Annotated in this window: 51 protein-coding genes (2 of these 51 cut by a window edge); 38 read left to right on the plus strand and 13 right to left on the minus strand. The window is 59.2% G+C overall.

Features of this window, described 5'->3' with window-relative positions:
• Together J1W56_RS18055 and J1W56_RS18060 are read right to left on the minus strand one after the other, a co-directional pair.
• On the minus strand, window positions 1-653 hold the 5' portion of the coding sequence (locus tag J1W56_RS18055; RefSeq protein WP_223614684.1) for an ABC transporter permease. 292 nt of this gene lie to the left of the window's left edge; only the first 653 of its 945 coding nucleotides appear in the window; its start codon is at window positions 651-653; the stop codon falls past the left edge of the window.
• Window positions 654-836: 183 nt separating this feature from the next.
• Window positions 837-1,745, minus strand: coding sequence for a LysR family transcriptional regulator (locus tag J1W56_RS18060; RefSeq protein WP_223614685.1), 909 nt, complete (start codon window positions 1,743-1,745; stop codon window positions 837-839).
• 301 nt (window positions 1,746-2,046) lie between these two features.
• Between J1W56_RS18060 and J1W56_RS18065 the strand changes: the two genes are divergently transcribed.
• Entirely contained in the window at window positions 2,047-2,565 is a 519-nt protein-coding gene (locus J1W56_RS18065; RefSeq protein WP_223614686.1) for a DUF992 domain-containing protein, read from the plus strand.
• Between the two features lie 259 nt (window positions 2,566-2,824).
• Window positions 2,825-5,125: an FdhF/YdeP family oxidoreductase gene (locus J1W56_RS18070; RefSeq protein ID WP_223614687.1), complete on the plus strand. Its 2,301-nt coding sequence runs from the start codon at window positions 2,825-2,827 to the stop codon at window positions 5,123-5,125.
• A 22-nt stretch (window positions 5,126-5,147) separates the two neighbouring features.
• Here the strand turns inward: J1W56_RS18070 and J1W56_RS18075 are convergent, their stop codons facing one another.
• The 4 genes from J1W56_RS18075 to J1W56_RS18090 are packed head-to-tail and all read right to left on the minus strand — an operon-like array spanning window position 5,148 to window position 8,700.
• A complete protein-coding gene (locus J1W56_RS18075; protein WP_223614688.1) occupies window positions 5,148-6,083 on the minus strand; it encodes an alpha/beta hydrolase in 936 nt (311 codons plus the stop codon).
• A gap of 18 nt (window positions 6,084-6,101) precedes the next feature.
• On the minus strand, window positions 6,102-6,638 hold the full coding sequence (locus tag J1W56_RS18080) for a DUF1003 domain-containing protein (RefSeq protein WP_223614689.1): 537 nt from the start codon (window positions 6,636-6,638) through the stop codon (window positions 6,102-6,104).
• 18 nt (window positions 6,639-6,656) lie between these two features.
• Window positions 6,657-8,048, minus strand: a complete 1,392-nt coding sequence (locus J1W56_RS18085; protein WP_223614690.1) for a sensor histidine kinase — start codon at window positions 8,046-8,048, stop codon at window positions 6,657-6,659.
• Entirely contained in the window at window positions 8,035-8,700 is a 666-nt protein-coding gene (locus J1W56_RS18090; protein ID WP_223614691.1) for a response regulator transcription factor, read from the minus strand. Before J1W56_RS18090 ends, J1W56_RS18085 begins: the two co-directional genes overlap by 14 nt.
• Before the next feature lie 115 nt (window positions 8,701-8,815).
• Between J1W56_RS18090 and J1W56_RS18095 the strand changes: the two genes are divergently transcribed.
• From J1W56_RS18095 to J1W56_RS18165, 15 genes are all read left to right on the plus strand, one after another.
• Window positions 8,816-9,592, plus strand: coding sequence for an ABC transporter ATP-binding protein (locus J1W56_RS18095; protein WP_223614692.1), 777 nt, complete (start codon window positions 8,816-8,818; stop codon window positions 9,590-9,592).
• Between the two features lie 14 nt (window positions 9,593-9,606).
• Window positions 9,607-10,473 carry an ABC transporter permease gene (locus J1W56_RS18100; RefSeq protein WP_223614693.1) on the plus strand — a complete coding sequence of 289 codons (867 nt, stop codon included), beginning with the start codon at window positions 9,607-9,609 and terminating at the stop codon, window positions 10,471-10,473.
• Window positions 10,474-10,516: 43 nt separating this feature from the next.
• Window positions 10,517-11,536, plus strand: a complete 1,020-nt coding sequence (locus J1W56_RS18105) for an ABC transporter substrate-binding protein (RefSeq protein WP_223614694.1) — start codon at window positions 10,517-10,519, stop codon at window positions 11,534-11,536.
• Between the two features lie 194 nt (window positions 11,537-11,730).
• Window positions 11,731-12,903: an ABC transporter permease gene (locus tag J1W56_RS18110; RefSeq protein WP_223614695.1), complete on the plus strand. Its 1,173-nt coding sequence runs from the start codon at window positions 11,731-11,733 to the stop codon at window positions 12,901-12,903.
• A 180-nt stretch (window positions 12,904-13,083) separates the two neighbouring features.
• Window positions 13,084-13,581: a GAF domain-containing protein gene (locus J1W56_RS18115; protein WP_223614696.1), complete on the plus strand. Its 498-nt coding sequence runs from the start codon at window positions 13,084-13,086 to the stop codon at window positions 13,579-13,581.
• Between the two features lie 185 nt (window positions 13,582-13,766).
• Window positions 13,767-14,789, plus strand: a complete 1,023-nt coding sequence (locus J1W56_RS18120) for a LacI family DNA-binding transcriptional regulator (protein WP_223614697.1) — start codon at window positions 13,767-13,769, stop codon at window positions 14,787-14,789.
• A 39-nt stretch (window positions 14,790-14,828) separates the two neighbouring features.
• Entirely contained in the window at window positions 14,829-15,782 is a 954-nt protein-coding gene (locus J1W56_RS18125) for an ABC transporter substrate-binding protein (RefSeq protein WP_223614698.1), read from the plus strand.
• On the plus strand, window positions 15,779-16,594 hold the full coding sequence (locus J1W56_RS18130; RefSeq protein ID WP_223614699.1) for an ATP-binding cassette domain-containing protein: 816 nt from the start codon (window positions 15,779-15,781) through the stop codon (window positions 16,592-16,594). The genes J1W56_RS18125 and J1W56_RS18130 overlap by 4 nt, the downstream gene beginning before the upstream one ends.
• Window positions 16,591-17,595 (plus strand): ABC transporter permease, encoded by a 1,005-nt coding sequence (locus J1W56_RS18135; RefSeq protein WP_223614700.1) that lies wholly within the window; start codon window positions 16,591-16,593, stop codon window positions 17,593-17,595. Before J1W56_RS18130 ends, J1W56_RS18135 begins: the two co-directional genes overlap by 4 nt.
• Before the next feature lie 50 nt (window positions 17,596-17,645).
• A complete protein-coding gene (locus J1W56_RS18140; protein WP_223614935.1) occupies window positions 17,646-18,668 on the plus strand; it encodes a phosphotriesterase family protein in 1,023 nt (340 codons plus the stop codon).
• Window positions 18,669-18,710: 42 nt separating this feature from the next.
• Complete coding sequence (locus J1W56_RS18145) at window positions 18,711-19,475, plus strand: glutamine amidotransferase (protein WP_223614701.1); 765 nt, start codon at window positions 18,711-18,713, stop codon at window positions 19,473-19,475.
• Between the two features lie 50 nt (window positions 19,476-19,525).
• A complete protein-coding gene (locus J1W56_RS18150) occupies window positions 19,526-20,368 on the plus strand; it encodes a BtpA/SgcQ family protein (RefSeq protein WP_223614702.1) in 843 nt (280 codons plus the stop codon).
• Window positions 20,369-20,372: 4 nt separating this feature from the next.
• On the plus strand, window positions 20,373-21,020 hold the full coding sequence (locus J1W56_RS18155; RefSeq protein WP_223614703.1) for a TenA family protein: 648 nt from the start codon (window positions 20,373-20,375) through the stop codon (window positions 21,018-21,020).
• Window positions 21,021-21,038: 18 nt separating this feature from the next.
• Entirely contained in the window at window positions 21,039-21,938 is a 900-nt protein-coding gene (locus J1W56_RS18160) for a ribokinase (protein WP_223614704.1), read from the plus strand.
• Between the two features lie 195 nt (window positions 21,939-22,133).
• Complete coding sequence (locus tag J1W56_RS18165; RefSeq protein ID WP_223614705.1) at window positions 22,134-24,284, plus strand: carboxy terminal-processing peptidase; 2,151 nt, start codon at window positions 22,134-22,136, stop codon at window positions 24,282-24,284.
• A 71-nt stretch (window positions 24,285-24,355) separates the two neighbouring features.
• Here J1W56_RS18165 and J1W56_RS18170 read toward each other — a convergent pair whose 3' ends face one another.
• A complete protein-coding gene (locus tag J1W56_RS18170; protein ID WP_223614706.1) occupies window positions 24,356-25,648 on the minus strand; it encodes a HAMP domain-containing sensor histidine kinase in 1,293 nt (430 codons plus the stop codon).
• Entirely contained in the window at window positions 25,648-26,337 is a 690-nt protein-coding gene (locus J1W56_RS18175) for a response regulator transcription factor (RefSeq protein ID WP_223614707.1), read from the minus strand. The genes J1W56_RS18170 and J1W56_RS18175 overlap by 1 nt, the downstream gene beginning before the upstream one ends.
• A 334-nt stretch (window positions 26,338-26,671) precedes the next feature.
• Between J1W56_RS18175 and J1W56_RS18180 the strand changes: the two genes are divergently transcribed.
• From J1W56_RS18180 to J1W56_RS18190, 3 genes are read left to right on the plus strand one after another with little or no spacing between them, the layout of a single operon-like run.
• On the plus strand, window positions 26,672-27,943 hold the full coding sequence (locus J1W56_RS18180; protein ID WP_223614708.1) for an efflux RND transporter periplasmic adaptor subunit: 1,272 nt from the start codon (window positions 26,672-26,674) through the stop codon (window positions 27,941-27,943).
• Window positions 27,944-27,951: 8 nt separating this feature from the next.
• On the plus strand, window positions 27,952-31,107 hold the full coding sequence (locus J1W56_RS18185; RefSeq protein WP_223614709.1) for an efflux RND transporter permease subunit: 3,156 nt from the start codon (window positions 27,952-27,954) through the stop codon (window positions 31,105-31,107).
• 34 nt (window positions 31,108-31,141) lie between these two features.
• Complete coding sequence (locus tag J1W56_RS18190; RefSeq protein WP_223614710.1) at window positions 31,142-32,683, plus strand: efflux transporter outer membrane subunit; 1,542 nt, start codon at window positions 31,142-31,144, stop codon at window positions 32,681-32,683.
• Window positions 32,684-32,803: 120 nt separating this feature from the next.
• Here J1W56_RS18190 and J1W56_RS18195 read toward each other — a convergent pair whose 3' ends face one another.
• The gene (locus J1W56_RS18195) at window positions 32,804-33,880 is read right to left on the minus strand and encodes a porin (protein ID WP_223614711.1); all 1,077 of its coding nucleotides are present in this window, start codon (window positions 33,878-33,880) and stop codon (window positions 32,804-32,806) included.
• 292 nt (window positions 33,881-34,172) lie between these two features.
• Here J1W56_RS18195 and J1W56_RS18200 point away from each other — a divergent pair, with 292 nt between their 5' ends.
• The 6 genes from J1W56_RS18200 (at window position 34,173) to J1W56_RS18225 (ending at window position 40,043) form a co-directional block, all read left to right on the plus strand.
• A complete protein-coding gene (locus J1W56_RS18200; protein ID WP_223614712.1) occupies window positions 34,173-34,841 on the plus strand; it encodes a GntR family transcriptional regulator in 669 nt (222 codons plus the stop codon).
• Window positions 34,842-35,013: 172 nt separating this feature from the next.
• Complete coding sequence (gene bioB / locus J1W56_RS18205) at window positions 35,014-36,018, plus strand: biotin synthase BioB (RefSeq protein ID WP_223614713.1); 1,005 nt, start codon at window positions 35,014-35,016, stop codon at window positions 36,016-36,018.
• Complete coding sequence (locus J1W56_RS18210) at window positions 36,015-37,160, plus strand: 8-amino-7-oxononanoate synthase (protein WP_223614714.1); 1,146 nt, start codon at window positions 36,015-36,017, stop codon at window positions 37,158-37,160. Before bioB ends, J1W56_RS18210 begins: the two co-directional genes overlap by 4 nt.
• Window positions 37,157-37,795, plus strand: a complete 639-nt coding sequence (gene bioD, locus J1W56_RS18215; RefSeq protein WP_223614715.1) for a dethiobiotin synthase — start codon at window positions 37,157-37,159, stop codon at window positions 37,793-37,795. Before J1W56_RS18210 ends, bioD begins: the two co-directional genes overlap by 4 nt.
• A complete protein-coding gene (locus J1W56_RS18220) occupies window positions 37,792-39,072 on the plus strand; it encodes an adenosylmethionine--8-amino-7-oxononanoate transaminase (protein WP_223614716.1) in 1,281 nt (426 codons plus the stop codon). The genes bioD and J1W56_RS18220 overlap by 4 nt, the downstream gene beginning before the upstream one ends.
• Entirely contained in the window at window positions 39,069-40,043 is a 975-nt protein-coding gene (locus J1W56_RS18225) for a beta-ketoacyl-ACP synthase III (RefSeq protein ID WP_223614717.1), read from the plus strand. Before J1W56_RS18220 ends, J1W56_RS18225 begins: the two co-directional genes overlap by 4 nt.
• Before the next feature lie 32 nt (window positions 40,044-40,075).
• Here J1W56_RS18225 and J1W56_RS18230 read toward each other — a convergent pair whose 3' ends face one another.
• Window positions 40,076-40,735: a TetR/AcrR family transcriptional regulator gene (locus J1W56_RS18230; RefSeq protein WP_223614718.1), complete on the minus strand. Its 660-nt coding sequence runs from the start codon at window positions 40,733-40,735 to the stop codon at window positions 40,076-40,078.
• Between the two features lie 103 nt (window positions 40,736-40,838).
• On the opposite strand from J1W56_RS18230, the gene J1W56_RS18235 reads away from it, so the two are divergent.
• Genes J1W56_RS18235 through J1W56_RS18245 form a run of 3 tightly spaced genes read left to right on the plus strand, consistent with a single transcriptional unit; the run spans window position 40,839 to window position 46,152 of the window.
• Window positions 40,839-41,984, plus strand: a complete 1,146-nt coding sequence (locus J1W56_RS18235) for an efflux RND transporter periplasmic adaptor subunit (RefSeq protein WP_223614719.1) — start codon at window positions 40,839-40,841, stop codon at window positions 41,982-41,984.
• Window positions 41,981-43,066: an efflux RND transporter periplasmic adaptor subunit gene (locus J1W56_RS18240; protein ID WP_223614720.1), complete on the plus strand. Its 1,086-nt coding sequence runs from the start codon at window positions 41,981-41,983 to the stop codon at window positions 43,064-43,066. The genes J1W56_RS18235 and J1W56_RS18240 overlap by 4 nt, the downstream gene beginning before the upstream one ends.
• On the plus strand, window positions 43,063-46,152 hold the full coding sequence (locus J1W56_RS18245; RefSeq protein WP_223614721.1) for an efflux RND transporter permease subunit: 3,090 nt from the start codon (window positions 43,063-43,065) through the stop codon (window positions 46,150-46,152). The genes J1W56_RS18240 and J1W56_RS18245 overlap by 4 nt, the downstream gene beginning before the upstream one ends.
• A gap of 82 nt (window positions 46,153-46,234) precedes the next feature.
• Here J1W56_RS18245 and J1W56_RS18250 read toward each other — a convergent pair whose 3' ends face one another.
• The 3 genes from J1W56_RS18250 to J1W56_RS18260 form a co-directional block, all read right to left on the minus strand.
• The gene (locus tag J1W56_RS18250; RefSeq protein WP_223614722.1) at window positions 46,235-47,323 is read right to left on the minus strand and encodes a porin; all 1,089 of its coding nucleotides are present in this window, start codon (window positions 47,321-47,323) and stop codon (window positions 46,235-46,237) included.
• 592 nt (window positions 47,324-47,915) lie between these two features.
• Entirely contained in the window at window positions 47,916-48,848 is a 933-nt protein-coding gene (locus tag J1W56_RS18255; RefSeq protein ID WP_223614723.1) for a helix-turn-helix domain-containing protein, read from the minus strand.
• 298 nt (window positions 48,849-49,146) lie between these two features.
• Entirely contained in the window at window positions 49,147-49,704 is a 558-nt protein-coding gene (locus tag J1W56_RS18260; RefSeq protein ID WP_223614724.1) for a TetR/AcrR family transcriptional regulator, read from the minus strand.
• Window positions 49,705-49,942: 238 nt separating this feature from the next.
• Between J1W56_RS18260 and J1W56_RS18265 the strand changes: the two genes are divergently transcribed.
• The 9 genes from J1W56_RS18265 to J1W56_RS18305 form a co-directional block, all read left to right on the plus strand.
• Entirely contained in the window at window positions 49,943-50,197 is a 255-nt protein-coding gene (locus J1W56_RS18265; RefSeq protein ID WP_223614725.1) for a hypothetical protein, read from the plus strand.
• Window positions 50,198-50,561: 364 nt separating this feature from the next.
• Entirely contained in the window at window positions 50,562-51,608 is a 1,047-nt protein-coding gene (locus J1W56_RS18270) for a glutamine synthetase beta-grasp domain-containing protein (RefSeq protein WP_223614726.1), read from the plus strand.
• A gap of 414 nt (window positions 51,609-52,022) precedes the next feature.
• On the plus strand, window positions 52,023-52,721 hold the full coding sequence (locus J1W56_RS18275; protein ID WP_223614727.1) for a hypothetical protein: 699 nt from the start codon (window positions 52,023-52,025) through the stop codon (window positions 52,719-52,721).
• Between the two features lie 167 nt (window positions 52,722-52,888).
• Window positions 52,889-53,314 (plus strand): hypothetical protein, encoded by a 426-nt coding sequence (locus J1W56_RS18280; protein WP_223614728.1) that lies wholly within the window; start codon window positions 52,889-52,891, stop codon window positions 53,312-53,314.
• 95 nt (window positions 53,315-53,409) lie between these two features.
• The gene (locus J1W56_RS18285; protein WP_223614729.1) at window positions 53,410-53,781 is read left to right on the plus strand and encodes a YbaN family protein; all 372 of its coding nucleotides are present in this window, start codon (window positions 53,410-53,412) and stop codon (window positions 53,779-53,781) included.
• Window positions 53,782-54,033: 252 nt separating this feature from the next.
• Window positions 54,034-54,513: a GNAT family N-acetyltransferase gene (locus J1W56_RS18290; RefSeq protein WP_223614730.1), complete on the plus strand. Its 480-nt coding sequence runs from the start codon at window positions 54,034-54,036 to the stop codon at window positions 54,511-54,513.
• 38 nt (window positions 54,514-54,551) lie between these two features.
• Window positions 54,552-55,577 carry a glycoside hydrolase family 3 N-terminal domain-containing protein gene (locus J1W56_RS18295; protein WP_223614731.1) on the plus strand — a complete coding sequence of 342 codons (1,026 nt, stop codon included), beginning with the start codon at window positions 54,552-54,554 and terminating at the stop codon, window positions 55,575-55,577.
• A gap of 33 nt (window positions 55,578-55,610) precedes the next feature.
• A complete protein-coding gene (locus J1W56_RS18300; protein WP_223614732.1) occupies window positions 55,611-57,263 on the plus strand; it encodes an ABC transporter substrate-binding protein in 1,653 nt (550 codons plus the stop codon).
• A 55-nt stretch (window positions 57,264-57,318) separates the two neighbouring features.
• Window positions 57,319-57,671: the 5' end (the start) of an ABC transporter permease gene (locus tag J1W56_RS18305; RefSeq protein ID WP_105733352.1), read on the plus strand. Its footprint extends 625 nt past the window's final position; only the first 353 of its 978 coding nucleotides appear in the window; the start codon lies at window positions 57,319-57,321; its stop codon lies off the right edge, out of view.

Consider the following 57,671-nt stretch of genomic DNA (forward strand, 5'->3'; position numbering starts at 1 on the left):
GCACGGGCATGGGTGATGTAGTCAAGGCGCAAGACTTCCAGCGTGGATGCGCGGGCCATGCGGATGATCACACCCATCTCGTGGATAAAGAGGGTGGCAACCGGCAGGGCCATGTAGATAAGCCCGGCCTTCCAGTCCGTCGTCACCGAGACGTAGCCGAGCACCGGCACCCAGCCGAGTTTCAGCCCGAAGAAAAGCAGCAGCAGCAGTCCGAGCCAGAATGTGGGAATGGACAGGAGAACTGTTGCCGTGCCGACAAGCGCGAGATCGGTGAGGCTGTTCTGTTTCCACGCCGCGATAACACCGGCCGGGACGGCGATCACGCTTGCAATCAGAACCGCCAGAACAACGATTTGCGCGCTGATGAAAAAACGTGAGAGCACGAGGTGCAGGACGGGTTCACCGGTAACGATGGACTTGCCGAAGTCGCCATTGAACAAATGCCCCACCCAGATCATGAACTGCACCGGAATGCTCTGGTCGAGCCCCAGCGTGGAACGCAGGGCGGCGATCTGCTGCGGTTCGGCAAGATCCCCAAGCATGAGAGCTGCCGGATCGCCCGGGATGAGGCGGATAAGGGTGAACACTGCCACTGCCACGATGACAATCGTGGGCACAGCCATCAGCATTCGGCCGAGTATAAATTTGATCACGTGGTTCCCATTCTGCTCTTTTGGCTGCGCGGAAGTTCCCCGCAGTCATCTGGCCATTGTGTGCCGGACTATGAGCATATGTGAAAACCATGCGCAATATTATGAGTAAATGTCATAGCGCTATGCAAGCGGGTACTTGCTGCGGGGTGTCGGGACCATCCAATAGGGCGGAAAGCCATCCGTTCAGTTTTGCGGGCCCTCGACGTTGAGAAGCCTTTGCTTCATCCGCCTGCTGAGCGCTTCGGCAGCGATGGACAGCGGAACACCAGCCGCCTTGGCAAGGCCGAAACTCTGCGTGAGTGGCGGATCGAAGGGCCGTATGACGATCCTTGTATCCTTGGTCAGGTGCGCGAAGAAGCTGCTGATGATGGCTATCCCAAGCCCATGCGCGGCATAGGAAAAGGCGGAATTGTTGCTGTGCGTTTCAATCTTGACGGTCTGCGTCACACCGGCCTGGCGAAAGATCTCATCGAGTTTCATGCGGGTGGGCCTGTTGCGGCCGGTCAGGATCAACGGAATATTGCGTAAATCTTTGGGCGTGACGACGTCCAGGGCGGCGAGGGGATGATCGGCGGGAATGACGCATACCTTTCGGCCGCTCACGACCACCTCAAGCTCGACGCTGGTGCTCTGTTGTCCTTCATAGCGCAGGAAACCGAAATCCACGATGCGCTGTTCGATCAGGCGGGTGATGGCGCCCGACGTGTCGAAGAACGTTTCTATGCGCACCCGCGGAAAATCCCTGTCGAAATCCGCGAGAAGATCCGGGGTAAACTGGTCGGCAAGGCTGTTGGGCAGGGCGATGCGCACTGATTCAGGCCCGACGGCCCCGCTGCGCAGGTCCTGCGCAAGGTTGGTGAAGCGGTCTATTCCGGCAAGGACGAGTTCGGCGTCATAGGCGAGCTTTTCCGCCTCCGGTGTCGGGATCAGCCGCCCTTTGTCCCGTGCAAACAGCTGCATCGACAGGTTGGCCTCGAGCTGCTGCAGCAGGCGGCTGACGCCCGACTGGCTCAGGCCCATGGCCCGCGCCGTTGCAATTGTGGAGCCGGTAACGAGCAGGGTGCGCAGGACTTCGAGCTGCCGGACATTCATTGGATTCTCACAGATCTCATGGACAGGGCGATTGTGTCTCGATTCGATGGAACAGGCCGAGCCCCGTCGAAGCTAAACTGTTAATTTTGCGTAAACAATCCGTCACGTGCCTTCAAAATGTCCCATTGGGAGGCGAATTGTGAATGGTCTGTCACTTGCGCATTCCGGCACGCCTTCACATGTGTTGCTTCAGGTATATCGAATGAGATCGCCCTGCGATACCTTCTGTAACCTGTTGCTGAATTTGTGGGCTGGAGGATCGATTGCGGTGCACCGGTCACAATTTGAGAAGGAGAGTATGATGAAGAAGACACTTGCTATGGCACTTGCGACCACGTCGTTGGCAATTGCTGGTGCAACGGTCGCTGTTGCAGCCGATATGCCGGCGACCTATCAGGAGCCGGACGCGCGCAACGGCGTGAGGATCGGCTATCTCACCTGCGATATCGATGGCGGCGTCGGCTACGTGCTTGGTTCGGCCAAGGAAGTCGATTGTGTCTTCCGTTCCACAGTCGGCCGTGAGCGTTCGGATCATTATACCGGCGCGATCAAGAAGCTGGGTGTCGATCTCGGGTTTACAACACGCAGCCGCCTCGTCTGGGCTGTGTTTGCACCGACTGCTGGTTATCACCAGGGTTCGCTGAGCGGCGTTTATCGCGGTGCAACAGCGGAAGCCACACTCGGTGCCGGTATCGGCACCAATGTGCTGTTCGGTGGTACCGCAGGCTCCGTTCACCTGCAGGCAATCAGCGTCACGGGCCAGATCGGTCTGAACGTTGCTGCCACCGGCACGTCGATGACGCTTGCCTCGGCCAACTAAGACCGGCTGGTTTTCCTCGCGCCGCGGTGCGAGGGTTGCATTGGAGTGGGCACCGCCGAACAGGTTTCGGCGGTGCCCATTTCCGTTTGGGGAGCCGCTGAAACCTGCTTCCCGCCACCCATCATGAAATTCCGGCGCTTTCCGGTTTCGCGCGGGAAAGCGTCGTTTCATCGGAAGAACTGCATGCGGCATCGCACTTATCTGCTACAATGACACACGGCCGATCTGTCCATCGTTGACCAGTTCTAAGGAGTACGACATGCCGAGGAAGAGACCGGAGGGCATTGAACGCTACAATGCACCGGCAGGCGGTTGGGGTGCATTGAAGGCGGTGGCGGAGAGTCTTGCCCGCCAGCAGATTGTTGCCCAGGGAGCGGCGACCCTTTTGAAAGCCAACCAGCCGGATGGGTTTGATTGTCCCGGTTGTGCCTGGCCGGACCCGAAACACACTTCTTCTTTCGAATTCTGCGAAAACGGTGCAAAGGCCGTCACTTGGGAATCGACCGCCAAGCGTATCGGGCCAACCTTCTTTGCATCGCATACGGTTTCGGAATTGTGGAACTGGTCGGATCATGATCTGGAAGATCAGGGGCGCTTGACCGACCCGCTGATTTACGATGCAGCGGCTGACACCTATGTGCCCATTGAGTGGGACAGGGCTTTCGCGCTTATCGGAGCGCAATTGAATGCTCTGCCTGATCCCAACATGGCCGAGTTTTATACCTCCGGCAGAGCCTCGAACGAAGCTGCGTTCCTGTTCCAGCTGTTCGTGAGGGCCTATGGGACCAATAATTTTCCCGATTGCTCGAACATGTGCCACGAGGCGACAAGCGTGGGCCTGCCGCACTCGATCGGCGTCGGCAAGGGAACCGTCACCCTGGAAGATTTCGATCATGCCGATGCCATTTTCAGCTTCGGCCACAACCCCGGCACCAACCACCCGCGCATGATGGCGACCTTGCGCGATGTGGCGCGGCGCGGTGCGCCCATCATCGTTTTCAACCCGCTGAAGGAGCGGGCTCTCGAACGCTTTGCCTCACCGCAAAGCCCGGTCGAAATGGCCACGCTCGGTTCGACGGATATTGCGTCGGCTTATCATCAGGTTCGCATTGGCGGCGACGTCGCGGTGCTCAAGGGCATGATGAAAAGGGTTTTCGAGCTTGACCGGCGCGATCTGGAGCGCGGTGGAAAGGGAATCCTCGACCGCGATTTTATTGCCGAACATACGTCAGGCATCGAGGCCCTGAGAGAGGATATCGACGCGACGCGCTGGGAGGACATCGAGATCATGTCGGGCCTTACCCGCAGTGCAATCGAAAGTGCGGGCGATGTCTATGCAAAATCCAAAAATGTCATCCTTTGCTACGGCATGGGCATCACCCAGCACCGGAATGGCACGGCAAACGTTCAGCAGATTGCCAACTTTCTGATGCTGCGCGGCAATATCGGCCGGGAAGGTGCAGGCATATGCCCCTTGCGCGGTCATTCCAACGTGCAGGGCGACCGTACCGTCGGCATTACCGAAATTCCCAATGCCGCGCTCATCGACGGCATGGAGCGGGCGTTCGGTTTCCGGCCTTCCGCCGCCAAGGGGCACAATGCCATCGAAGCGATAGAGGCAATTATCGACGGCAGGTCCAAGGCGCTCGTCTGTCTCGGCGGAAATTTGGCTGTCGCCATGTCTGATCCCGATGCAACGTTTGCAGGGATGCGCAAACTTGATCTTGCCGTGCATCTGACGACCAAGTTCAACCGTTCGCATCTGCTGACGGCCAGGACCACCATCGTCCTGCCCGTTCTCGGGCGCACTGACGCCGATGTTCAGGCCACAGGCCGGCAATCCGTGACCGTTGAAGATTCCATGTCGATGGTGCATGCCTCCCGCGGCTTTCTCAATCCGCCCAGCGGCGATCTGCGGTCGGAACCCGCTATCATCGCGGGCATGGCAAAGGCGACTTTGGGCGACCGTTACGGCATCGAATGGGACGCCATGATCGCGGATTACAGCCGGATCCGCGACAAGATTGAAGTTGTTTTCCCTGACTTCAAGGATTTCAATGCGCGTATCCGGGAGCCGGGCGGGTTTCGCCTGAGCGTACCCGCCTCGCATCGCGAATGGAAAACACCGAACCAGAAAGCCTGTTTCCTGGTGGCGAAGGGTTTGAGCGAGGATCCGCGTGTTCTGGAACCCAACGTGCTGACGCTGACGACAATCCGCAGCCATGACCAGTACAACACGACGATCTATGGCATGGATGACCGGTATCGTGGCGTGTTCGGGCGGCGGGATGTGATTTTTCTGAATGCCAAGGACCTGGCCGAACGCGGCTTGGCCGATGGCGATACGCTCGATGTTGAAGCAGCGCGCGATCATGCCGATCCTGATGACCGACCGCGCCGGGTCAAGCGGTTGACCGCCGTGGCCTACAATATTCCCCGCGGCTCTGCCGCTGGGTACTATCCCGAACTGAACACGCTGGTCGCCCTGTCCCACTATGACCAGCAGTCGGGAACGCCGTCTTTCAAATCGATTCCGATCCGGATCACCCGCGCCGCCTGATCGATGGGCAGGGGGCGATACGTCAGCGGCGCGTGGACGCCGCTGAAGCGACAGTTGTCAGCCAGGCAGAAAAATAGTCCGGCCACACGCCGGTCGTCGTATCCTTCTCGCCCATGCCAAAACCGTGACCACCGCTGGTCAGTTGGTGCAGTTCCACGGGTACACCCGCCCGTTTGCAGGTGTCTGCCATGATGCGGGCATTTGCCGGGTCGGAAATGGGATCATCCTGCGCCTGAACAAGGAACATGGGAGGGCACCCGCTGCGAACATGGGTTTGAACCGACCAGTCCGCACTCCGTTCCGGGCTTGGATGCGTGCCAATCAGGATGCGCCGTGTCGAGGTGTGGTCGTAGGGCGGCTCCAGCGTAATGATGGGATAGATCAGTGCTGAAAACGACGGCCGGGCAGACAGGCCGTCCGCCGCATCGATCCGCTCATAGGAAGGGAAAGCCGAGCGGACGGACGCCATTCCAAGCAGATGCCCGCCGGCAGAAAACCCGAGCACGCCAAGTCGGTCCGGATCGACTTCGAAGCGGCTGGCGTTCTGGCGGATCAAGCGCAATGCACGTTGCGCATCCTGCAGCGGTGCCAGCGGACCGGCATTCCATGCTTCTCCGGGCAGCCTGTAGGTCAGGGTGAAGACGGTAAAGCCCCGGTCGGTCAGCCAGCGGGCTGCCGAGAGAGCCTCCTTCTTCATTTCGATGCGTTTGTAGCCGCCGCCCGCTGCTACGAGAACCGCTGCGCCATTCGGCTTTGCCGGCTGGAAAACCTCCATCGACGGGGCTGCGATATTGCTGACCGCCCCTTTGGCGCTGACATTGATCGGCCCTGCCGGACCGCCGCCGCCGGGCGGCGTTGCGGGCCAGAGCGGAATCACCGTGTCGGCCGTGCTGGCAAAGAGCCTTGCCGGGTATGCGGCGATACCAAGTGCAGCCAATACCGTTCGACGGGTCACCATCATTTGCTTCCTTGCGATTTACCTTTGAGCCTTTGGTGCCTGGCCCTGGTCGCAAAGCCTCTGGATCGACTCCGTCAAAGCCAGAACTTCCTTGTCCTTGAGAAGATCGATCTTCTGGTGAAGCAGTTCCATCTTCTCGTGCAGCAATTCGATTTCCAGCTCGGCTTTGATGTTGATGCGGTAATCATGCTCGGCTTCTTTCCGGTCAATATCCTGCTGCCGGTTCTGGCTCATCATGATGAAGGGCGCCGCATAGGCCGCCTGAAAGGAGAGCGCAAGATTGAGGAGAATGAACGGGTAGGGATCCCAGTGCTGGATATAGGCGGTGACGTTCAATACGATCCAGAAGAACAGGATCGTGGTCTGGATGATGATGAAACTCCATGAGCCCATCGTCGCAGCCACCTGATCGGCAATTCTCTGGCCGCTGGTCAGCCCGTCGCCTGGTTTTTCCGGCTTGAGGCCCCTGTCCCGGCGGCGGACCGTTCGCAAATGATGCAGCAACGCCCGTTCGGTTTCCCAGAGGCCTCTGTGTTCAGTGTCCGTGTGTGTCATCGCATCGTTCCTTGTGGCTCATGAGGTGACACTGCCTAACAAACGCTGTCCAGGCAACGCCAGTTGCACGCAGAAACCGTTTTCGACGGCGGGGAAGGTGAGTTCCCCACCGTGCGCCTTGGCAACCTCCGCCGCAATCGCCAGTCCCAGGCCGGATCCGGGTGCGGGGCCGGACCCGACCTCGAAGGGTTCAAGCAGCCGTGCCTGTTCTGTGCTCGAAATGCCGGGACCGTCGTCAATCACGTTGATCCATGCCTTGCTTTCATCGCGGCCGAGCTCCACAGAAAGACGCGTTGATGCGCCATGGATCAGGGCATTCTGGATCAGATTGGTCAGCGCCTCGCGGATGCTGATCATATCGCCCTGGATATGAAGCTCTGCCGGGCAGGGTAAGAAGGCAATTGTCACTTCCCGTTCCAGTGACAGCGGGACGGCCTGAGCCAGCGTGGTTTTCGCCAATGCATTCAGATCGATCGTTGTGAAACCAACGGTGCCGGCACGATGAATGACCATGGCGTGGTCGAGAAGCTGGCCGGTGAGATTGCCGAGCGCGTTCACCTTTGCACCGAGTTTCTGAATCTGATCCTGCAGTTTCGGGTCGGCATCGTTCGACAGGATTTCCACCTGTGCATTGAGTTCCGCCAAAGGCGTGCGCATCTGATGGGCGGCATCGGCGATAAAACGCTGCATCAGCGCTATGCGATCGGCAAGCCGGCGCATGAAGTCATCAAGGACGCTGACCAATGCCCGGATTTCATAGGGCGGCGTAACGCGTATGGCGCGCAGATCGTCGGGCTTGCGCGCTGCGATTTCCCGTTCGATACGCGTCAGCGGCTTCAAAGCAATACGCACGGAAATGGCGCCGGCGATCAGGGCAAGAAGGCTCATGATCGCGATCATGCCGACAGCCTTGCCGGCAAGATCCCAGGCGAGGGACTCCCGCGCCCGCAAGGTTTGTGCCACGACGATTTCCACCCAGCCACTGCCGGAGCCGGTATCAATCTGCTTGCCGATCGCCGCAACGCGGACCGGCTGCCCCTGATAGTTGTCGTCGGCAAGGACCACGCCCTTGCGGATGTTTTCCGACGAAATTTTCGGCGCGAGATCGCCATACCCGGCGACAACGACGCCGCGCGGATCGGTCACCCGGTAAAAGACCAGATCATAGGCTGACAGTGTCGCAAATGCTGCCGCTGGCGGGTCGAGGGTTACAACCCCACCCTGCATGTAGACGTTTTCCGCAACCTGTATTGTCCCGCCAATCAAAAGCTTGTCATAGGCATCACGCGCGGCAATGCCGGCATATTGCCAGGCGGCAAGAGCAAGGACGACCGCACCAACACCGAGAATGAGCGCAATGAAGACGATGATCCGGATGTGCAGGGAGAAGCGGATATCATTTGCTTGCAAGTTGATAGCCCAGCCCGCGCGAGGTGCGAATTTCGATTGAAGTATCCGCCAGCTTGCGCCGCAGCCGCGTCACATATTGCTCGACGGCATTGGCGCTCGGCTCCTGATCGAAGTTGAAAAGCTGCTCCACCAGTTCCTCCTTGGAGACGAAACGCTTGGGCCGTGCCGCCAGAATCTCGAGGACAATCAGTTCACGCCGGGTCAGATCAAGAGCGGTATCGGCAACACTGGCCGTGCGCCCGGCCCGGTCGATGACGAGGTCCCCGAAGCGCAGGGCATTGTCGGACATGCCGGCGCTCCGGCGCAGCAGTGCGCGGGCGCGTGCTTCCAGCTCGCGAAAATCGAACGGCTTGGTCAGATAATCGTCCGCACCAAGATCAAGGACGTCGACGCGGTCATCGACCGCCGATCGTGCGGTCAGGACCAGAACGGGCGTCTTGTCTTTGCGGCCGCGCAGCCCTTTGAGAATCTCGAAACCATCGGCGCCGGGCAGCATCATGTCGAGGATGATGAGATCATATTCCTGCACCCGCAGCACTTCGCTGGCGGTCCGGCCATCGGTTTCGCAATCAACGGCATGGCCGATTTTTTCAAAGCGCTGGGCAATCGCCTTGGCGATATCGGGCATGTCTTCCACGACAAGAATGCGCAAATCGTGCCCCCGAAACGTGAGTCAGGTATGTGTCAGTTACCGCAAGTACAGTCGAGGTGGGAGTTTTGTCAACGTTACGGCGTTGCGCAAAAGAGACGACGCATTGGGAGGAAGTATGACTTTGCATCAGTCCTTTGATGCTCGCGGCGCATTATTGAGCGTCGAGGGCGTCACACTGCAATACAAGACGGAAGATGCGCTGGTGACCGCCACGCATCGCGTCGATTTTCAGGTTTTTCAATCCGACCGCTTTGTTCTTCTCGGGCCGTCAGGCTGCGGCAAGTCGACCTTGCTCAAGGCCATCGGCGGCTATCTCACGCCGACCGAAGGCCAGATCACGCTCAAGGGCAGGGAAGTCACCGAACCCGGCCCTGACCGGATGATGGTCTTCCAGGAATTCGACCAGCTTCTACCGTGGAAGACGGTCGGTGAAAATGTCGTCTTCGCCCTCACCGCCAGCGGGCGGGCAAAGCCGGCAGAGGCACGTGAACGCGCCCGCAGCTACATCGACAAGGTTGGCCTGACGAAATTCATCGACAGCTATCCCCATATGCTGTCCGGCGGCATGAAGCAGCGTGTGGCCATCGCGCGCGGCATGGCCATGGAGCCCGATGTGCTTCTGATGGATGAGCCCTTCGCAGCGCTCGACGCGCTGACGCGCCGCAAGATGCAGGATGAATTGCTGCAACTCTGGGACGATACGCATTTCACCGTTCTGTTCGTGACCCACTCCATCGAGGAGGCCATCCGCATCGGCACCCGCATTCTGCTCCTTTCACCCCATCCGGGGCAGGTGAAGGCCGAGCTGAACAGCATACCGCCCAGCGAGCTTGGAACCGGTACGCAGGCGGCACTCGAAACCCGCATCAACGACATGTTGTTCGCCAGTTGAGATTGGAAGATTCGATGACTGAAGTTCTCTACACACGTCCGGAGATTGTACGCGGCGACGGCAAGAAGGATTTCCTGCAGGTCGAGAAGACGCTCTCTGCCTTTGAACGCATCTATCGCATCGGTGCGGTGCGAAAAGCCTTTATCCTGTTCGTTCTTGCTGCTGCCTGGGAGATTTACGGGCGCTGGCTGGGCAATCCATTGCTGTTTCCCAGCTTTTCCCAGACCTTCGCGGCTTTCAGCTCCAATATTGCCGACGGAACCATTCCGGCCAGAGCGCTGGCATCCATCAAAACGCTGCTCATCGGCTATGGTATCGGCATTGTGCTGGCCTCGCTCCTGACCACGCTCGCCATCGGGTCGCGCATTGGTGCCGACCTGCTGGAAACACTGACCTCCATGTTCAATCCGCTCCCGGCCATTGCATTGCTGCCGTTGGCGCTGATCTGGTTTGGTTTGGGGCAGGGAAGCGTGATCTTCGTGCTGGTGCACTCGGTACTTTGGGCCATCGCCTTGAATACCCATGCCGGTTTCCGGTCAGTTTCCAACACGATGCGGATGGTCGGCCTGAATTACGGCCTGCGCGGCCTCAAGCTGGTCCGCCATATCCTGATACCGGCAGCGTTTCCGTCCATTCTGACGGGGTTGAAAGTCGGCTGGGCCTTCGCATGGCGCACGCTGATCGCCGCTGAACTGGTGTTTGGCGTATCGTCCGGCTCCGGCGGCCTCGGCTGGTTCATCTTCGAGAACCGCAACCAGCTGGAAACCGCCAACGTCTTTGCAGGCTTGTTCACGGTTATTTTGATCGGCCTTGCCGTCGAGAACCTGATCTTCGCCACGATTGAAAAGAAAACCATTCGCCGCTGGGGAATGCAGGCCTGAGTTTGAACCGCCGGGAACCGGTATGTATAAAGGGAGGACTACAATGAAAATAATGAAACAGCTCTGTGCCGCCGTGCTCGGCATCGGCCTCGGATTGGCAGGTGCAACGGGTGCCGCCCGCGCCGAAGTCAGCGAAGTGCGGATTTCCAAGGGATACGGCATTCTCTATCTGCCGCTGATCGTCATGGAAAACCAGAAGCTGATGGAAAAGCAGGCCGCCAAAGCCGGTCTGGGCGATGTCAAGGTGACATGGCTGATGCTCGATGGCGGCAATGTCATCAATGATGCGATGATGGCCGGTTCGCTCGATTTTGCCGGAACCGGGGCGCCGGGCTTTGTAACCCTCTGGGCCAAGGCCAAGGGCATTCCGAATGTCGAAGTTGTCGGCATCAGCGGTCTCAGCGCCACATCGCTGTGGCTGAATTCGAACAATCCCGAGATCAAGACGCTGAAGGATCTGACAGCCAAGGATAAAATTGCCCTGCCTGGGATCAAGACGTCGCTGTCGGCGGTCGTCCTGCAGATGATGGCAGCGCACGAATTTGGACGCGAGAACTATGCGAAGCTCGACCCGTTGACGGTCAGCCTGCCGCATCCGGAAGCCCTGGCAGCGGTGACAAGCGGCCAGACCGAGATCACCGCCCACTTCACTTCGCCACCGTTTTCCTATCTGGAGTTGAAAGACCCGAAGGTGCATCGGGTTGTCAATTCTGTCGATGTCATCGGCAATATCACGCTGGACGTGACCTTTGCGCCGAAGAAGTTCGTCGACGCCAATCCGAAAACCACGGAAGCTTTCCTGGCGGCTCTGGACGAAGCAAACGCTTTCATCGCCGGCAACAAGCAAGCTGCCGCTGAGATTTTCGCCAAGAGTTCAAAGGTGAAAGTGTCGGTCGAGGAAGTTCTTGAAATGCTCAATGACAAGGATTCGCAGTTCTCCACGACGCCGAACGGTGTCATGCAGTTTGCCGAGTTCATGCATCTGGCCGGTACGATCAAGGTCAAGCCCGCAAGCTGGACGGACCTGTTTATCCCGCAACTTCACGCGCGCAGCGGGAGTTAAGGGAAGGCTGCCATTCCCGGATATTCTCACATGACGGGCATGAGCCGGTTGTTATCATCGATAGCAGCCGGCTTTTGCTGCCGGTGGTCGAGGGCGCGTGATGACCCGCAGGGCGTTTGTTTTGAGTTTTGCTTGCCAGAATCGACCAGCCGGGGGATAAAGCAGCGACTGCAAAAAGCGAAAGTATTTCGGCTATGGTTGATGCGACACACGAACACGGCATGTCCGGCCAGCCGCTCAACGTCAGCTTCAACACCGAAAATGATCAGGCAATGGTTGTCCTGGCAGGCTCCTGGATTACCCGCTATGTCGGGCGTGTGAATGCGCAAATGCGCAAGATCGAGCATAGGAAGGATTTTTCCAATGCTGTCATCGATCTGTCCGGCGTCGACGCTTTGGATACGGCGGGGGCCTGGCTGGTCGACCGCATGCGCGTTGCCCTGGAAGCTGCGGGCAAACAGGTCGAGATACGCGGGCTGAAGCAGCATTGGGAAACGCTTTTTGACGCTGTTGGAAAAACCGCATCTGCTCCGGCGGATGCAAACCTGCCGCTGCACAAGCCGAATCTTGGAATTCAGTTTCTCGATACAATTGGCCGGACAGTGGTCAATTTCGGCGATGATTTTATCAAATCCATGCATGTGCTGGGTGCTGTCGTCACCGGTTCCCAGATGCGCGGCGGCAAGGGAAGCCCGATCCGGTATCCGGCATTCTTTCACCAGATTGATCGGCTGGGCGTCGGGGCAATCCCGGTGGTGGTGCTGATTTCATTCATTATGGGTGCCATCGTGGCGCAGCAGGGCGCCTATATGCTCAGCACCTATGGTGCCGAGACCTATGCGGTGAATCTCGTCGGCGTGCTGGTGCTGCGCGAGACCGGCGTCCTGTTGACCGCGATCATGATCGCGGGGCGCTCAGGGAGCGCCATCACGGCAGAGCTCGGGTCGATGAAGATGCGCGAGGAAGTCGATGCCCTGCACGTCATCGGTCTCAATCCGATCAGCGTTCTGGTGTTTCCCCGTCTGGTCGCACTGAGTATTTCGCTGCCGCTTCTGACGATTATTGCGGATTTTGCCGGGCTTGCAGGCGGGGCCGTCGCGCTATGGCTTTATTCGGACGTATCGCCCGGCATCTATATCGCCAATCTGCGCGATGCGATCACGGTCCAGTATTTCCTGGCGGGCCTGATCAAGGCTCCCTTCATGGCGATGATCATCGGTACCATCGCCGCGGTTGAGGGGATGAAGGTTGGCGGAAGCGCGGAGTCGCTAGGTCTGCGCGTGACGGCATCGGTGGTCAAGTCGATTTTCATCGTCATCGTCCTCGATGGTGTGTTTGCCATCTTCTACGCGTCGATCAATTTCTGATACCCACCCGTTCATCTTTGTGCCTGGCTCGCCATGGAAGCGCAGGCCTTCACAGCCGCCTCGGAAGCGGTGCGGTTGCAGAGGTGAGTTTCGCGCTGTATCTCTGTCGCGGTAGCCGTTATCGCAGGAGAGGCGGCTGATGGCAGCCACGACGATAGGCACGAAAAGGATAGGCGTCCGATGTTTGCGGCAAAGACGATGAATCACACTGACAAGACCGAGTTTTATCGCGAACTCTGCGCTCAGTTGAGCGGCCTTCTCGCTGATGAAAACGATGCCATCGCCAATGCCGCCAACACCTCGGCGCTGATCTTCCAGATGGTGCCCGATCTCAATTGGGCAGGCTTCTATTTCCTTTATTCCGAAGACGAACTCGTGGTCGGCCCCTTCCAGGGCAAGCCGGCCTGTGTGCGTATCGCCGTTGGCAATGGCGTCTGCGGAACGGCTGTTGCGCAGGGAACCTCGATTCTCGTCGAGGATGTCGACGCCTTTCCCGGACATATCGCCTGTGATGCCGCATCCCGTTCGGAGCTTGTCGTGCCGCTTTTCCATGAGGGACGCATTCTGGGTGTTCTCGATCTGGACAGTCCGATACCCGGCCGGTTTGACAGCATCGATCAGTTCGGCATGGAAAAACTCGCCGCAATCTATGTTGCTGCATGCAATTGGGACGATTGAGCGATAAATTTTCGCGCTGCCCAACACCTTGTTAAAATTCCATATTTTCTGATTTTCGGATCGTCTCCGACACGGAATCTCACAGGATTATTCTGTCAATTCTGAATCCCAGTTGACAAGAACCATGAAGTGCGTTTGTCTTGTAAAGCGATTTACTAAACCGCTTTACAATGGGGAAAGCGCTTGTGATCAAGAAGACGACGCCCAGTCTGAAAGATGTTGCCGCCGCAGCTGGCGTATCGGTTACGACGGTATCGCGCCTGGTCAATGGCAGTCTTGATCTGCCGTATCACACCAAGAAGCGCATCGAAGATGCAATCAAATCGCTGAACTACATACCCAATCCGCATGCGCGGCGTTTGAGCATGGGACGTTCGGACACCATCGGTCTGGTTGTTCCTGAAATTGCCAACCCGTTCTTTTCAACCCTGGTCGCCGCTGTCGAGCAGGCAGCCGACGAGCGCAAGCTGGCGGTCTCGCTGCATGCGACGCTCAACCGGGCAGGGCGCGAAATCGAATACCTGCAGCTGATCGAACGCAATCATGTCGACGGGCTGATCTTCATCACCAACCACCCGGATGACGGTGCGCTTGCCGGCCTTATCAACCGTTCGGGCAAGGTCATCATCGTCGACGAAGACGTTCCGGGTTCGAAAGCGCCGAAACTGTTCTGCGACAATGATCATGGCGGTTATCTCGCCGGTCTTCATCTGGCGCAACAGGGGCACAGCCATGTTCTGTTCATCGGCGGCGACGAGCGCATGATCAGCGCGCGCCGCCGTTTCGATGGCCTGATGCGCGCGCTGCGCGAACAGCATGGCGATACGGCGATGGTTGATCGTTACGCCGGTGAATACACCATCGATTATGGGCGCAAAGCCGCCGTCCGCTATCTGGAAGAGCGGCATGCGGCAACTGCCATCTTTGCCAGCTCCGATGAAATTGCCATCGGCCTGATCGAAGTCTTCAAGGACCGGAATGTGTCGGTTCCCGACGATGTTTCGATCATCGGTTTCGATGATGTCGGGCCGCTGCATCTCTTTGCCCCGCCGCTGACCGTCATTCGTCAGCCGGTCCGGCAACTCGGGCGCCGGGCGCTCGAACTGCTTCTGGAAACAAACTGGCAGGAGTGGAAACCTTCCGCTTCGGAAGAACTGCTGCCAGTCGAAATCGTCGTGCGGAACTCCGTTGCCCCGCCGGCGAAATAACAAGACGTAACGGTAAGAAAACCAACAGAGGATGAGAACATGACTTTGAATTTGAGCAGGAGAACATTGATTGCATTGGCTGGCTTCACGGCATTGAGCTGCGCCGCCTCGTCGACTGCGATCGCACAGGAAAAGAAGACGATCGCGCTGGTGCAGATCAACCAGCAGGCGCTTTTCTTCAACCAGATGAACCAGGGCGCGCAGAAGGCAGCCGACGCCGCCGGCGTCAAGCTGGTTATCTTCAATTCCAACAATGAACCGACGGCGCAGAACAGTGCCGTGGAGACCTATATTCAGGAAAAGGTATCGGGTCTTGCGGTCGTCGCCATCGACGTCAACGGCCTGATGCCTGCCGTCAAGCAGGCCGCCGACGCGGGTATCCCCGTTGTCGCCATCGACGCGATCCTTCCCGAAGGCCCGCAGAAAGCCCAGATCGGCGTCGACAATGCCAAGGCCGGTGCCGACATGGGCAAGTTCTTCCTTGACTACGTCAAAGCCAATATGGGCGGCAAGGCCAAGATCGGTGTTGTCGGTGCGCTGAACTCCTATATCCAGAATGTCCGGCAGGAAGGCTTTGAAAAGACGATCAAGGATGTTGACGGTGTTGCAATTGCCGGCGTCGTCGACGGCCAGAATGTGCAGGACAATGCGCTTGCGGCAGCCGAGAACCTGATTACCGGCAACCCGGACCTGACAGCCATCTATGCAACCGGCGAGCCTGCCCTGATGGGCGCCATCGCCGCCGTGCAGAGCCAGGGCAAGCAGGGCACCATCAAGGTGTTCGGCTGGGATCTGACAGCTGAAGCCATTGCCGGCATCGATGCCGGATTTGTTGCCGCGGTTATCCAGCAGGACCCGTCGGCAATGGGTGCCGCCGCCGTGAATGCGTTGCAGAAGGTTGCGGCCGGCCAGACCGTCGAGAAGAACATCGCTGTTCCCGTCACCATCGTCACCAAGGCGAATGTTGACCCATACAGGGCCGTCTTCAAATGATTCAGGAAGGTCAGCAAAGATCTGCTGCCATCGGTTCCGGAGGGGGTATTCCCTCCGGATCTGCCGGCGACGCACATGCCGCCCCGCGTATTTCCTTGCGCGGCATACGCAAATCATTCGGCTCGCACCAGGCATTGCGTGGTGTTGATCTCGACATTTATCCCGGTGAATGCCTTGGGCTTGTCGGTGACAATGCCGCGGGCAAGTCGACGCTGACAAAGATCATTTCCGGTACCTACATTCCGGACGGCGGCACCATGTCCATCGAGGGCGAGGACATTCATCTCACCGGCCCGGGCGATGCGCGCAACAGACATATCGAAATGGTCTTCCAGGATCTGAGCCTTTGCGATGAGATCGATGTGGTCGGCAATCTCTTTCTCGGGCGCGAGCTCAGCAAGGGCATGTTCCTTGACAGCAAGGCAATGCTGGCCGAAGCGCGCAAAATGCTGGATGCGCTGGAAATCCGTATTCCCAAACTGACCAGCAAGGTTGCCCACCTCTCCGGCGGCCAGCGGCAAGCCATCGCGATTGCCCGGGCAGCGTCGTTCAAACCGAACGTCCTGATCATGGACGAGCCGACATCGGCACTCGCCGTGGCCGAAGTCGAAGCGGTGCTTGCCCTGATCAATCGCGTGAAGGCCAATGGCGTTTCGGTCATCCTCATCACGCACCGTCTTCAGGACCTTTTCCGCGTCTGCGACCGCATTGCGGTGATGTACGAGGGCACGAAGGTCGCAGAACGCCAGATCGGCGGCACCAATCTCGAGGATCTGGTCAAACTGATCGTTGGCGAAGGAGCAAAGCAATGACCGTCTATACCGAACGCGGTCACGGATCGCGCCTTGCCGATTTTTTCGGCGAGCACGCGCAGGTTCTGTCGATCGCCGTGTTTTTTGTCGCCTGCATGGTGTTTTTCTCGATCGGCAGCGATACGTTCCTGACCCTTGGCAATATTCTCAATATCGTGCGGCAGGCGGCTCCGCTGCTGATCGTTGCAATCACCATGACCTTCGTCATCATCACCGGCGGCATCGATTTGTCGGTGGGCTCGCAAGTCGCCCTTATCAATGCGGTTGCGGCAGTCGTCATGGCGATGGGATATCCCTGGCCATTGGTCGTGGTTGCAATGATCGTGCTCGGCGGCGGCCTTGGTTTCGTCCAGGGCTGGTTCATCGCCTACCAGGGGATTCCGGCGTTCATCGTTACGCTTGCCGGTCTTTCCATCCTGCGGGGCTTTGCACTCTATCTGACGCAGGGCTATTCGATCCCCATTCAGGATGCGCCGGGTTTCTTTGCGCTGGGTCGCGGCGTCATTGGCGGGGTCCCTGTTCCGGCCATCATCGCCGCCGTCGTTGCCGTTCTGGGCTATGTGGCGATAACATCGACCAAATATGGCCGTCAGGTCGTGGCGGTCGGTTCCAATGCGGAAGCCGCGCGCCGGGTCGGCATGCCTGCCAAGTGGATCATCGCCTCGGTCTATCTCATTTCCGGCGTGGCCTGCGCCGTGGCCGGGTTGCTGATCGCAGCGCGCTTGGGGTCCGGATCGTCCAACGCAGCGGTCGGCTTCGAACTCCAGGTGATCGCGGCCGTGGTTCTCGGCGGCACATCCCTCATGGGGGGCCGGGGCACCATCCTCGGTACGGTTCTCGGCACGCTGACCATCGCGGTGATCGGCAACGGGCTGATCCTGATGCACATCTCGCCATTCTTCACCCAGATCGTCACCGGTGCGATCATCCTGATCGCCATCTGGCTGAACACACGGATATTCACGGCAAACTTCCGCTTCGGCAGCGGCAAGAAGAGGTGAGTCCTGTGAACAGCGATCTGTCAGAAGCACATATCCGCTCCGGCAAGGTGATGACGGTCAATGGCCCCATTGCAGCGGAAGCGCTCGGCATCACGTTGATGCATGAGCACATCCTCAACGATTGCCGCTGCTGGTGGCATGCGCCGAAAACGCCGGAGCGGCAGTACCTTGCCGGTGGTTTCGTCTGCATGGAAATATTGGGCGAACTCAAGCAGGACCCCTTCGTCAACAAGCACAACATTACGCTTGATGACGAACCGCTGGCGATTTCAGAACTGCGCGCCTTTGCCAATGCCGGCGGCAAGACCGTGGTGGAGCCGACATGCCGGGGCATTGGCCGCAATCCGCTGGCTCTCCGGCGCATCGCCAAAGCCGCGGGTCTCAATGTGGTGATGGGCGCCGGCTACTATCTCGGTTCGTCCCATCCGGCCGAAGTCGCGGCCATGACCGTGGGCGATATCGCCAACGAGATCGTGCGGGAAGCGGTGGAAGGTGTCGATGGCACCGACGTCAAAATCGGGCTCATCGGTGAAATCGGCGTCTCGTCGGATTTCACCGCAGAGGAGGAGAAGTCGTTGCGCGGTGCAGCTCAGGCACAGGTGCGGACGGGCCTTCCCCTCATGGTGCACCTCCCGGGCTGGTTCCGGCTCGGCCACCGCGTGCTCGACGTCGTGGCGCAGGAGGGTGCCGACATAAGGCACACGGTTCTTTGCCACATGAACCCCTCCCACGATGATTTCAGCTATCAGAGTGAACTCGCTGCCCGCGGTGCATTCATTGAATACGACATGATCGGCATGGATTTCTTCTATGCGGATCAGCAGGTGCAGTGCCCGAGCGACGAAGAAGCCGCCCGCGCCATCGTGCGCCTGGCCGAGGCCGGTTATCTCGACCGGGTTCTGCTGTCGCATGACGTGTTTCTGAAGATGATGCTGACCCGCTATGGCGGCAATGGCTACGCCTATGTGCTGCGCCATTTCCTGCCGCGCCTCAAGCGGCACGGCCTCGATGAAACGGCTCTTGATCAGATGATGCGGGCCAATCCGCGCGCTGTTTTTCAGGCTGGAGCCTGAAGCTAACCCCTATTTTGATATTCACGAAAGTTTGGTGATCCCATGACAAAGAAAGTCCTTCTCGTTGGCGAAAGCTGGGTCAGTTCGGCCACGCACTACAAAGGTTTCGATCAGTTCGGCAGTGTAACGTTTCATCTGGGTGCAGAGCCGCTGGTCAAGGCGCTCGCGGGCAGTGCATTCGAGCTGACCTACATGCCCGCGCATGAAGCGGTCGAAAAATTCCCCTACGACATGGCAGGGCTGGATGCCTATGACGTCATCATCCTGTCGGATATCGGCGCGAACTCGCTGCTGCTGCCGCCTGATGTTTGGCTGCATTCGCGCACCGTTCCCAACCGGCTGAAACTGATCAAGGCCTGGGTGGAAAAGGGCGGCGCGCTGCTGATGGTGGGCGGGTACTTCTCGTTCCAGGGTATCGATGGCAAGGCGCGCTGGCGGCGGACCCCTGTGGAAGACGTGCTTCCGGTGACCTGCCTTCCCTATGATGACCGCGTTGAAATTCCCGAGGGTACGACGGCGAAGATCGTCATGCCGGACCATCCTGTCATGTCTGGTCTCGGCGGCGAATGGCCGGTGCTTCTCGGGGTCAATGAGGTCGAAGTGCGCGACGGAGCGGATGTCGAAGTGGTTGCGACGCTGCCGGACGATCAGGGCGGCCATCCGCTGCTGGTTCTCGGGCGCCATGGCAAGGGCAATACGGCGGTCTGGACTTCCGATATCGGGCCGCATTGGCTGTCCCCGGCCTTCTGCGAATGGGAAGGCTACGGCAAGCTCTGGAAGAACATTCTGGCCTGGCTGACGCGCTGATTTTCTCGACGCGCGAGCCGCTATCTCAAAAAACTATGAAAGGGAACGACATGCAGGAAATATCGGATCGTAGCTCCAACGCGGTGCAGGAGATATTCGGCACCAACAAGGTGCTCATTGGAATGATCCATTGCCCGGCCTTCCCCGGGGCACCCCGCTACAGGGGGGCGGATATGGATACGATATACGATGCCTGCATGCGGGACGCGGAAGCCTGCGTGGAAGGGGGATTGCATGGTCTGGTCATCGAAAACCATGGCGATATCCCCTTTTGCAAGCCGGACGATATCGGGCCCGAAACAACCGGGTTCATGTCCGTTGTCACGGATCGCATTGCCCGGGCCATCGGCATCCCGCTCGGGATCAATGTGCTTGCCAATGCGCCCATTCCGGCTTTCGCCATTGCCATGGCCGGCGGTGCCAAGTTCATTCGCGTCAATCAATGGGCCAATGCCTATGTCGCGAATGAAGGCTTCATGGAAGGCAGGGCGGCCGAGGCAATGCGCTATCGGTCGATGCTGCGCGCCGAGCACATCAAGGTCTTTGCCGACAGCCATGTGAAGCATGGCAGCCACGCCATCGTTGCGGACCGGACGATCGAAGAACTGACCCGCGATCTCGCTTTCTTTGATGCCGACGGTGTCATCGCCACGGGGCAACGTACGGGCAATGCCGCAACAATTGAAGAGATCGAGGAAATCGGCTCGGCAACGCATCTGCCGCTTCTGGTTGGATCGGGTGTCAATCGCGACAACATCGTCGAAATACTCAAGCGGACCAACGGTGTCATCGTTGCATCCTCGTTGAAGCAGGGCGGGGTGTGGTGGAACCCGGTGGACATCGAACGGGTCAAGGCATTCCGCGCCGCTGCAGAACCGGGGCTGGAGCACTGAGAGGATGGAAAACGAAAGTCTCTCCGACCGCATCCTGCGAGAAAATGCGACTGTTCTGCAAACGATGCTGGACCATCGTTTTGTCAGGGACATAAAGCACGACACGCTGAGCAGGGACGCCTTCGACCGCTATCTCGTCTATGAAGGTGCTTTTGTCGACACAGCGATTTCCATCTTCGCCTATGCGGCGGCAACGGCGCAAACCATCGAGCAGAAGCGCTGGCTCATCGCCGTGCTCGACGCGCTTGCCAATGAGCAGATCGTTTATTTCGAGCGCACCTTCGCGCGCCGCGCAATCGATCCGGCCGCATTCGACGTTACGATTCCAGCGGTTGAGGCCTTCCGGTCGGGGATGCTCTGCATTGCTGCCGAAGGCGGGTTTCTCGACATCGTGGCCGCCATGTTTGCGGCGGAATGGATGTACTGGACGTGGTCAAAGGAGGCCTCGATGCATCGCATCAGTGATCCGCTCCTCAAGGAGTGGGTTGATCTGCATGTGAGCCAGGGGTTTGCCGAACAGGCATTGTGGCTTAAGCATCAGCTTGATCTGGCGGGGCCGAGTCTTTCCGAGCAGACATGTGTCCGGCTCAGCAGTATTTTCGGCCATGCCATGCAGCTCGAAATCGATTTTCATGACGCGCCATACCTCTAACCTTCCAAAGGCCTCCCGATGCGCGCCTATGTAATCGGCAATGTCACCATCGATGAAACGATTATCGTGGACGCCCTGCCAACCTCCGGGGCCTCCATCCTCGGCGAGGTTGGAGCGCACGATCTGGGCGGCAAGGGAACGAACCAAGCTGTCGTCATGGCCCGGTGCGGGCTGCCCACGACACTGGTCGCGCCGGTTGGAAATGATGCACGTGCGGCAGCGATCCGCCAGCGCTTGCAGAATGAGCCGCTCGTGACAGAACTGGTCGAGCTGGATGGAAAGTCGAGCGATACCTCCATCATCTTCCGGCTGCCCGACGGTGAAAATGCGATCGTGACGACAACGGACGCCGCGCAGAACCTGAGTTCAGCCGATGTCGCTGTGAAGCTCCACGCCGCTGAACCGGGTGATCTGGCGATCCTGCAGGGGAACCTGTCGCATCAGGCAACACGTGAAATCCTTGAGCAGGCCAAGGGTCTTCAGATGGTGACTGCGTTCAACCCGTCGCCATTGCGCCCCTATTTCTCGGATCTCTGGGCGCTGGTGGACATTGTGTTTCTCAACCAGGGTGAAGCCTTGGCATTGACTGGAGCCAGTGGAAAAGCTGCCGCGAACCATCTCCTGGAACGCGGCGTCCGGGATGTCGTTCTGACACTGGGGCGCGAAGGCGCCATTCTTGCGAATGGACGGGAGATCATCGCAGTGCCGGCGCAACCCTCCGTCGTGGTTGATACGACCGGGGCCGGAGATACGTTCATGTCCGTGGCCCTCGCATCGTCGGCCCGGCGCCATTGCCGCCTGGACAGGCTGGCAATCGAGCATGCGGTGCGGGGCGCTGCCATAACCGTATCCAGACGCGGAACCCATTCGGCCTTTCCGACAGCGTCGGAACTGGAAGCCTTGCTGGCATCGTCCTGAGAATCGGCGGCCTCAAGCCGTTGTGAATTGTCAGCGCCGCTTTTGCGGCAGATAATTTTGCTGCACCTGCGGGCTGAAACAGAATTTATCGGGATGACGGCACGAATAATCTGCTGTCTGGTTGCCAAAAAACCATAATTGTTCCACCAACATTAAACAGCGAAACTGAAACGTCGAAATCGGATCGAAGCTTTAATGCGTATACAATATGGTTTGCTCAGTGTGTTTCTGGCGTTTGCCCCTCCGGCTTACGCACTGGATGCAGGTTCACCGCCGGTGCTGGCGCCGCTGCAGCAGCAGGCGCAAGCGGCCCGCTTGAGCGCTGAGTTTCTGTCGCGCTATCACTACAAGCCCGTTGCGCTTGACGATGCCCTGTCCGCCAAGATCATGGACCGCTTTCTCAAGGCACTCGATCCCGACAGGTTCCTCTTCGTTCAGGCCGATATCGACAAGTTCATGGCCGACAGCACGAAGATCGATGACGCGATCAACCAGGAAGATCTGCGCATCCCTTTTTCCATCTTCAACATCTATGAGCAGCGCGTTGTCGAACGCCTCACCTATGCCCGCTCGCTGCTCAAGCAGAATTTCGATTTCAGTGTGAAGGAAGATTATCCCTTTGTCCGGGACAAGGAGCCCTGGCCGAAATCCGAAGCGGAGAGCGACGAGCTTTGGCGCAAGCGGGTCAAGAATGACTGGCTCCGCCTGAAGCTTGCAGGCAAGACCGACGCTGCCATCCGCGACACGCTCGACAAGCGGTATCAGAACTCGCTGGAACGCGCCTACAAGTACAAGAGCGACGACGTGTTCCAGATTTTCATGGATGCCTACACCACGTCGATCGAACCGCATACGGATTATTTCGGAGCGACGGCATCCGCCGAATTCGATATCTCGATGAAGCTTTCGCTGGTTGGCATCGGCGCGGTCCTGCAGGAGCGGGAAGACTACACGACCATTCGCGAGCTGATGGCCGGCGGTCCTGCACAACTGTCCGGCAAGCTGGCTGTCGGCGATCGCATCACCGGCGTGGGCCAGGGCGAACGAGGTCCGATAAAGGAAGTGGTCGGTACGCGCCTCGATGAAGTCGTCAAGATGATCCGCGGCGCGAAGGATTCCGTTGTCAGGCTGGATATCCTGCCCGCCGATGCCGGTCCAGACGGCAAGCACCGGGTGATCAGCCTTGTGCGTGACAAGATCAGCCTCGACAAGCAGGCCGCCAAGAAGACCATCCTGTCGATCAAGGATGGTGATGCCACGCGCAAGATAGGCGTCATCACGCTGCCTGCCTTCTACGAGGATTTTGAAGCACGCCGCAAGGGCGACAAGAACTATCGGAGTGCAAGCCGCGACGTGGCCAGGCTTCTGGCCGAACTGAAGAAGGACAAGATCGATAACGTTCTCATCGATCTGCGCAACAATGGCGGCGGCTCGCTGGCCGAGGCCATTGATTTGACCGGCCTGTTCGTCGGCAAGGGGCCGATCGTGCAGGAGCGCAACGCCGGCGGCGAGGTCAATGTGGAGAAGGACAATCTTCCCGCGCCTGCCTGGACCGGCCCGCTTGCGGTCCTGATCAATCGCGGTTCCGCATCCGCATCCGAGATTTTTGCGGCGGCGATACAGGATTATGGCCGGGGCGTCATCGTCGGTGAGCCCAGTTTTGGCAAAGGCACGGTGCAGACCGTCGTCAACCTCGATCAGATCGCCCGCAACAGCAAGCCGAAATTCGGCGAGCTGAAGATGACGGTTGCACAGTTCTTCCGGGTAAACGGCGGCACGACCCAGTTGCGCGGCGTGACGCCGGATATCACCCTGCCCGGCTTCTCCGATCCCAAGAGTTTCGGCGAATCGAGCTACGACAATGCTTTGCCGTGGGCGCAGGTCAAACCGGCGGAATACACGCCAATCGGCGATGTGAAGGCATTGCTGCCGCAACTGCAGAGCCTCCACGATGCGCGGGTGCAAAAGGACCCGGACTTCCAGCGCTTCGTGGAAGATATGGCCGACCTGAAAGCGCAGCGGGAAAAGCGGGTTGTCTCGCTCAATGAAACCGAACGCCGCAATGAGATGGCGGCGCAGGCCAGCCGCATCAAGTCGCGCGAGAAGGTGAATGACGGGGCAGGCGCCGGCGACGACGACGATTCAGCCGACGCGTCGACCCAGGATGATGGCCTGCAGGCCAATGAGCGCAGCCTGAGCGCGGACATCGCCATCGAGAAAGCCCGCAAGAGCGCCAAGGATGTATTGCTCGATGAAGCAGCGCACATTCTCGGTGATGAAGCGGATTTGCTGGCGGGAATTCCGAAACTTGCAGTACAGCAGCCGGCCAATACCAACGGCAAATAGAGGCTGCGCCGGCTTTGACCGGATAATATGCTCTACCCGGTTAACCCGGGTGGAGCATTTTGCCGAACCGGTTACCTCTGCGGCCGATCCGATGTGAGCGGCACGACAATCTCGACGATGAGACCTCTCGGTTGCGCCTTGTGGGCTCTGACCGATCCGCCATGCAGCTCGATGGCCTGCCGGGTGATGGCCAGGCCGAGGCCGACCCCCGCGCGCGCATCGCCCGTGCTTTCAGCCCGCACAAACGGCCTGAAGATTGCTTCCATCTGAGAGTCGGGAAGGCCGGGCCCCGTGTCCTCCACCCGGATCTGCAGCGCTTTCCCGCCGGCGGGGATGGCGGTGCGTATCACGACCTTGCCGCCCGGTTCGCTGTATTTGATGGCGTTGCGAATGACGTTTTCGATGGCACGGTAAATCAATTCGCCATTGACGTGGGACACGGCGGTATCGACGCCGATGACCTCGAGAACAACCCCGTGTGCTTGCCCTTCAAACGCGCCGTCCTCCACGATGGCGTTGACCAGCTCCACGAGATCAACGGGCTGCTTGTCGAACTGGTACGGCTCGCCGGACTCAAGTTGCGCGAGCGTCAGTATTTCTTCCACCAGCCCGTCAAGCCGGTCGATCTCGCGGTTGATGCGCAGAAGCAGGTCCGGCAGGCGTGCGGGATTCTGTTTGAGAATTCCGGCTGCCGCTTGCAGCCGTGACAAGGGTGAGCGCAACTCGTGGGAAACATCGTGGAACAGCCGCTGCTGGCTGAGGTGAAAATCGTCGAGCTTGGCGGCAGCGATGTCAAAATCATGCCCCACGGCGGTTATCTCATCCTTGCGATGGCCGAATGTCTTGCCGATGCGGACATGAAAATCGCCCTTTGCCAGGGAGCGCAAACCGGATTGAAGCGTCTCCAGCGGCCAGAGCAGATATCTGGCCAGCCAAAGCGCTGAAGCAAGGCTGGTGATGATGCCCGCAAAGATAATCGGCCAGAACCCGAGTATTTTTGCGACAATGGAATAGCTCATCCGTTTGGCTGTGATGCTGATGCAGCCTTCGGGCGTCTGGACCAATCGCGACATCGCCGTGACTGCGGGGCCGGATTGGCAGTCGGCCGGATCGGCATTGGCGACAACGAGATCAACGGGCCGGTTGAAGGATGCGGCCGCTGCGGCGAACCTCGCCAGGGCGCCGGTGCCCGAGTCTTTCAATACCGTGGCGGCCGAATCCAGGATCGCCGTCTCGATGAGGTCTTGTGCGGCGCCCTTGGGCGGCGACAGTCCGAATATCGTGCTGATTGCCACCACGACAAGGATGACCCCGGCTATGGTGAGGGCGAGCGTCCAGAAAAATCGCCAGAAGACGCGGCCCATTACTGCCCCTCGACGAGCTGATAGCCCATGCCGCGTATCGAGCGAATCCATGACTGCCCGTCGGCAGCCTTTCCAAGCTTTTGCCGGATACTGCTGATGTGCACGTCAATCCGGCGGTCGAAGGCGGTCAGCGGACGTCCGAATGCGCCCTTGGACAGGTCCTGTTTCGAGACCATCTGGCCGGCGCTTCGCACCAGCACCTCAAGCAGATTGAACTCCGTTCCGGTCAATTCCAGCTGGTGGCCTTGCCACTCCGCGGTGCGCGAGCGCGGGAACAGTTTCAGGGCGCCGGATTGCAGGAGGTGTTCCTCCTGCTCCTGCCTGTGCCGTCCGGTCCGGCGAAGAATGGCGCGAATCCGGGCAACAAGCTCACTCGGCGAACAGGGCTTTGCCAAATAGTCGTCTGCGCCAAGGTTAAGTCCGGTGATCCGGTCGATGTTGTCGCCGCGCGCGCTCAGCATCAGGATTGGAATATCGCTGAATCGCCGTATCCGCTGCATCACCTCGATGCCGTTGAGGTGGGGCATCATGATATCCAGGACCACCAGATCATAGGACCCGGAGACACCCTCCTCGATGCCGCGCTTCCCGTCATGAACAGCGCTCGCATCCAGCCCTTCTTCCCTCAGATATTCCGAAAGGAGACTGGTCAGTTCTATGTCGTCGTCAACCAGCAAGACTTTGGTCATGGTCCGCCTCGCACTCTGAAATCAAACTTTCCTATAGCCGGTCAAGCTGCGCCCCGGGCCGATTTTACATAACTTTACACAAACTTAACGCTACTTCACACCGAACCATTTATAGAGGCCTGGTGGGGAAAGCGTTTTTGTAAGAAGGCCTGAATCGTGCTCACATCCCTGCTCCGCGACCCCTTGAGTGTGGTCTTTCATCCCTTCCTTGCCAACGACAATTGCAAGCCCGGATCGCCTCTGGTCTTCCCTCGGGAAGAGGGCGCGTGCCGGCGAAGCCATGCCGGGGCCAGGTCGGGTCCGCAGGCTTTAACGGAAAGAGTGTAATTGAGAAATGCCAGGGCAATCAGATCAAAATGTTACAGGATTTCGCGTTCGGTCTTTCGGCCTGCTGGCCCTATTTCTCGTGCTGGCTGGTTGTAACGCGCAACAGGGCAAGCCTCCTGCTGCAGCGGCTCGTCCCGAGGTTGGTGTCATAACGCTGCATCCGCAATCGGTTGCCGTTACCGCCGAATTGTCGGGGCGGACAACCGCCTCCCTCAGCGCGGATGTGCGTCCGCAAGTGGGCGGCATCATCCAGTCGCGGCTGTTTGACGAGGGCGGCGAAGTAAAGGCCGGGCAGGCCTTGTACCAGATCGATCCGGCGAGTTACCAGGCCACCTATGACAGCGCGATCGCAGCGCAGCAGAAGGCGGATGCGGCGGTACCGAGCGCGCAGGCCAAAGTGGAGCGCTATCAGGGCTTGATCAAGCAGAATGCGGTCAGCAAGCAGGATCTTGATGATGCGGTTGCATCGCTCGCCCAGGCAAAGGCCGATGTTGCCTCGGCAAAGGCCAGCGCCGATACCGCCCGCATCAATCTCGACTACACAAAGATCACGGCCCCGATTTCGGGCCGTATCGGCAAGTCGTCCCTGACACCGGGTGCACTTGTCACCGCAAGCCAGGATACGGCACTTGCCACCATCCGGACACTCGATCCCATCAATGTGGATGTTTCCCAGTCGAGCACCAACCTGCTCAATCTGCGTCAGGCCATTGCGGATGGCAGGGTGAAGCTGAGCGGGACGAATGTGAGCGTGAAGCTCAAACTCGACAACGGGACAACCTATACGCACACTGGAAAAATGGAATTTGCCGAGGCCAATGTGGATCAGACCACAGGCACGTTCGCGTTGCGCGCGCAATTTCCCAACCCGGACCGGTTGCTGCTGCCGGGCATGTATGTGCGTGCGGTTGTCGAGGAAGGCGTCGCGCAAAACAGCTTTGTCGTGCCCCAGCGTGCGGTGACCCGTAACGCCAAGGGGGAGGCAACGGCCCTCGTCGTCGATGCGGATGGAAAAGTCGGGGAGCGCGCACTTGGCGTCCGCAGCAGCGTCGGGAACAACTGGCTGGTCGAGACCGGGATAGCCGACGGCGATCGCGTGGTCGTGGAAGGCTCGCAATTCGTGCGCGCGGGCCAGAGTGCGACGCCGGTGGAGGTGACGATCGATGACGTGACCGGGGAGATCAAGGAGCGCAAACAGGCGGCATTGCCTCAGTCTGGCCTTGCGGAAGCCGCCAATCATGAACAGAAGCCGGCGTCTGACGCCTCGGCCAAGAACTGAGGGTTCCCATGTCCGGCTTTTTCATCAACCGCCCGATCTTTGCCTGGGTGATCGCCATCGTCATCATGCTTGGCGGTTTGCTGGCGGTCAATTCATTGTCCATATCGCGCTATCCCCAGATCGCACCGACAACGGTGAGTATCAGCGGTTCCTATCCGGGCGCGGATGCGCAGACCGTCGAGAATTCAGTGACGAAAGTCATCGAACAGGGCATGACGGGTATCGACAATCTCGACTACATGACCTCCACATCGAGTTCGACGGGCAGCACCAGCATCTCCCTGACCTTTACCAGTGCCGCCGATCCCGATGTTGCCCAGATGCAGGTTCAGAACAAGCTGCAGCTTGTCACGTCGCAACTGCCGCAGATCGTGCAGAGCAACGGCCTGACGGTGACGAAATCCTCGACCGGCTTTCTCATGGTTGTCGCATTCGTTTCGACCGACGGCAAAATGACGTCGACCGATCTGGCCGATTATGTCGACAGCACCCTGAACGACACGCTGAAGCGGGTTGAGGGTGTCGGATCAACCCAGTTGTTCGGCTCGGGCTATTCCATGCGGATATGGCTCGACCCGGACAAGCTTGCCAAATATGCGCTCATGCCAAGCGATGTCTCCACGGCAATACAGGCGCAGAACACGCAGGTTTCCGCCGGGCAGCTCGGGGCCCTGCCCGCACGGCAGGGACAGCAGCTCAATGCGACGGTGACAGCCAGAAGCCGGCTTCAGACGCCGGAGCAGTTTCGCAATATTATTCTCAAGAGCGCCACCGATGGCTCGCTGGTCCGGCTCAACGACGTGGCGCGCGTGGAAATCGGCGCGGAAAGCTATACGACAAGTGCTGCCTACAACGGCATGCCGGCGGCGGGTCTTGCCATCAACCTGGCCACGGGCGCCAATGCCATCAGCGCGGCGGAAGCCGTCCAGTCGGCCATTGCGCGCCTTTCCACGACTTTTCCGGAAGGGGTCAAGGTTTACTACCCCTATGACACGACGCCCTTCGTTCTTCTCTCGATAGAAGAGGTGGTCAAGACGCTGATCGAGGCCATCATTCTCGTCTTCGTCGTCATGTTCGTGTTTCTGCAAAACATCAGGGCAACGCTCATCCCGTCCATCGCAGTGCCCGTGGTGCTGCTTGGAACGTTTGGCGTGCTCGCGGTTGCAGGCTATTCGATCAATACCCTGACGATGTTCGCCATGGTGCTGGCCATCGGGCTTCTCGTGGACGATGCGATCGTGGTTGTCGAAAACGTCGAACGGGTGATGCAGGAAGAAAAGCTTCCACCGAAAGAAGCAACGCAAAAGTCCATGAAGGAAATCACCGGGGCTCTCATCGGCATCGCCACGGTGTTGTCCGCTGTCTTCGTGCCCATGGCTTTCTTCGGTGGTTCCACCGGCATCATCTATCGCCAGTTCTCCGTCACCATCGTCGCGGCCATGGTGCTCTCCGTCGTGGTTGCACTGGTGCTGACACCGGCTCTGTGCGCAACCATTCTTCGCGCTCCTGCGGCAGGGCATGCGGAGCGCAAGGGCATCTTCGGTTGGTTCAACCGGTCGTTCGACCGCAGCACGACGGCCTACCGCAACGGCGCGCAAGGCATCATTCAGCGAAGCAAACGGTTTCTGGCGATTTTCCTGGCGATTGCGATTGCCATGGGCTGGATGTTTGTGCGTCTGCCAAGCTCGTTCCTTCCCGAAGAAGACCAGGGCATTTTGATCACCAGCGTGCAACTGCCGGTGGGGGCGACGCAGGACCGGACATTGCGTGTTTTGAAGCAGGTGTCGGACCATTTCCTCAACGATGAAAAGGATGCGGTGGACGGTGTGTTCACGACGGCCGGTTTCGGCTTTGGCGGGTCCGGTCAGAATGTCGGCATAGCGTTTGTCAGGCTCAAGGACTTTGCGTCGCGCCAGTCGCCGCAACTTTCGGCCAATGCGGTGTCTGGCCGGGCCATGGGTGTCTTTTCCAAGATCAGGGATGCCCGCGTGTTCTCCTTCAACCCGCCTGCGATCCAGGGCATGGGCAACTCCAACGGTTTTGAGTTCTATCTGCAGGATGTCAATGGCGCGGGCCACGATGCCTTGATGCAGACCCGCAACCAACTGCTTGGGCTCGCCGGACAAAGCAAGCTTCTGGCGAATGTGCGCCCGAACGGCCAGGAAGACGAGCCGCAGTTCGCCATCGATATCGATCAGGAGAAGGCCAGCGCGCTGGGTGTCGCCCTGTCCGATATCAACAACACGTTGTCGACGGCGTGGGGCAGCGACTACGTCAACGATTTCATCGATCGCGGCCGGGTAAAGCCCGTCTATCTGCAGTCGGACAAGGATTTCCGCATGCAGCCGGCAGACCTCGACAAATGGCATGTCCGCAATGCCTCGGGGGCCATGGTGCCGTTTTCGTCCTTTGCCTCCAGCCACTGGACATTCGGCTCACCGCGGCTGGAGCGGTTCAACGGCTCTGCCGCCGTCGACATTCAGGGTGCCGCTGCTGCCGGTGTCAGCTCGGGCGCGGCGATGGACGAAATCGACAAGCTGATGAGCCAGTTGCCGGCGGGTTATTCGCACGAATGGACGGGCCTTTCGGCACAGGAAAAACTGTCGGGCAATCAGGCCACATCGCTCTATGCAATATCTGTCCTGGTCGTGTTCCTCTGTCTGGCAGCGCTTTACGAAAGCTGGTCGATTCCGTTTGCGGTCATGCTCTCGGTCCCGATCGGTATTTTCGGCGCGCTGCTTGCGGCGAGCCTGTTTGGCCAGACCAATGACGTCTATTTCAAGGTCGGCCTGCTGACGACCGTGGGCCTTGCGGCGAAGAATGCAATTCTCATCGTGGAGTTCGCCATCGAACGGCAGACCGCCGGCATGGGGCTGGTCGAGGCCACACTCGAAGCCGCGCGCCAGCGGTTGCGTCCGATCCTGATGACGTCCTTTGCGTTCATCCTTGGCGTGGCGCCGCTGGCAACAGCAAGCGGCGCTGGTTCCGGCGCCCAGAATTCCATCGGTATCGGCGTCATGGGCGGCATGATCGCGGCAACCGTTCTCGGAGTGTTTTTTGTGCCCCTGCTTTTTGTCGCGGTCAGCCGGTTGTTCCGGCGCCGGAAGAGCGCCGATGGCAAGGTTCCCGACAACAGTGAAACGGCAACAGCCGGTTCGAACTGAGGCATGGGGCGAGATAATGAGCAAGATGGACGCAATGACAATCACAACAACAGCCTCACCCGATCCGGTTTCTCCCGGGAATTGCCATTTCCGCCTCGGTCAATTGCTCGGGTTTCTTCTGTTGAGCTCAAGCCTTGCCGGATGCGTCGTCGGGCCGGACTATCAGAAGCCGTTGATTGCGATGCCCGGCCAGTGGGGAAGCAGCAAGCAGGTAAAGGCGCCCAAGCCGGCGGAACTGTCCAACTGGTGGAAGCGGTTGCGTGATCCCGAGCTGGATGCACTTGTCGACGAAGCGGTCGCAGGCAATCTGGATGTTGCCACTGCAAAGGCGAAAATCCGTGAAGCGCGCGCGACATACCGGCAGACCGCAGGCACGCTTCTGCCATCACTTGACGGGTCCGCGTCGGCAACTCGCAACAGGGTGAGTGCCACCAGCACGGGGACCTCCGCGGAGACGTCCAGCCAGTTCCAGACGGGATTTGACGCGAGCTGGGAGCTCGATCTTTTCGGTGCCAACAAACGCAGCGTTGAAGCGGCAAAGTATGGTCTGGATGCAGCCGGCGAAGATCTGCGGTCCACATTGCTGACTTTGATCGGCGATGTCACCTCCAACTATGCCCAGGCGCGCGGCTATCAGGCGCGCATCGCGCTGGCCCGCCGTACGGCAGCCTCGCAGAGGGAGACGGCGGCGCTCACGCGCACCAAGTTCGAGGCAGGGTCATCCTCCGCCCTCGATGTCGCCAATGCCTCCGGCCTGGCCAACAGCACGGAAGCCAACATACCATCCCTGGAGACAAGTTATGCGGAAGCGGTGCACCGGCTTTCCGTCCTGACGGGCAGGGCGCCTGCAGCCCTCACGGACAGGCTGAAGCGCAGCACGCCCATTCCGACGCCGCGCCTGCCTGTCCCGACAGGGGTTCCGGCCGATATCCTGCGCACGCGGCCGGACGTGAGGACGGCGGAGCGCCAATACGCGCAGTACACCGCAAAGATCGGGCAGGCTGAAGCTGCCCGTTATCCCAGCGTCAGCCTGACCGGCAATATCGACACCACGGCCCTGAATATTGGCGATCTCGGCAAGAATTCCACCATCGGCTGGTCGTTCGGCCCGGCATTGAGCGTGCCGATCTTCAGCGGCGGCCAGAAGAAAGCCGCGGTGGAAGTCGCCCAGGCACAGCGCGACCAGTATTTTGTTGCCTACCGGTCGTCGATCCTCACCGCGCTCGAAGATGTCGAAAATGCCATCGTATCGCTGGCACAGGAACGCATCAGGAATGGAAAGCTGGCCGCATCGGCCAAGCACTACCGCGATGCGGCCAGCCTGTCCCGCTCTCTCTACCAGAGCGGAACATCGAGCTTCCTTGATGTGCTTGACGCGGAACGCTCGCTGTATTCGGCGGAAGACGCCCTGCTGCAAAGCCGCGTGGCAATCGCGGCCGATTACATCGCCCTCAACAAGGCGCTTGGCGGCGGATGGAGCGGTTTGGTCGATACAGGCAAACCTGAAGTGAAGGATGTCAATACGGGTCCGCACATCGTAAGCAACCGACAGCTGATGACGAACTGGCAGAAATAAAAACGGCGAGCCCGTAAGGCCCGCCGTTCTGTGCAAAGGATTTGACTGGAGATCGTATCAACTTTGCCACTTGGCGATGCTGCTTGAATGTCAGCGTCGCCAAATTTCTTGCATCGGGTATTAGAAGTTGCGCTGGAAGCGGATCGCGCCACCGAAAGCATCGTCGTTGCCGCCATGGGCAAGCGAATAATCCTTACGGGCACCGTCGAACTTGGTGTAGTTGAATTCAGGCGTGATCGTGAAGCCGGGAACGATTTCATAGGCAACGTTCAAAGCACCCGCCAGCGTGCCTTCGGATTCATAGGCAAGCTGTGCATTGATCGTGGCCTTGTCCGAAACCTTGGCAGCCAGGCCACCCCAGATGGCGTAGTCACCTTCCCAGGTGCCGAACCAGTTGCGGCGGCCGAGCGGTGCATCGTCATAGTTGGACTGGTAACCGCCCATGACCCATGCGGATACCGTGTCGGTGAACTTCACGTCCAGACGCAGCTTGCCGGCCCATTCCTCGACCTTGGAGTCGTAGCCGACGATGCCGGAAATCTTGCCCCAGGACTGTTCATACTTTGCGCCGGCCAGCACGTGAGGCATGTAGTCGTCGATACGATAGTCGTAGCTATAGTAGTTGTTGCCAACGCTTTCACCCTGTTCAGCGCCGATCATGGCAGAGAAGCCATTGCCCGCATTGAACGTATAGCTGACCTGGTTGCTGTGGTCCGACTGATAGTTGATCACGTCGTCGTTGATGACATTGCCGGCATAACCGGTGAACGAGCCGAAGATTTCATCGGCCACGCCGATACGAAAACCACCGAGTTCGATATAGGCATTCGGTATGGACGTATCATTGGCACCATTATTGTACTGGAAACGCGTCTCGATATAGGAGCGCAACGTGCCGAGTTCGGTTTCCGTGCGGGCATCGAAACGGAGCGTGGCGCGCGTCTTCTTCTGCCAGGTTCCGAATTCTCCGCCCTTGTAGACATTATCGCCGCCCTTGGCGTCATAACGCAGATAACCGCCGATTTTCAGGCAGGTTTCCGTGCCGGGGATATAGAAAAAGCCTTTGCCGTAGGTGTCGCAAACGCGAACATATTCAACGGCTTCTGGTTCGGCAACGACGACTGCGTCGGCAGCGCGTGCACCGGTTACTGCAACGAGCGCTGCAGCCGAGCCGAGAAGGAAGCTCTTGATTGTCATGGGGGATCTCCACACTCTATTGAATGAGTTGCTCAGCCGCATTGCCTTGCAACGAACAGATGAAATCGCTGTCTGTACCGTCCGTAATGGAGATTTGTAACGGTTTTATCACGCAACCGGTGTGGGCGGATGGGCCAAGGTGGTTTCTTGTAAAAACCATGTCTTGCCTCGGCCCGTGTGTCATTCCTGCCACAGTCAGAAGCCGCTCATTTGCGATGAGAACTGTTTGATTGCGCCGGTAAAACACAATGGCGGGCTCGACAGGGGATATGAAGCAAAATAACTATGAACCATGACCGCAGCCAACGAAGACACCATCGCCAATCGCATTAGCCGCATCCTTGCGGACAGGATTGTGACGGGCCAATTGGAGCCGGGCGCAAAGCTGCGGCAGGACCATGTGGCGGAAGAATTCGGCGCAAGTCATGTCCCGGTCAGGGAAGCCTTCCGCAAACTGGAAGCACAGGGCCTTGCCGTCAGTGAGCCGCGCCGGGGCGTGCGCGTTGCATCGTTTGACCTGGCCGAGGTGCGCGAGGTCGCCCTGATGCGCGCCGAGCTTGAGGGGCTGGCGCTCCGGCAGGCTGCGCCGCACCTGACATCGTCCATTCTGGAAGAGGCCGAACAGGCCACCGTTGCCGGCGATAATTCCCGCGACGTGCGCTCCTGGGAAGAGGCCAACCGGCGTTTTCATCGCCTGATTCTCACGCCATGCGCGATGCCGCGTCTCCTGGCGGCCATCGATGACCTTCATTCGGTGAGCGCGCGCTTTCTGTTTTCCGCGTGGCGATCGGAGTGGGAAGTTCGAACCGATCATGATCACAGGGCGATCCTGGGTTTCCTGCGCCAGGGCAATATCGAGAATGCAGTTGCAGTCCTCGAACGGCACGTGCAGTGGATCGGACAAAAGCCGGTCAAAAGCCCGACGGGTTCAACCCGCGACGTTTTCGCTATCGTCGGCTGACCAAGACAGGACGTCGCCTGCGTTTCGATTTTTGAGCAGACAAACGCTTCCGCTTGTGCCTGCCGTTCACGACGGTTGCATTTTTGTGCGCGCCTTATAGAATTATAGATAATTTATGATTCTATCTATAATAAGCCATCAGATGGCGCAGAACATACGAGGCCGCACGCAAATGTTGAAAGTTTCCCCGCAGAAGCCAGAAGATTTTACGTCCGCTAACGATGTGGAGGAGCGATGGAGCGTTGATGAAGCCAAAAAAATCTATAATTTGCCATTCAATGATCTGCTGTTTGAAGCGCAGACGGTGCACAGGCGGTGCTTCGATCCCAATGCCGTCCAGCTGAGCAAGCTGCTGTCGATCAAAACCGGCGGATGTCCTGAAGATTGCGGCTATTGCAGCCAGTCGGCGCATTACCCCACCGGGCTCAGGGCCTCAAAGCTCCTGCAGGTCGAAAAGGTCGTCGCGGAAGCGCGCAAGGCGCGTGACAGCGGCGCAACGCGATATTGCATGGGCGCGGCGTGGCGAGGCCCCAAGGACCGCGACATCGGCATGGTCGTTGCCATGGTCGAAGGTGTCCGCGCACTTGGCATGGAAACCTGCATGACACTGGGCATGCTCTCGCCGGAACAGGCAGCAAGGCTCGCCGACGCCGGTCTCGACTATTACAATCACAACATCGATACGTCGGAGCGTTTCTACAGCGCGATCATCAGCACCCGCAGCTTCGCCGATCGTCTCGAAACGCTGGCGCATGTGCGCGATGCCGGGATCAAGGTTTGCTCGGGCGGCATCCTTGGCATGGGCGAGACGGTGGATGACCATATCGCCATGCTGGTTACACTGGCAAACCTGCCCGTGCCGCCCGAGAGCGTGCCGATCAACATGCTGATCCCCATTCCAGGATCGAAGCTCGCCGATGCTGCCCCGGTGGATCCCATCGAATTTGTCCGCGCCATTGCCCTTGCCCGCATCCTGATGCCCGAAACCCATGTTCGTCTCTCCGCCGGTCGCTCGGACATGAGCGACGAGATGCAGGCCTTGTGTTTCCTCGCCGGCGCCAATTCGATCTTTGTCGGCGATACGTTGCTCACCACCGAAAACCCCGGCGAGGACCAGGACGCGGCCTTGTTCCGCCGGTTGGGGCTGAAGGCCATGCCGCTGGGTGCGTCGGAGTGATGTCCGGCTTTCTCGCCGGTTACGGCAGAACCTTGGCCGGGCTGGAACGGAGGGAAAGGCGACGTTCCCTCATTCCGAATGGCGGGATCGATTTTACCTCCAACGACTATCTCGGCTTTGCCCATTCGCAGCGCATCAGAAGCGCCATCGCCGCCGCGATGGAGCGCGGCGTCCCGGCCGGATCGGGCGGCTCGCGTCTCTTGCGCGGAAATCATGCGGAACATGTATTGCTGGAAGAAGAAGCGGCGGCCTTTTTCGGCTCACAGCGGATGCTGTACTTCTCGACCGGTTACGCGGCCAACGCCGCGCTGTTTTCAACTTTGCCGCAGCGCGGCGATCTCATCGTCCACGATGCGCTCATCCATGCAAGCGCGCATGAAGGCATTGCCGCGAGCCGGGCGCAGGCGGTGGTGGCACGGCACAATGATGTCGGCAGCTTCGAAAATGAATTGGCCAAGTGGCGCAAGGCGGGCGGCAGCGGCCATGCCTGGATCGCAGTGGAAAGCCTCTACTCCATGGATGGGGACTGCGCGCCGCTTGCTGAACTTGCGGCGCTCGCGGACCGCTATGACAGCTTTCTTGTCATCGATGAAGCGCACGCCACCGGCGTGTTCGGCGACAATGGCCGTGGTCTCGCGACCGGGCTGGAACGGCGCGACAATGTTGTCCTCCTGCACACGTGCGGCAAGGCGCTGGGCGTGTCCGGTGCGCTCCTGGGGGCAAATGCGGTCGTCTGCGATTACCTCGTGAACCGCGCCCGTTCCTTCATCTATTCCACCGCCCCGTCCCCGCTCATGGCTGCAGGGGTGCGCGAGGCGCTGAAAATGCTTGCCGAGGAACCCCGACGCCGGCTGGACCTGCAGCGCCTTTCGACATTTGCCCGGTCATATCTGGCAGAAACAATCGGCATGGGCGGCAGCAGCTCGCACATACTGCCCATCATGATTGGCGGCACGATCCGTGCATTGCGTATCGCCGAACGCATGCGCGCGGAAGGGTTCGACATCCGTGCGATCCGCCCGCCGACGGTACCCGAAGGCACCGCGCGATTGAGGATTGCGATCACATTGAATGTCGATGAGACAGCGATTTCCCGGATGCTGGATTGTCTGAAAATAGCCCTTGCCGAGGAGGCCGCATGACGCAGCGTTTTGTCGTGACAGGAACAGATACCAATATCGGCAAGACGGTCTTTTCCGCCGCATTGGCCGGTGCACTTGGTGCTTCTTACTGGAAACCGGTTCAGGCCGGTCTTGAGGGGGAAACGGACAGCGAGGCTGTCATGCGTCTCGGCGGGATACCGGTCGGAAGGATCATTCCCGAGGCATGGCGCCTGCGCACGCCTGCCTCTCCGCATCGCGCGGCCCGGCTGGATAATGTCGAGATACAAACGGAATTGCTGGTCCCGCCCTCGATCGAGGCGCCGCTGATCATCGAGGGTGCCGGCGGTGTCATGGTTCCCCTGACGGAAACCGTGGTGTTTGCCGATGTCTTCTCCCGCTGGCGGATACCGGTCATTCTGTGCGCCCGCACCGGACTTGGAACGATCAACCATACCTTGCTGTCGCTGGAGGCCTTGCGGCAGCGCTCGGTGCCGGTTTTCGGTGTCGTCTTTATTGGCGATGAAGTTGCGGATACCCAGCATATCATCGGCGAGCTGGGACAGGTTCGTTGTCTCGGACGGCTGCCACTGCTTGAAGCCGTGACACCCGAAGCGCTGCGTCAAGCCTTTCGCGATCATTTCGACGTGGCGCATTTCCGGACGGCAGCCGCATGACTAGCGCCCTCATATCCTCGCCGGTCTGGCATCCATTCACCCAGCACGCGCTTGAACCCGCGATGAAACGCATTGTCAGAACGGAGGGAGCCTGGCTGTTTGACGCGCAAGGCAATGCCATCCTTGATGCGATTTCCTCCTGGTGGGTCATCACGCACGGGCATCGGCACCCACTGATCATGGAGGCGATCCGCACCGCCTGCGACAGTTACGACCAGATCATCTTTGCCGAATTCACCCATGAGCCGGCGGAAAAGCTGGCGCGCGGCCTGCTGGCCGTCGCACCTGCGGGCCTCGCCCACGTGTTCTATTCGGACAGCGGGTCAACCTGCGTGGAAGTGGCGCTGAAGATGGCGCTCGGCTTCTTCCATAATACCGGCGCACCACGCTCGCGCATTGTCGTCATGGAGGACGGTTATCACGGCGACACGATTGGAACCATGTCGGCGGGGGAGCGCGGCGTCTTCAACGCGGCCTACCAGTCCCTGTTGTTCAGCGTCGACCGTTTGCCGTTTCCCTCGCCCGGCCACGAACAGGCCACGCTCGATGAATTTGAAAGGCTGTGCCGGAGCGGTCAGGCCGCGGCATTGCTGGTCGAGCCTTTGGTGCTCGGGGCAGGGGGCATGCGGATGTACCCGGCTTTTGTGCTGGCCGAACTGAAGCGGATTGCCGCTCGGCATGGCACGTTGCTCATCGCCGACGAGGTGATGACGGGCTGGGGGCGTACGGGAACGCTCTTTGCCTGCACTCAGGCTGGCATCGCGCCGGACATATTGTGCACGTCAAAGGGCTTGACGGGCGGTGCCTTGCCGCTGGCCGCCACGCTGTGCACAGCGCCGGTTTTTGATGCGCATCTGTCGACAGACCGCAGCCGGATGTTCTTTCATTCGAGTTCCTACACCGCAAACCCGATTGCCTGCGCAGCAGCCCTCGCAAACCTTGCCGTGTGGGAAAACGAGCCCGTCGAGGCGCGTATTCAATCGCTGGCAGCCATGCATCGCCGGAAACTCAAACGGTTCGCCGCAGATGGCCGATTCAGCAATGTGCGGCAGGCGGGTACGATTGCAGCGCTTGATCTGGATGTTCCGGCATCGGGTTATCTCTCGGATGCCGGACCAAAACTGCGGGCGTTCTTCCGATCCCGAAACCTGCTGATCCGCCCGCTTGGCAACATCATCTATCTGATGCCGCCCTATGGCGTGGAGGAGGGCGATCTTGATCGTGCCTATGACGCGATTGACGAGGCCGCGGATCTGTTTGCGGCAGGCAGGCGATGAGCCGTATCATTGGTTTGGGTCACTACGTTCCGGAGCGCTGCGTGGAAAACGCGGAGATAGAGGTCAACCTTGGGCTCGAGCCCGGCTGGATCGAGCGAAGAACGGGTATTCGTACCCGGTATTGGGCAAGGGATGGCGAGCTGCTCACCGACCTCGCCGCAAAGGCCGGACAGTCGGCACTTGATGACGCCGGGCTGCAATCGGCCGATATCGCCTTGACGCTGCTGGCCACGTCAACGCCCGACCATCTGCTGCCACCGTCGGCGCCGCTGCTTGCGCATCGGCTCAAGCTCGTCAATTCGGGTGCCCTGGATCTTGCCGGAGCCTGCTCGGGTTTCCTCTATGCGCTGACGTTGGCAGACGGTTTCGTCCGCACGCAGAAGCGGCCGGTTCTCGTGGTTGCCGCCAACATTCTGAGCCGCCGTATCAACCCGGCGGAACGGGCCAGTGCCGTCCTCTTTGCCGACGCGGCAGGTGCTGTCGTTCTGGCGCCATCGGCAGCGCCGGGCACGGGCCTGCTCGGTGTGGATTTGGCCGCCGATGGCAGCCATTATGATTTGATCTCCATTCCCGCCGGCGGTTCGAAGACGCCTTTTTCGCCGGACATGGCTGCGGCGGACTGCCTGATGACCATGCGCAACGGCAAGGAAATGTTTGCGCAGGCCGTGCACATGATGACGCGCTGCGCCGAACGGGCAATGGCGGATGCGCGTATTGGCCCGCAGGACGTCAGCCGGTTCGTGCCGCACCAGGCCAATGCGCGTATTTTTGATCTCGTCAGCGACAATCTTGGCATTGACGCCGTGCGGACGGTCCGCACCATAGCGGCCTATGGCAATTCCTCGGCAGCCACCATTCCGCTGTCCCTATCGCTGGCGCAGCGTGACCGGCGATTCATGCCGGGTGAACGGCTGTTGCTGACGGCTGCCGGTGCGGGTCTGACCGGTGGCGCCGTTGTCTGGGGCATCTAGACAGGTGTCCGAATGAGCCGCCATGGGCGGCACTATTTCTGAATGTTGCGCATGATCATGTCGTAATGCGCGTTCACATAGTCGCCGAGTTGCGGCAGGTTGGTCTGGCAGTCCAGGAGTTTGTCGATCGTCAATGTCAGTGCCGGGCTGAGCAGGATATGGCTGCTCTCGCTGGTCGCGGCTCCCGGCCGGAAAACACCTTCACGGACGCCCTTTTCAATGAGGTTCTGAAACATGGTCAGCATGGGCAGGACAAACTCATTGTAATGAGCCATTGTCAGCTCGGGAAAGCTCCGGCCGTCGGAAATCAGAAAACGCAGGATTTCCCGCGAGTAGGGATTGACGGTCATGTGCTCGTAAACCGTATCGAGGAAAAGCCGGATGAGCTCATGCGGCGGGCGGTTCTGATGCTCGCTCAGGAACTGTTCTTCGTTGAAAATCGGTTGCGAAAGCTTGCGCACGACATCGTGAAACAACTCTTCCTTGTTCTGGAAATACAGATAGATCGTGCCTTTGGTAACGCCTGCCCGCCTGGCCACATCCTCGATGCGCGTGGCGGTATAGCCGCGCTCGACGAACTCGTCGAAAGCCGCATGCAGAATCTCCTGCGGGCGCTGTGCCTTGCGGCGCGCCCGCACGCCGGGGGTGGTGTCCGGCCCGGTTGTGCTTGACGCATTTTTTATTTCGGCCATGATTTCATCCAATGGAGCCTTGAAGTCGACTTGGACAACATTATACATTGACTGAACGATCAGTCAATAATATACCCGCCACACCTTTTCATGGATTGGTTGAATGATGCGGCCTGACTTTTTCTCCTCCGGATTTGTGGTTGAGCGCCAGCGGCAACGGTATGATGTGTCTGCCGTGCCCAGGCTGCTGGTGATGATTTTGGGGCTTGCCCTGCTGGCCGGTTGCCAGCCGAAAAAAGCGGCCGAACAGAAGCCGCCGGCCCAGGTGAATGTCGCCAAGATCGTGTTCACGGATTATGCGCAGAGTGTTTCGGTAACCGGTGAAATACGGGCGAAGATCGACAGCAATCTTTCGTTCCGGGTGAGCGGGAAGGTGACCGAACGGCTTGTGGATGTGGGTGACCATGTCGCCGCCGGCGACGTGCTGGCGCGTATCGACCCGACCCAGCAGCAGGCCGACGTTGCTGCGTCCGATGCGGCGGTCCGTTCCGCCGAGGCGCAGTTGCGTCAGACCACATCGGCATTCGACCGGCAAAAGGCACTGCTCGCACAGGGTTTCACCACGAGGAGCGCCTATGACAGTGCCGAGGAAGCCCAGCGCACGGCACAGGGCTCGCTCGATGCAGCCAGGGCGCAACTGCAGACGTCGCGCGAAACCCTGTCCTATACCGAGTTGAAAGCCGACGCTTCCGGCGTGGTTACCGCGCGCAACATCGAGGTGGGGCAGGTGACGCAGATTGCATCGACTGCGTTCACGGTGGCGGTGGATGGTCCGCGCGACGCGATTTTCAATGTCTATGAGGGACTGGTCACGCGCAGCATCGGCGATCAGCAGATCCAGATTATTCTGTTCGACAACCCCGCCATAACGGCCACAGGCATTATCCGCGAGGTCTCTCCGACGGTGGACGATGCCTCCGGCACCGTGCGGGTCAAGGTCGCGGTGCAAAACCCGACGCCTCAGATGGCTCTTGGTTCCGTGGTGATCGGAACGGTCAAATTGCCGGCCGTCAAGGCGGCTGTTCTGCCATCGTCGGTCTTGACCTCGGACAATGGCAAGCCGGCCGTTTGGGTCGTCGATCCGCAAACAAACGTCGTCGACCTGCGCGACGTGACCGTGACGGCGTACGAGTCGCTGTCTGTCGCGATTGGCGGCGGATTGCAGGCAGGCGAACAGGTGGTGACGACAGGCGGAACCAGGTTGCGGCCAACCGAGATTGTAGCAATCAAGAGTGGTGATCCGTCATGAGGCGTGTTCTCGTTTACGGCGCAAGCCTTGTCTGTCTGGGTGTGGCTCTCAGTGCCTGCCAGAAGGAAGGCGAGGCCAAGCAGCCTGATGTCGTGCGTCCGGTTCTGTCGGTCGTGGTTAAATCGCAAACCCTACAGGTCCGGGGATTTGCCGGCAAGATAGAACCGCGTTTTGAAACCCAGCTCGGCTTCCGCACCCTCGGGCGCATCGTGCGCCGTGATGTGTCCGTCGGAGACCAGGTTTCGAACGGGCAGGAGATCGCGGCAATCGATCCGCTCGCGCTGGAACTCGCGGTGCAGGCAGCGCAGGCGAACTTGTCGTCCACCAAGGCCCAGCTTGCCAACGCCGCGTCGACGGCCGACCGGCAGAAGGCGCTCCTCAGCCAGAATTCGGCGACGGAAGCTGTCGTCGATCAGGCGCAGCAGGCCTATGAAGCCGCCGTCGCCTCGGTTGTACGGTCGGAAGCTGACCTGACGAAGGCGCGCGAAGAACTCGGCTATGCGGTGCTGCGGTCCGATTTCGACGGCGTGGTGACGTCCCTGCAGGCGGATGTCGGGCAGACCGTGACCGCCGGCCAGCTGGTGGCCGTCGTTGCACGCCCGGATGTCCGTGAGGCGGTGGTCGATATTCCCGAAACGGTGGCCGGCGCGATCGAGGCGGGAAGCAGGTTCGGTGTCTCCCTGCAGACCGATCCGACAATACAGACGGCAGGTGTTGTCAGGGAAATCGCACCGCAGGCGGATGAAGCCACGCGCACGCGCCGAACCCGCATCACGCTGCAGCAGCCGCCGGAAGGGTTCCGTTTGGGGACCACGGTGACGGCTTATCTCACCACCGCAGCGGATCCGCGCATCCGCATTCCGGCAACGGCAATCCTCGACAAGGATGGCAAGACGTTCGTGTGGCTGATCGATGAAAAGCAGGCGGCGGTTTCGGCCAGGGAAGTCAAACTGGAAGACCGCACCAATGCGGACGCCATTGTCGTGTCCGGACTGACCGACGGTGACCGGATCGCCACAGCCGGGGCGCATAGCCTGGTCGAAGGCCAGAAAATCAAGATGACTGACGGGAATCCGCTATGAAGAAGTTCAACCTCTCGGAATGGGCGCTCGATCACCGGTCTCTCGTCTGGTATTTCATGATCGTTTTCACAATTGCCGGGATTTTCTCCTATCTCAATCTCGGCCGCGAGGAAGACCCGAACTTTACCATCAAGACCATGGTGATCTCGGCCCAATGGCCGGGAGCGTCGGTCGAGGACACGACGACACAGGTCACCGAGCGGATTGAAAAGAAGCTCGAGGAACTCGATACGCTGGACTATACCCGCAGTGTCAGTTCGCCGGGATCGACGACGATTTTCCTCAACCTCAAGGATACGGTGCGCGGCGATGCCGTCACGCAAACCTGGATCCGCGTCCGCAACATGATCCGCGATATTTCCCCGCAGTTTCCGCAAGGGGTCGTCGGGCCGTTCTTCAATGACCAGTTCGGCGATGTCTATGGCAATGTCTACGGCTTTACCTCCGACGGGCTGAGCCGGCGGCAACTGCGCGATTACGTCGAAGACGTCAGGCGGAAAATCCTGACGGTTCCCGATGTCGGCAAGGTCGAGCTCGTGGGTGCGCAGGACGAGGCGATCTATCTGGAGTTCTCGCCCAAGCAGGTCGCGGCCCTCGGGCTGGACCAGCAGGCCATCATCAGCACCCTGCAGGCGCAGAATGCGATCACCCCGTCGGGCGTCATCGAAACCGGTCCTGAACGGGTGATGATCCGGGTGAACGGCCAGTTCGTGTCGGAGAAGAGCCTCCAGGCCATCAATCTTCGCGTCAATGACCGCTTCTTCCGGTTGAGCGATGTCGCGCGGGTTACCCGCGGTTATATCGATCCGCCGACCAGCCTGTTCCGCGTGAACGGCAAGGAGGCCATCGGTCTTGCCATCGGCATGAAGCCGAACGGCAACCTCTTGAAGTTTGGCGAACACCTCAAGGCGCAGATGCAGCAGATCACGGCGGATCTGCCAGTGGGCGTTGGCGTCAATCTGGTTTCGGACCAGCCGCAAATCGTCGAGGAGGCGGTATCCGGCTTCACGCGCGCCCTGTTTGAGGCCGTCGCCATCGTGCTGGCGGTCAGCTTTGTCAGCCTGGGCATGCGTGCCGGTTTCGTGGTTGCACTGGCCATACCGCTTGTTCTGGCGATCACCTTCATGGTGATGGAATATATGGGCATCTCGCTCCAGCGTATTTCACTGGGTGCGCTGATCATCGCGCTGGGCTTGCTCGTCGATGACGCGATGATCGCCGTCGAGATGATGGTGGCGCGGCTTGAGGCAGGGGATAATCTGCGCAAGGCCGCCACCTATGTATATACACACACTGCCTTTCCGATGCTGACCGGAACGCTGGTGACGGTATCCGGCTTCATTCCCGTTGGCCTCAACAGCAGTGCGGCGGGTGAATTCACCTATACGCTGTTCGTCGTGATCGCCGTATCGCTGGTTGTTTCGTGGATCGTGGCGGTTATCTTCACGCCGCTGCTCGGCGTGACGCTGCTGCCGAAGACCATGAAGAACAAGCACGAGAACCCCGGCCGGTTTACCCTGTGGTTCCAGCGTATTCTCCTGCTCTGCATGCGGTTCCGCTGGGTGACCATTGCCGCGACCGTCGTGATTTTCGCGGTTTCCCTGTACGGAATGGGTCACGTCCAGCAGCAGTTCTTCCCCAACTCCGATCGTCATGAGCTGATTGTCGACTGGAACCTGCCGCAGAATGCCTCGATCCTGGAAACCAAGGCGCAGATGGACAAGTTCGAGGCGGAGCAATTGGCCGGCAACGCCGATATCGATCATTGGAGCTCCTATGTCGGGCAGGGCGCCATCCGCTTCCTCCTGTCATTCGATGTGCAGCCGTCAAATCCGTTCTTCGGGCAGACGGTGATCGTGACGAAGAGCCTGGAGGCACGCGACCGGCTGCGGACGACGTTGCAGGCATGGCTGAAGAACGAGTTCCCAAGCACCGACGCCTTTGTCCATCTGCTGGATATCGGACCGCCGGTCGGCCGTCCGGTCCAGTACCGGGTCAGCGGGCCGGATGTGCAGAAGGTGCGCGATTACGCCCATGATATGGCCAATCTGATTGCCGGCAATCCATCCATCGGCGACATCACCTTCGATTGGAACGAACCCTCCCGCGTCATCAAGGTCGACGTGCTGCAGGACAAGGCGCGTCAGCTCGGGATCACCTCGGAATCGATTGCCTCGTCGCTCAATGCCGTTGTCGGCGGTTCGACGATCACGCAGGTCAGGGATTCCATCTATCTGATCAATGTGGTTGTGCGCGCCCGCGCCGATGAACGCGGCTCGATCGACCAGCTTCGCAACATCCAGCTGACGACCAGCAACGGCCAGTCCGTGCCGGCTGCAGCTGTTGCGAACTTCCGCTACGAGCTGGAGCAGTCGGTGGTCTGGCGTCGCGCGCGCCAACCCACCATAACGCTCAAGGCCGGTATCGTCGGTGACCTTCAGCCCGCAACAGTGGTGACGCAACTGGCGCCCAAGGTTACCGAGTTCGCAGGCAAGCTGCCGCCGGGTTACGGTGTTGTCGTTGGCGGTGCGGTGGAAGAAAGCGGCAAGGCCCAGGCGCCCATCGCAGCCGTTGCTCCGCTCATGCTGTTTGCCATGGTGACCCTTTTGATGATCCAGCTGCAAAGCTTCCAGCGGCTGTTCCTGGTCTTTGCGGTTGCGCCGCTGGCCATCATCGGCGTCGTTGCCGCGTTGCTCTCCAGCAATTCTCCACTTGGCTTTGTGGCTTTGCTGGGCGTCCTGGCGTTGATCGGCATTCTGATCCGCAATTCCGTGATCCTTGTCGTCCAGATCGAGGATCTCAGGCGGGAAGGCAAGGATCCGTGGAGTGCTGTGGTCGAAGCGACGGAGCATCGCATGCGGCCGATCATGCTGACGGCAGCCGCGGCCAGCCTTGCGCTGATCCCGATTGCCCGGGAAATATTCTGGGGGCCGATGGCCTATGCCATGATGGGCGGCATTATCGTGGGTACGGTGCTGACGCTTCTGTTCCTGCCCGCACTCTACATCGCGTGGTTCCGCATCAAGGCGCCTGATAATACTGTTCCGCCCGCAGGGCATCAGGAACCGGCAAGCGTGAATGCATGATTGGTTGAGGCGGGCGGAGCCAGCTTTCCGCCCATAAAAAAACCGGGGCCTTGCGGCCCCGGACAATCAGCCTTTGCGATGACTAGAAATTGCGCTGGAAGCGGATGATACCACCGAAGGCATCGTCATTGCCGCCATGGGCAAGGGAGTAGTCCTTACGCGCGCCGTCAAACTTGGTGTAGTTGAGTTCCGGTGTGATCGTGAAGCCGGGAACAAGCTCGTAAGCCACGTTCAAAGCAGCAGCAATCGTGCCCTGTTCTTCGTAAGCAACCTGCGCATTGACGGTTGCCTTGTCGGTAACCTTGGCAGCCAGGCCGCCCCAGATGGCGTAGTCGCCTTCCCACGTGCCGAACCAGTTGCGGTTGACATTGGTGTTGAAGGACTGGTCGTCATAGTTGGTCTGGTAGGCGCCCATCACCCAGGCGGAAACCGTGTCGGTGAACTTGACGTCCAGACGAGCCTTGAAGCCCCATTCTTCCACGGCAGAGTCGTAACCGGCGATACCGGAGATCGTTCCCCAGCCCTGTTCGTACTTGGCACCCACGAGGACGTGGGGCATGTAGTCATCGATGCGGTAATCGTAACCCTGATCCACTTCGCCCTGCTCGGCGGCGATGATCGCCGAGAAGCCATTTCCGGCGTTGTATGTGTAGCTTATCTGGTTGCTGGCAAAGCTGTTGTACTGGATCACGTCGTCATTGATGATGTTACCGGCATATCCGACCCACGAGCCGAAGATTTCGTCGGCCACGCCGACGCGGAAGCCGCCCAGTTCGATAAAGGCCTGCGGAATGGACGCGCCATCCTGATTGCCATCGGTATACTGGAAACGCGTCTGGATGTAGGAGCGCAATGTGCCAAGTTCGGTTTCCGTCCGGGCATCAAAACGCACCTCGGCACGGGCACGCTTGTAATAGGTGTCGTTCTGGCCGCCCATGTGTCCGCCCTTGTATGGGTCGTCACCGCCGCCGGCATCGTAGCGCATGTAACCGCCGATCTTCAGGCATGTCTCGGTGCCCGGGATATAGAAGAAGCCGGCACCATATGCGTCACACACTTTGACGTACTCGACGGCTTCTGGTTCAGCGACAACAACTGCATCTGCAGCGCGAGCTCCCGATACTGCAACAAGTGCAGCGGCAGAGCCGAGAAGAAGAGTTTTGATATTCATGTCGATCTCCAGTGAAGGATCATTGTTCTAGGGGCAAGCCAAATTCGCAGTGCCTCACTTATGTCTTACTTTGGTACCCTTTTGGTCAAAGGACATAACTGGTGGTATATTGCTACCAGACGCAATGTTGCTAATTTGCACCAGTCGCCCAGAAGCAAAATGTCGTCATGGCGTGTCGGTCCTGTCTTTCCGCTGCACAAAACGCCCAGCCGGCTTACTGTTTTTCGATGCAAATCAAATCTTTGTAAGGTCCGCATCCTGCTATAGGTCACCGACGAATCCCGTTCACGAAAACCGCAATTTTCCGCAAATGTCGCGGGAAAGCCGCGTCCGGCGCAATTTGGCTGCGCAAAGTTGGTAGCAAAAAGCCACCAGTTTTATCCTTTGACTGCCTGGAAAATCGGATGCAACGTGAACTGGCAAATTCTCGTTCATGCGGCAAGACTGCGTTGAACAGGAAGGCAAATGAGTTCAATTGATCTCCAGTCAATGCTCAACGACCCTGCCTTTCCAAGGGGCAGGGTCATTTCTTTTGAGCATGATGGTCGAGATCGGGTGGCGCGGCGAGTGCGCTTTCCGCAAGCGAAGGTCTTCAGGCGTTGCGATCTATGGGCAACAGATCGTAATCCCCGTTGGCAAGATGAATGTCGAATTGGGCGCGGGCTATATGGGCGGCGACCATGTTTTCGAAAACGTCATTGAGTGTCGGCAATATCTCGATCTGCCGGCCGCCGTCTTCCAGCAGACGCACCAGCCCTTCCGCTTCGGCCCGTTTCATAAGCCGGCGAATATGGGTGCGTGACACGCCGAAGAGATTGCCGATTTCATCATAGGGAAAGCTGACGATATTCTCCCGGTCTGCCGGTTGCTGTTCCTTCATTGTCATCAGCTTGCAGAGCAGGACTCCGCCGCCATCGCTGATGGCGAAGAGTTGGGAACTGTGCAGGTTGGAAATCATGGTGCTGACATTGAGCAGCGAATGCAGGCTGGAGGCGAAATAGCGTTCGAGGAAGCCGTCCGTACCGTCGATCAATTGCTTGTAATGTCTCGAAGGAAACAATTTGTCGGCCGCCGCGATGGCAACGCCGACAATCCTGCGCATGCCGGATATCAGCTTGTCAGTCGGCTGGATCAGATGGTTCCGGTGGTCGGTTTCGTCGAGCACGCGGCTGACAAGCCCGATATTCTCCAGAAGATCGATTGTCGCCGAGGTGGTGTTCTTGCTGCAGAGCTTCAGGCTCGACGTTATGTTCTGGATGCTGGAAATGGTTGCGCCGTGATGTCCATTGTCGCGGGTGAAATGCAGTGCGAGAATCGACATGCAGATGACTTGCCGGGCGACATTCGCCATGACCTTGTTGGCCATGTAGCGGCCTTCAAAAATTCCGACGGCGTCGTCCGCATAGTCCGCCGCTGCTTCGCTGAAATTGGGATGCTGACGCAGGATCGCGACGCGCTGCAGCAGCCACTCGGAACGTGTTTCATGACTTATGAAGGGAAGGGTTTCGGGCATCCGGTCGTTCATGAAGGCTATTCCCATTCGATTGCCACTCCGTCTGGATTTGCACCAGTGTCGTTTTGCCCTTTGCGGGCAGTTGGTTCGGCGGGTGTCGGGGAGCCCTGTCCTGATCACGCAATGTACATGGTCCTGCGATGAACGCTGATAACAAGTGCGTGAATCAAACGGCACGCCTTGCGTGTGGTCTGGCTTCCCCGGGTACAGAAATTGCCTCCACCCCCACGCAAGCGGTCTTGCCTGCTGCGCGACTGGTCTCGGCTGGATGGTCAGGTTTGGGACGGTAAAGACAGGGCGTCTCTAGCCGTCACTTGGCGGAATAGGCGGCAATCATGGCGTCGCACGCCCGCTTCAACTGTTGCTGAGGACCTTCCACGCCAGCACTTTGGCCGCACACGCGGGCCCCCTCGACAAGCAGCACAAGCGCATCCGCCAATTGTTCGGCCTGTGTGACCCCTGCCATGCGGCAAAGGTCGATCAGGCGCTGCTTGTGCACTTTCTTGGCATCGACGATCACTTTGAAAGCGGGGTGATTCGCTTCCTTGAGTTCAATGGCGGCATTGGCCAGGTCGCAGCCGCGCGGGTCACTGAACACGCATTCGGCGGCTTCATGAATCCAGCCGCGTATCTGCGCCAGCGGATCATCCGGAAAGGCCGTTTCCAGATCGCGCCAGATCTGTTCGCGCCGTGCGGAAACCTGTTTGAGGCACTCGCAGATCAGGTCGTCCTTCGATCCGAAGTGGCGATACAGCGTCATCTTGTTGGAATCGGCGGCCTCGGCAATCGCGTCGACACCAACGCCCTTGATGCCTTGCTGGCGAAACAGCTCGATGGCGCTGGCCACGATGCGGGCGCGCGGCGGCATTCGGCTGCCGTCGGATTCCCCTGATATAACAGTATCGTGAGGTTTCGAAATTTCCTGCGTAGGCGCGCTTGACATAGATGTTACCGTCCAGTAACTATGGGTTGTTACTTACCGGTAACACGCATTTGGTTCTCATGTCAATTTTTCAAATTGGTGTTCGGGCCGACGCCTTACAAAAGTACTGATTTACCATTCTATTCGTTATTGCGGCGCCGTTGCCGCGCAGAAGGAGAGCATCATGCCACAGACATATGCCGATCTTACCCTTGCTGAAGCTTTATCAGATCCCATGATCAACGCCGTCATGCGCGCTGACCATGTGACCCGCAGCGAGCTTGAACTCCTTATGAAATCTGTGGCGCGAAAAAATATTGAAGCTGTCGCATCCAATAATTGGCAGCGCCCGTTTACGGTGGATCAACCCGCAGTATCCAAGAGCCTGCTTGCCATGGGCGCGCGCGTTCGCTCGGCCTGCTGCGAAGGGTCCGTATAGCGTTCGGGTTGGAGTTCGGGCAGTCCACGGATTGCTAATGCAAATGATCGCCGGCAGTTCCCATGGGAGCTGCCGGTTTTGTTTTGCAGCAAGTGGTGCTGCACAGGATTTTCGCAGTTGCACAAAATATCGGCAGACAATGTGCAATTGTTGAGCGCGGCTGTCTGTCTTGGCGGCCCGGTTTTGTTTGCTGGCAAGCTGTCATTTGCTGTTTTTACGCCTCCGGGCGGGCCCGCAATTAAGCCTCCGTCGAAAGTGGCACGCAAATTGCTTTGGGTAGTGTATCCGCAGGTGATGGCGCACGATTGGGCGCAGCACCGGCAAAAAGGATCAGCACGCACAACTACCTATGAGAGAAGCCATAATGACAAAATACAAACTCGAATACATCTGGCTCGACGGTTACACGCCGGTCCCCAACCTTCGCGGCAAGACGCAGGTCAAGGAATTCGACGCTTTCCCCAAACTGGAACAGCTGCCTCTCTGGAACTTTGACGGAAGTTCGACGATGCAGGCCGAGGGCAGAAGTTCGGATTGCGTTTTGAAGCCGGTTGCCGTCTATCCGGACAGCGAGCGCAAGAATGGCGTTCTCGTGATGTGCGAAGTGATGATGCCCGATGGCAAGACACCACATCCTTCCAATACGCGTGCAAGCATCAATGACGATGAAGGCGCATGGTTCGGGTTCGAACAGGAATATTTCCTCTACAAGAACGGCCGCCCGCTCGGCTTCCCCGAGGCCGGCTTCCCTGCGCCCCAGGGCCCCTATTATACGGGCGTCGGCTACAGCAATGTCGGCGATGTCGCCCGCAAGATCGTCGAAGAACATCTCGATATCTGCCTTGCTGCCGGTCTGAACCACGAAGGCATCAATGCCGAAGTGGCCAAGGGACAGTGGGAATTCCAGATTTTCGGCAAGGGCTCCAAGAAGGCCGCGGACGAAATCTGGATGGCGCGCTATCTCCTGCAGCGTCTGTGCGAAAAGTACGGTATCGACGTCGAATACCATTGCAAGCCGCTGGGTGATACCGATTGGAATGGTTCCGGCATGCATGCCAACTTCTCGACGGACTATATGCGCGAAGTCGGCGGCAAGGATTATTTCGAACAGGTCATGGCTGCGTTCGAAGCCGCCTGCGATGAGCATATTGCCGTATACGGACCGGACAATCATCTGCGCCTGACCGGCAAGCACGAGACCCAGTCCATCCATCAGTTCAGCTATGGCGTCGCCGATCGCGGTGCGTCGATCCGCGTGCCGCACAGCTTTGTCGCCAATGGCTACCGGGGCTACCTCGAAGATCGCCGTCCGAATTCCCAGGGCGATCCCTACCAGATCGCGTCGCAGATTTTGCGCACGATCGCATCGGTTCCGGAACCGGTCGAAGACAGGCTCGCTGCCGTCGCTTAAGTTGTTCCGGCATGGCGCGGGTTTTCCCGCGCCATGCCGCCCTCCTCGGATGAGCGATGGAAATCGATCGAGATCCGAAGCCGGCTGCCGGCCTGTTCGCAGCCACCCCTTTGCCATACCTCCGGTAGAATATGAACTCACTTGCAATCAGTAAGTGAGAAGATCATGCTGTGTTTGCAATGCCATGGATCAATCATGCCGGGTCACGCTGATGCGCAATTCACCTGCAAATATTCCTGGAAGCGAGACATTTTCAGCCACAATCGACGTGCAGATTCCACTTGATGACTTCGAGTGGTGCGTTGAAAATGCGCTTCACTCCCCAGGGACGGGAGGCATCAAGGCATTGTTAAACCGGAACGCATGGTGCGTGCCCGGGGGAAACGCGAACCAGATCGCAAGGAACATGTGAAGATGAACCAGTTTCTGACACATACGCTCGCCGCATCGGTGATTGTCGGCGCCGGATTGACACTATTTGCCCTCCCTGCATCCGCAGCGAGCACCGCTGCCCAGTCTGTCACCAAAGAGTGCAGCACGAAGTACAATGCGGCCAAGCAGGCCGGTACGCTCAATGGCCAGAAATGGCCGCAGTTCCTGTCGACCTGCAGTGCGAGCCTGAAGACCGATGCTGCGGCACCGGCTCCTGCGGCCACGGCACCGGCGGTCAAGCAGGCTCAGGACGCCACCAAGCCGGCCAAAACGCCGGCAATGGCAGCAGCGCCGGCAGCAGCCGGAACCATGTCGGCCAAAGCGGTGACCAAGGAATGCAGCACCCAGTATCAGGCTGCCAAAACCGCCGGTACATTGAAGGATCAGAAGTGGCCGCAGTTCCTGTCGGCGTGCAGCGACAGTCTCAAGGCCGACAAATCCGATGCGGCAATGCCGCCGGAACCGGCCGCCGCGCCAGCCAAGGCGACCGCCGGCAAAGCGGGCGCAGCAACCGAAACCGCCGCCAACGGCAAACCTTTGTCTGCCGGTGAAATCGCATTCCGTTCCCGCATTCGCGAATGCGGCGATGAGTGGCAAAAGGCAAAGGCTGCCAACAAGGTTGCCGGCCAGACATGGCCGCAATACTGGAGTGCATGCAACACCCGCCTGAAGTCTGAATAGGAACAGCCTGCCATTCGGCAGGCCGCGATTGAATTCCAAGCACGCCCGGACGGCTCAATTGCCTGTCCGGGCGTTTCTGCTTGCAACGCCGTGGCTTTTCTGGCGTCATCCAACGCTCACAGAGGCGGTATAATATCCGGCTCTGCGCTCGCAAACAGGAGAATGCCATGCCGATCCAGGATCTGGTGAACACCATAGCCACCCAAGCCAATCTCGATCCGCAGGCAGCGGAAAAGGCGGCAGGAACCGTGTTGTCCGTGCTCCAGCATGAAGCTCCGGAACAGGCAGCCAGCCTTTTTGCCAAGATGCCGGGCGCCGCCCAGTTGGCGCAGAGTTTCGACGTCATGGCTGCCGGCAACCAGTCGGGCGGGCTCATCTCCAGCATAACCGGTTTTCTCAGCGGCGCTGCGGGTGAAAAAGTCGGCGCGCTGGTCAATGGCATGGCGGCGCTCAAGGCCAGCGGCTTGACGGTGGAGCAGATTCAGCAGGCGGGTACCGCCGTGATCGCCCATGCCAAGCAATCCGCCGATCCGCAGCTCGTCGATAAGATCGTTGCATCGGTTCCGGGCCTGAAGGGGCATTTTGGTCTTTGAAACAATAGGGTTGATGCGGTTGCCGGCTGACAACCGCATCGCCACGGGATAAACCGCTTCTCGTATCGCCAAGGGCTAGCGAAGGAGCGGGCAGGATGAACGGAACGCGACGCGCGTTTTATTTCGCGCTTGGCTGGGTGATGGTTGCGCTCGGCTTTATCGGCGCGCTCCTTCCGGTCATGCCCACCACCATTTTCCTGATCATCGCCGCCTGGTGTTTCGGCCGTTCTTCGCCGCGTTTCGAGAAATGGCTGCTGGAACACCCGGTCTTCGGCCCGACTCTGGTGCAGTGGCAGCGCCATGGCGCCATTCCGCTCCGGGTGAAATGGATTGCCTGCGGCGGCATGGCGTTCGGTTATGGCTCCTTCTGGTATTTTGCGCGGCCGACGCCGCTTCTCGGCGGTGTCGTCATGTTGTTCTTCATCGCCTGCGCCGTTTACGTCATTTCCCGCCCGACCGGTAAATGACGGGCGACCTCGTGCGAATCGAAACGCCCATTCAAGGCCATTGATGTCCCGTCGGTGATGCAGGGAGGTTCCGTCCAGCGGATAAGCGGGATCGCGCAAAACCGGAAGTCGCAGGAATCGGGTGGACAGCGGGGACGCGGGAGAGATGCCGCCCCGAAAAACAGTTGACAAGCGCGCGCAAAAAATCCAACTCTATTACATTAAAAGGGGATATATTCCATTACAATGGAATTATTTGGATGAGGAGCAGCGGTGTCTGATTTACTTGTAAGCTTGTACACCGACAAGCTGGCCGAACTGAAGACCAAGGCTGACGGCGTTGCTGTGACCATCCGTCCGGTGCTCGCGCCCGAGGCGCAACTGGTCACGGACTGGGTCCGCGAACATTTCAGTGCCAATTGGGCTAGCGAAGTCACGGTTGCCATCACCCGCCAGCCCTCGGCCTGTCTCATCGCCATCGAGGATGGCGCGCTTGCAGGATTTGTCTGCTACGACGCGATAGCGCGCGGCTTTTTCGGCCCGACGGGCGTCCATCCCGACAAGCAGGGGAAGGGCTTCGGCCTTGCCCTCTTTTCAGCCGCCTTGCAAACCATGAAAACGCTCGGCCATGCCTATGCGTTCATCGGTGATGCCGGTCCGGTGGACTTCTACGTGAAGGCCGCCGGCGCCACCGAAATCCCAGCCGAAAACAAAGGCATCTATCAGGGCATGTTGCGCGCCAAGCGAACCTGAAGCCTATCCCCAATCACAGTTCCCATGGAGTGAATACAGTGTCCAGCCAATTGCCTCTCGCCCTGTTCGTCGGCATTCCCAACCCGGTCCTGTCACCCGATGAGATCGCGCTGTTTCGCGAGACCAACCCGCTCGGCCTCTTTGTCGGCCGCCGCAACCAGCGTGAGCCCGAGCAGGTCAAGGCATTGATCGAAAGTTTCCGCGAGGCTGTCGGGCGTGCCGATGCGCCGGTCTTCACCGACCAGGAGGGCGGCCGCGTTCAGCATCTCGACGCCGGCCCGTGGCCGCTGTTCCGCAGTTTTGGCGAGTTTGCCCGTCTCGCACGGCATGATCTTGAGCTGGCGCGAAAGGCGCTGCGGCTCTCTTCCCGTGCCATGGGCACCATGATGACCGAGCTTGGACTGTCCAGCGGCTGCTCGCCGGTGCTCGATCTGGTGTTCGATACCACAAGCGACGTCATCGGCGCCCGGTCGTTCGGGGCTGATCCGGAACTCGTGACGCTGCTCGGCCGCGAGGTCATCGACGGTTTGCTGGAGACGGGCAACATGCCGGTCATGAAGCACATCCCGGGCCACGGCCGCGCCACGCTGGATTCCCACAAGGAGCGGCCGGTCGTCGATGCGAGCAAGGAAACCCTCCTTGCAACGGATTTCAAGCCGTTCATCGATCTCAAGGATACGCCCTGGGCGATGGTGGCGCATGTGGTCTATTCGGCCTATGACAAGGAGCAGCCCGCTTCCGTCTCGCCCGTCATGCTGGATGTCATCCGCAAGGACCTGGGGTATGACGGTGTCCTCATCTCCGACTGCATTTTCATGAATTCTCTGACCGGCACCATGCCGGAACGCGTCGCGCAGGTTCTCGACGCGGGCTTCGATATTGCGCTGCACAGCCATGGCGACCTCGCGGACAGCGAAGCGGCGGCGAAGGCATCCCGCCCGCTGACCGCAGACGCCGCCCGCCGCATCGCCGCCGCCAATGCCCGGCTTGGATCGCTGAAAGTCGATGTCAAGGCGGTGCATGCGGAAGTGGAAGACATGTTTGCAGGTGCACTGGTCAGCTGATCGTCTTTAATTAATAAAAACAGGGGAATATGCATGTCGAGAAACCGTCTGTTTGCAGCAGCTTCTGCAATGATGCTCCTGTCTGCGCCTGCCATGGCGCAGACGGTGCTGACCGTCAACATCGAGCCGGCCACCACCTGGGTGCGCAATTTCAATCCGTTCAACCAGACGTCGGCCCGTCAGAGCACGCTTGATTTCATTTATGAGCCGCTCGTCGTCTTCAACCGCTTCGACAACAACAAGCCGAACTATCGCCTCGCCGAAAGTTTCAAGCTGGCGGACGATCTGAAGAGCATCGAGTTCAAGCTGCGGCCGGATATGAAATGGTCGGATGGCAAGCCGCTGACCTCGGCCGACGTCAAATTCACCTATGACTATCTGCAGAAGTTCCCGGCGCTGGATTTCGTCAGCATCTGGAAATTCATCAGCGGCGTCGAGGTTGTCGATGCGCAGACCATTCGTTTCAAGCTGGTCAATCCAAGCTCGCTGGCCGCCGACCAGCTGGTGCAGGTTCCGATCATTCCGGAACATGTCTGGAAGGACATTGCCGATCCGGTAACCTTCGCCAACGAGAATCCGGTCGGCAGCGGCCCGATGACCGAGATTGCCCGGTTCACCGGCCAGACCTACGACCAGTGCCGCAATCCGAACTACTGGGATGCCAAGGACCTCAAGATCGACTGCATGCGCTTCCCGCAATTGGCCGATAACAACCAGATCCTGACCGCAACCGCCAATGGTACGCTCGATTGGGGTGTGTCGTTCCTGCCGGATATCGAGAACACCTATGTGGCCAAGGACCCGAAGAACTTCCACTACTGGTACACGCCGGGCAGCATGGTTGCCTTCCTGTTCAATCTGGAAACGGCCAACGCCAACAACCGCAAGGCCTTCAACGACGTGAAATTCCGCCGCGCCGTCAGCATGGCGCTGGACCGCAAGGGCATGATCGACGTGGCCGGCTACGGCTATCCCACGCTGAATGACGATCCCTCGGGCATGGGCGAACTGTACAAGAACTGGTCCGATCCGTCTGTGCTGACCGACTTCGGCAAATACGGCAAATATGACACGGACGCGGCCAAGGCCCTGCTCGACGAGGCGGGCTATGTGGACAAGGACGGCGACGGCTTCCGTGACAACCCCGATGGCACAAAGCTGTCGTTCTCGCTGATCGTGCCCAATGCCTGGACGGACTGGATCGACACGGTGCAGATCGCAATTGAAGGCATGCAGGCGGCCGGGCTCGACGTGAAGATCGCAACGCCGGAAGAGGCCGTCTGGTCGGGTAACCTGATCAATGGCAATTTCGACATGGCCATCAACAGCCTGCCGGCGGCGGCCTCACCCTATTATCCCTATCAGCGCGCCTATAACGAGCAGGACAAGGGCAAGACCCGCTTTACCGCGCAGCGCTGGTTCAATCCTGATCTCGCCAAGCTGCTGGTGGATTTCACACGGACCGCTGATCCGGCTGAACAGAAGACCGTGATGAACAAGGCCCAGCGCATTGTTGCGGAAAACCTGCCGATGATGCCGGTGTTCAACAATCCGAACTGGTATCAGTACAACACCAAGCGGTTCACCGGCTGGTCGACAAAGGAGCACCCCTTCGTCAATCCGTCGATCACCCGCAACAACCCGGCGCGTCTCATCCACCTCCTGGCGCTTGAGCCGGTCAAATAGGCATCGCACAGGCGGGGATGGGTGAAACCTGTCCCCGCCGCGATGGGAGATGCATATGGCCTTTTTGCTTCGACGCCTCGGATTCTATCTGGCTGCCTTCATTGCGGCTGCCACGATCAATTTCTTCCTGCCGCGCCTGATGCCGGGGGATCCGATCCAGATCATGTTTTCCAGCACCGGCACGGAACTGTCGGCGGAAAATCTCGCGTCGCTGAAACTGACTTTCGGCTTCGTCGACGGGCCGCTCTGGCAGCAGTACCTCACTTATCTCAAGAGCATTTTCACGGGTGATCTCGGCCGGTCGATCAAATATTTTCCGCTGCCGGTAACGGAGGTTCTCGGCCATGCCCTGATCTGGACCGTGGCCCTGATGGGAACCGCCACGCTGATCAGTTTCACGCTCGGGAC

It is taken from the genome of Phyllobacterium calauticae (assembly GCF_019991125.1).
Lineage (GTDB): Bacteria > Pseudomonadota > Alphaproteobacteria > Rhizobiales > Rhizobiaceae > Phyllobacterium > Phyllobacterium calauticae.

What these genes read in the sequence shown, in the direction of transcription:
- J1W56_RS18060 (WP_223614685.1), bottom strand. Translation starts at nt 1,745, where the DNA reads ATGAATGTCCGGCAGCTCGAAGTCCTGCGCACCCTGCTCGTTACCGGC.
- J1W56_RS18065 (WP_223614686.1), top strand. Translation starts at nt 2,047, where the DNA reads ATGAAGAAGACACTTGCTATGGCACTTGCGACCACGTCGTTGGCAATT.
- J1W56_RS18070 (WP_223614687.1), top strand. Translation starts at nt 2,825, where the DNA reads ATGCCGAGGAAGAGACCGGAGGGCATTGAACGCTACAATGCACCGGCA.
- J1W56_RS18075 (WP_223614688.1), bottom strand. Translation starts at nt 6,083, where the DNA reads ATGGTGACCCGTCGAACGGTATTGGCTGCACTTGGTATCGCCGCATAC.
- J1W56_RS18080 (WP_223614689.1), bottom strand. Translation starts at nt 6,638, where the DNA reads ATGACACACACGGACACTGAACACAGAGGCCTCTGGGAAACCGAACGG.
- J1W56_RS18095 (WP_223614692.1), top strand. Translation starts at nt 8,816, where the DNA reads ATGACTTTGCATCAGTCCTTTGATGCTCGCGGCGCATTATTGAGCGTC.
- J1W56_RS18100 (WP_223614693.1), top strand. Translation starts at nt 9,607, where the DNA reads ATGACTGAAGTTCTCTACACACGTCCGGAGATTGTACGCGGCGACGGC.
- J1W56_RS18105 (WP_223614694.1), top strand. Translation starts at nt 10,517, where the DNA reads ATGAAAATAATGAAACAGCTCTGTGCCGCCGTGCTCGGCATCGGCCTC.
- J1W56_RS18110 (WP_223614695.1), top strand. Translation starts at nt 11,731, where the DNA reads ATGGTTGATGCGACACACGAACACGGCATGTCCGGCCAGCCGCTCAAC.
- J1W56_RS18115 (WP_223614696.1), top strand. Translation starts at nt 13,084, where the DNA reads ATGTTTGCGGCAAAGACGATGAATCACACTGACAAGACCGAGTTTTAT.
- J1W56_RS18125 (WP_223614698.1), top strand. Translation starts at nt 14,829, where the DNA reads ATGACTTTGAATTTGAGCAGGAGAACATTGATTGCATTGGCTGGCTTC.
- J1W56_RS18130 (WP_223614699.1), top strand. Translation starts at nt 15,779, where the DNA reads ATGATTCAGGAAGGTCAGCAAAGATCTGCTGCCATCGGTTCCGGAGGG.
- J1W56_RS18135 (WP_223614700.1), top strand. Translation starts at nt 16,591, where the DNA reads ATGACCGTCTATACCGAACGCGGTCACGGATCGCGCCTTGCCGATTTT.
- J1W56_RS18140 (WP_223614935.1), top strand. Translation starts at nt 17,646, where the DNA reads ATGACGGTCAATGGCCCCATTGCAGCGGAAGCGCTCGGCATCACGTTG.
- J1W56_RS18145 (WP_223614701.1), top strand. Translation starts at nt 18,711, where the DNA reads ATGACAAAGAAAGTCCTTCTCGTTGGCGAAAGCTGGGTCAGTTCGGCC.
- J1W56_RS18150 (WP_223614702.1), top strand. Translation starts at nt 19,526, where the DNA reads ATGCAGGAAATATCGGATCGTAGCTCCAACGCGGTGCAGGAGATATTC.
- J1W56_RS18155 (WP_223614703.1), top strand. Translation starts at nt 20,373, where the DNA reads ATGGAAAACGAAAGTCTCTCCGACCGCATCCTGCGAGAAAATGCGACT.
- J1W56_RS18160 (WP_223614704.1), top strand. Translation starts at nt 21,039, where the DNA reads ATGCGCGCCTATGTAATCGGCAATGTCACCATCGATGAAACGATTATC.
- J1W56_RS18165 (WP_223614705.1), top strand. Translation starts at nt 22,134, where the DNA reads ATGCGTATACAATATGGTTTGCTCAGTGTGTTTCTGGCGTTTGCCCCT.
- J1W56_RS18170 (WP_223614706.1), bottom strand. Translation starts at nt 25,648, where the DNA reads ATGGGCCGCGTCTTCTGGCGATTTTTCTGGACGCTCGCCCTCACCATA.
- J1W56_RS18175 (WP_223614707.1), bottom strand. Translation starts at nt 26,337, where the DNA reads ATGACCAAAGTCTTGCTGGTTGACGACGACATAGAACTGACCAGTCTC.
- J1W56_RS18180 (WP_223614708.1), top strand. Translation starts at nt 26,672, where the DNA reads ATGCCAGGGCAATCAGATCAAAATGTTACAGGATTTCGCGTTCGGTCT.
- J1W56_RS18185 (WP_223614709.1), top strand. Translation starts at nt 27,952, where the DNA reads ATGTCCGGCTTTTTCATCAACCGCCCGATCTTTGCCTGGGTGATCGCC.
- J1W56_RS18190 (WP_223614710.1), top strand. Translation starts at nt 31,142, where the DNA reads ATGACAATCACAACAACAGCCTCACCCGATCCGGTTTCTCCCGGGAAT.
- J1W56_RS18195 (WP_223614711.1), bottom strand. Translation starts at nt 33,880, where the DNA reads ATGACAATCAAGAGCTTCCTTCTCGGCTCGGCTGCAGCGCTCGTTGCA.
- J1W56_RS18200 (WP_223614712.1), top strand. Translation starts at nt 34,173, where the DNA reads ATGACCGCAGCCAACGAAGACACCATCGCCAATCGCATTAGCCGCATC.
- bioB (WP_223614713.1), top strand. Translation starts at nt 35,014, where the DNA reads ATGTTGAAAGTTTCCCCGCAGAAGCCAGAAGATTTTACGTCCGCTAAC.
- bioD (WP_223614715.1), top strand. Translation starts at nt 37,157, where the DNA reads ATGACGCAGCGTTTTGTCGTGACAGGAACAGATACCAATATCGGCAAG.
- J1W56_RS18220 (WP_223614716.1), top strand. Translation starts at nt 37,792, where the DNA reads ATGACTAGCGCCCTCATATCCTCGCCGGTCTGGCATCCATTCACCCAG.
- J1W56_RS18225 (WP_223614717.1), top strand. Translation starts at nt 39,069, where the DNA reads ATGAGCCGTATCATTGGTTTGGGTCACTACGTTCCGGAGCGCTGCGTG.
- J1W56_RS18230 (WP_223614718.1), bottom strand. Translation starts at nt 40,735, where the DNA reads ATGGCCGAAATAAAAAATGCGTCAAGCACAACCGGGCCGGACACCACC.
- J1W56_RS18235 (WP_223614719.1), top strand. Translation starts at nt 40,839, where the DNA reads ATGATGCGGCCTGACTTTTTCTCCTCCGGATTTGTGGTTGAGCGCCAG.
- J1W56_RS18240 (WP_223614720.1), top strand. Translation starts at nt 41,981, where the DNA reads ATGAGGCGTGTTCTCGTTTACGGCGCAAGCCTTGTCTGTCTGGGTGTG.
- J1W56_RS18245 (WP_223614721.1), top strand. Translation starts at nt 43,063, where the DNA reads ATGAAGAAGTTCAACCTCTCGGAATGGGCGCTCGATCACCGGTCTCTC.
- J1W56_RS18250 (WP_223614722.1), bottom strand. Translation starts at nt 47,323, where the DNA reads ATGAATATCAAAACTCTTCTTCTCGGCTCTGCCGCTGCACTTGTTGCA.
- J1W56_RS18255 (WP_223614723.1), bottom strand. Translation starts at nt 48,848, where the DNA reads ATGAACGACCGGATGCCCGAAACCCTTCCCTTCATAAGTCATGAAACA.
- J1W56_RS18260 (WP_223614724.1), bottom strand. Translation starts at nt 49,704, where the DNA reads ATGCCGCCGCGCGCCCGCATCGTGGCCAGCGCCATCGAGCTGTTTCGC.
- J1W56_RS18265 (WP_223614725.1), top strand. Translation starts at nt 49,943, where the DNA reads ATGCCACAGACATATGCCGATCTTACCCTTGCTGAAGCTTTATCAGAT.
- J1W56_RS18270 (WP_223614726.1), top strand. Translation starts at nt 50,562, where the DNA reads ATGACAAAATACAAACTCGAATACATCTGGCTCGACGGTTACACGCCG.
- J1W56_RS18275 (WP_223614727.1), top strand. Translation starts at nt 52,023, where the DNA reads ATGAACCAGTTTCTGACACATACGCTCGCCGCATCGGTGATTGTCGGC.
- J1W56_RS18280 (WP_223614728.1), top strand. Translation starts at nt 52,889, where the DNA reads ATGCCGATCCAGGATCTGGTGAACACCATAGCCACCCAAGCCAATCTC.
- J1W56_RS18285 (WP_223614729.1), top strand. Translation starts at nt 53,410, where the DNA reads ATGAACGGAACGCGACGCGCGTTTTATTTCGCGCTTGGCTGGGTGATG.
- J1W56_RS18300 (WP_223614732.1), top strand. Translation starts at nt 55,611, where the DNA reads ATGTCGAGAAACCGTCTGTTTGCAGCAGCTTCTGCAATGATGCTCCTG.